This window comes from Methylobacterium endophyticum (genome assembly GCF_050591105.1).
Lineage (GTDB): Bacteria > Pseudomonadota > Alphaproteobacteria > Rhizobiales > Beijerinckiaceae > Methylobacterium.
Map to the genome: position 1 here is coordinate 1 of NZ_JBNHES010000017.1, position 56843 is coordinate 56843.

General features: G+C 70.1%; 50 protein-coding genes and 1 tRNA gene (1 of these 51 running past the window's edge). 34 read left to right on the forward strand and 17 right to left on the reverse strand.

The genetic code is table 11. From position 1 onward, the window contains the following. Positions 1-116: 116 nt before the first annotated feature. Entirely contained in the window at positions 117-668 is a 552-nt protein-coding gene (mazG, locus tag ACP56T_RS17345; RefSeq protein WP_430913403.1) for a nucleoside triphosphate pyrophosphohydrolase, read from the reverse strand. A gap of 632 nt (positions 669-1300) precedes the next feature. Between mazG and ACP56T_RS17350 the strand changes: the two genes are divergently transcribed. Both ACP56T_RS17350 and ACP56T_RS17355 read left to right on the forward strand, forming a co-directional pair. Beyond that, a complete protein-coding gene (locus ACP56T_RS17350) occupies positions 1301-2392 on the forward strand; it encodes a replication protein RepA (RefSeq protein ID WP_430913512.1) in 1092 nt (363 codons plus the stop codon). 132 nt (positions 2393-2524) lie between these two features. Further along, complete coding sequence (locus ACP56T_RS17355; RefSeq protein WP_430913404.1) at positions 2525-3211, forward strand: winged helix-turn-helix domain-containing protein; 687 nt, start codon at positions 2525-2527, stop codon at positions 3209-3211. 49 nt (positions 3212-3260) lie between these two features. On the opposite strand, the gene ACP56T_RS17360 is transcribed toward ACP56T_RS17355, so the two are convergent. The 3 genes from ACP56T_RS17360 to ACP56T_RS17370 are packed head-to-tail and all read right to left on the reverse strand — an operon-like array spanning position 3261 to position 6158. Beyond that, positions 3261-4901 (reverse strand): acyl-CoA synthetase, encoded by a 1641-nt coding sequence (locus ACP56T_RS17360; RefSeq protein ID WP_430913405.1) that lies wholly within the window; start codon positions 4899-4901, stop codon positions 3261-3263. A 58-nt stretch (positions 4902-4959) separates the two neighbouring features. After that, the gene (locus tag ACP56T_RS17365) at positions 4960-5463 is read right to left on the reverse strand and encodes a GNAT family N-acetyltransferase (protein ID WP_430913406.1); all 504 of its coding nucleotides are present in this window, start codon (positions 5461-5463) and stop codon (positions 4960-4962) included. Continuing rightward, positions 5460-6158: a DJ-1/PfpI family protein gene (locus ACP56T_RS17370; protein WP_430913407.1), complete on the reverse strand. Its 699-nt coding sequence runs from the start codon at positions 6156-6158 to the stop codon at positions 5460-5462. The genes ACP56T_RS17365 and ACP56T_RS17370 overlap by 4 nt, the downstream gene beginning before the upstream one ends. 197 nt (positions 6159-6355) lie before the next feature. Here ACP56T_RS17370 and ACP56T_RS17375 point away from each other — a divergent pair, with 197 nt between their 5' ends. From ACP56T_RS17375 to ACP56T_RS17385, 3 genes are read left to right on the forward strand one after another with little or no spacing between them, the layout of a single operon-like run. After that, positions 6356-8080 (forward strand): ArnT family glycosyltransferase, encoded by a 1725-nt coding sequence (locus ACP56T_RS17375; RefSeq protein ID WP_430913408.1) that lies wholly within the window; start codon positions 6356-6358, stop codon positions 8078-8080. Continuing rightward, positions 8077-8823, forward strand: a complete 747-nt coding sequence (locus tag ACP56T_RS17380) for a glycosyltransferase family 2 protein (protein ID WP_430913410.1) — start codon at positions 8077-8079, stop codon at positions 8821-8823. Before ACP56T_RS17375 ends, ACP56T_RS17380 begins: the two co-directional genes overlap by 4 nt. Further along, positions 8817-9146: a lipid-A-disaccharide synthase N-terminal domain-containing protein gene (locus ACP56T_RS17385; protein ID WP_430913411.1), complete on the forward strand. Its 330-nt coding sequence runs from the start codon at positions 8817-8819 to the stop codon at positions 9144-9146. The genes ACP56T_RS17380 and ACP56T_RS17385 overlap by 7 nt, the downstream gene beginning before the upstream one ends. Positions 9147-9151: 5 nt before the next feature. Here the strand turns inward: ACP56T_RS17385 and metC are convergent, their stop codons facing one another. Beyond that, positions 9152-10339 (reverse strand): cystathionine beta-lyase, encoded by a 1188-nt coding sequence (metC, locus tag ACP56T_RS17390; RefSeq protein WP_430913412.1) that lies wholly within the window; start codon positions 10337-10339, stop codon positions 9152-9154. 158 nt (positions 10340-10497) lie between these two features. Between metC and ACP56T_RS17395 the strand changes: the two genes are divergently transcribed. From ACP56T_RS17395 to ACP56T_RS17415, 5 genes are all read left to right on the forward strand, one after another. Next, the gene (locus ACP56T_RS17395) at positions 10498-11244 is read left to right on the forward strand and encodes a Crp/Fnr family transcriptional regulator (RefSeq protein ID WP_430913413.1); all 747 of its coding nucleotides are present in this window, start codon (positions 10498-10500) and stop codon (positions 11242-11244) included. A 128-nt stretch (positions 11245-11372) separates the two neighbouring features. Next, the gene (locus ACP56T_RS17400; protein ID WP_430913414.1) at positions 11373-11588 is read left to right on the forward strand and encodes a hypothetical protein; all 216 of its coding nucleotides are present in this window, start codon (positions 11373-11375) and stop codon (positions 11586-11588) included. 110 nt (positions 11589-11698) lie between these two features. After that, positions 11699-11965, forward strand: a complete 267-nt coding sequence (locus tag ACP56T_RS17405; RefSeq protein WP_430913513.1) for a hypothetical protein — start codon at positions 11699-11701, stop codon at positions 11963-11965. Between the two features lie 76 nt (positions 11966-12041). Continuing rightward, positions 12042-12248: a hypothetical protein gene (locus ACP56T_RS17410; RefSeq protein ID WP_430913415.1), complete on the forward strand. Its 207-nt coding sequence runs from the start codon at positions 12042-12044 to the stop codon at positions 12246-12248. Positions 12249-12274: 26 nt separating this feature from the next. Continuing rightward, entirely contained in the window at positions 12275-12556 is a 282-nt protein-coding gene (locus ACP56T_RS17415; RefSeq protein WP_430913416.1) for a hypothetical protein, read from the forward strand. Positions 12557-12560: 4 nt separating this feature from the next. Here the strand turns inward: ACP56T_RS17415 and ACP56T_RS17420 are convergent, their stop codons facing one another. The 5 genes from ACP56T_RS17420 to ACP56T_RS17440 all read right to left on the reverse strand — a co-directional run bounded on the left by ACP56T_RS17420 (position 12561) and on the right by ACP56T_RS17440 (position 16582). Next, complete coding sequence (locus tag ACP56T_RS17420; protein ID WP_430913417.1) at positions 12561-13565, reverse strand: P1 family peptidase; 1005 nt, start codon at positions 13563-13565, stop codon at positions 12561-12563. A 52-nt stretch (positions 13566-13617) separates the two neighbouring features. Next, positions 13618-14199, reverse strand: coding sequence for an adenylyl-sulfate kinase (gene cysC, locus ACP56T_RS17425; protein ID WP_430913514.1), 582 nt, complete (start codon positions 14197-14199; stop codon positions 13618-13620). Between the two features lie 134 nt (positions 14200-14333). Continuing rightward, entirely contained in the window at positions 14334-14762 is a 429-nt protein-coding gene (locus ACP56T_RS17430) for an acyl-CoA thioesterase (RefSeq protein ID WP_430913418.1), read from the reverse strand. Positions 14763-14815: 53 nt separating this feature from the next. Continuing rightward, positions 14816-14950 (reverse strand): hypothetical protein, encoded by a 135-nt coding sequence (locus tag ACP56T_RS17435; RefSeq protein ID WP_430913419.1) that lies wholly within the window; start codon positions 14948-14950, stop codon positions 14816-14818. A 168-nt stretch (positions 14951-15118) separates the two neighbouring features. After that, entirely contained in the window at positions 15119-16582 is a 1464-nt protein-coding gene (locus ACP56T_RS17440) for a TadE/TadG family type IV pilus assembly protein (RefSeq protein WP_430913420.1), read from the reverse strand. A 304-nt stretch (positions 16583-16886) separates the two neighbouring features. Between ACP56T_RS17440 and ACP56T_RS17445 the strand changes: the two genes are divergently transcribed. Next, on the forward strand, positions 16887-17483 hold the full coding sequence (locus ACP56T_RS17445; protein WP_430913421.1) for a TadE/TadG family type IV pilus assembly protein: 597 nt from the start codon (positions 16887-16889) through the stop codon (positions 17481-17483). Next, a complete protein-coding gene (locus ACP56T_RS17450) occupies positions 17480-18058 on the forward strand; it encodes a TadE/TadG family type IV pilus assembly protein (protein WP_430913422.1) in 579 nt (192 codons plus the stop codon). The genes ACP56T_RS17445 and ACP56T_RS17450 overlap by 4 nt, the downstream gene beginning before the upstream one ends. Positions 18059-18089: 31 nt before the next feature. Here ACP56T_RS17450 and ACP56T_RS17455 read toward each other — a convergent pair whose 3' ends face one another. Then, complete coding sequence (locus tag ACP56T_RS17455) at positions 18090-20807, reverse strand: hybrid sensor histidine kinase/response regulator (protein ID WP_430913423.1); 2718 nt, start codon at positions 20805-20807, stop codon at positions 18090-18092. Between the two features lie 97 nt (positions 20808-20904). Next, positions 20905-21951 carry an HD-GYP domain-containing protein gene (locus ACP56T_RS17460; protein WP_430913424.1) on the reverse strand — a complete coding sequence of 349 codons (1047 nt, stop codon included), beginning with the start codon at positions 21949-21951 and terminating at the stop codon, positions 20905-20907. Between the two features lie 317 nt (positions 21952-22268). On the opposite strand from ACP56T_RS17460, the gene ACP56T_RS17465 reads away from it, so the two are divergent. From ACP56T_RS17465 to ACP56T_RS17485, 5 genes are all read left to right on the forward strand, one after another. Further along, positions 22269-22682, forward strand: a complete 414-nt coding sequence (locus tag ACP56T_RS17465) for a sugar 3,4-ketoisomerase (RefSeq protein WP_430913425.1) — start codon at positions 22269-22271, stop codon at positions 22680-22682. A 43-nt stretch (positions 22683-22725) separates the two neighbouring features. After that, positions 22726-23817, forward strand: coding sequence for a DegT/DnrJ/EryC1/StrS family aminotransferase (locus tag ACP56T_RS17470; RefSeq protein ID WP_430913426.1), 1092 nt, complete (start codon positions 22726-22728; stop codon positions 23815-23817). Further along, positions 23814-24485, forward strand: coding sequence for an LbetaH domain-containing protein (locus ACP56T_RS17475; protein ID WP_430913427.1), 672 nt, complete (start codon positions 23814-23816; stop codon positions 24483-24485). Before ACP56T_RS17470 ends, ACP56T_RS17475 begins: the two co-directional genes overlap by 4 nt. After that, a complete protein-coding gene (locus ACP56T_RS17480) occupies positions 24482-26776 on the forward strand; it encodes a glycosyltransferase (RefSeq protein ID WP_430913428.1) in 2295 nt (764 codons plus the stop codon). Before ACP56T_RS17475 ends, ACP56T_RS17480 begins: the two co-directional genes overlap by 4 nt. A 106-nt stretch (positions 26777-26882) precedes the next feature. Then, positions 26883-26972 (forward strand) — tRNA-Ser (locus ACP56T_RS17485). A 202-nt stretch (positions 26973-27174) separates the two neighbouring features. Here the strand turns inward: ACP56T_RS17485 and ACP56T_RS17490 are convergent. Beyond that, entirely contained in the window at positions 27175-27870 is a 696-nt protein-coding gene (locus ACP56T_RS17490; RefSeq protein WP_430913429.1) for a hypothetical protein, read from the reverse strand. 798 nt (positions 27871-28668) lie between these two features. Here ACP56T_RS17490 and ACP56T_RS17495 point away from each other — a divergent pair. The 5 genes from ACP56T_RS17495 (at position 28669) to ACP56T_RS17515 (ending at position 36250) form a co-directional block, all read left to right on the forward strand. Continuing rightward, positions 28669-29952 carry a PGN_0703 family putative restriction endonuclease gene (locus ACP56T_RS17495; protein WP_430913430.1) on the forward strand — a complete coding sequence of 428 codons (1284 nt, stop codon included), beginning with the start codon at positions 28669-28671 and terminating at the stop codon, positions 29950-29952. Beyond that, on the forward strand, positions 29952-30305 hold the full coding sequence (locus tag ACP56T_RS17500; RefSeq protein WP_430913431.1) for a DUF2958 domain-containing protein: 354 nt from the start codon (positions 29952-29954) through the stop codon (positions 30303-30305). Before ACP56T_RS17495 ends, ACP56T_RS17500 begins: the two co-directional genes overlap by 1 nt. Next, entirely contained in the window at positions 30302-30649 is a 348-nt protein-coding gene (locus tag ACP56T_RS17505) for a hypothetical protein (protein WP_430913432.1), read from the forward strand. The genes ACP56T_RS17500 and ACP56T_RS17505 overlap by 4 nt, the downstream gene beginning before the upstream one ends. Positions 30650-30890: 241 nt before the next feature. After that, on the forward strand, positions 30891-34463 hold the full coding sequence (locus ACP56T_RS17510; RefSeq protein ID WP_430913515.1) for a DEAD/DEAH box helicase: 3573 nt from the start codon (positions 30891-30893) through the stop codon (positions 34461-34463). Then, positions 34460-36250: a phospholipase D-like domain-containing protein gene (locus ACP56T_RS17515; protein WP_430913433.1), complete on the forward strand. Its 1791-nt coding sequence runs from the start codon at positions 34460-34462 to the stop codon at positions 36248-36250. The genes ACP56T_RS17510 and ACP56T_RS17515 overlap by 4 nt, the downstream gene beginning before the upstream one ends. 158 nt (positions 36251-36408) lie before the next feature. Here the strand turns inward: ACP56T_RS17515 and ACP56T_RS17520 are convergent, their stop codons facing one another. Then, complete coding sequence (locus tag ACP56T_RS17520; protein WP_430913434.1) at positions 36409-36651, reverse strand: helix-turn-helix domain-containing protein; 243 nt, start codon at positions 36649-36651, stop codon at positions 36409-36411. A gap of 140 nt (positions 36652-36791) precedes the next feature. Here ACP56T_RS17520 and ACP56T_RS17525 point away from each other — a divergent pair, with 140 nt between their 5' ends. From ACP56T_RS17525 to ACP56T_RS17545, 5 genes are all read left to right on the forward strand, one after another. After that, positions 36792-38042 (forward strand): MBL fold metallo-hydrolase, encoded by a 1251-nt coding sequence (locus ACP56T_RS17525; protein WP_430913435.1) that lies wholly within the window; start codon positions 36792-36794, stop codon positions 38040-38042. Further along, positions 38042-39670, forward strand: coding sequence for a hypothetical protein (locus tag ACP56T_RS17530; RefSeq protein WP_430913436.1), 1629 nt, complete (start codon positions 38042-38044; stop codon positions 39668-39670). The genes ACP56T_RS17525 and ACP56T_RS17530 overlap by 1 nt, the downstream gene beginning before the upstream one ends. A gap of 73 nt (positions 39671-39743) precedes the next feature. Next, a complete protein-coding gene (locus ACP56T_RS17535) occupies positions 39744-40337 on the forward strand; it encodes a hypothetical protein (RefSeq protein WP_430913437.1) in 594 nt (197 codons plus the stop codon). A gap of 118 nt (positions 40338-40455) precedes the next feature. Continuing rightward, positions 40456-41436, forward strand: a complete 981-nt coding sequence (locus ACP56T_RS17540; RefSeq protein WP_430913438.1) for an ADP-ribosylglycohydrolase family protein — start codon at positions 40456-40458, stop codon at positions 41434-41436. 179 nt (positions 41437-41615) lie between these two features. Further along, the gene (locus tag ACP56T_RS17545; RefSeq protein WP_430913439.1) at positions 41616-42107 is read left to right on the forward strand and encodes a hypothetical protein; all 492 of its coding nucleotides are present in this window, start codon (positions 41616-41618) and stop codon (positions 42105-42107) included. Between the two features lies 1 nt (position 42108). Here the strand turns inward: ACP56T_RS17545 and ACP56T_RS17550 are convergent, their stop codons facing one another. Beyond that, positions 42109-43161, reverse strand: coding sequence for a hypothetical protein (locus tag ACP56T_RS17550; protein WP_430913440.1), 1053 nt, complete (start codon positions 43159-43161; stop codon positions 42109-42111). A gap of 410 nt (positions 43162-43571) precedes the next feature. Here ACP56T_RS17550 and ACP56T_RS17555 point away from each other — a divergent pair, with 410 nt between their 5' ends. Further along, positions 43572-44459, forward strand: a complete 888-nt coding sequence (locus ACP56T_RS17555; RefSeq protein WP_430913441.1) for an ArdC family protein — start codon at positions 43572-43574, stop codon at positions 44457-44459. Next, positions 44456-45148 (forward strand): hypothetical protein, encoded by a 693-nt coding sequence (locus ACP56T_RS17560; protein ID WP_430913442.1) that lies wholly within the window; start codon positions 44456-44458, stop codon positions 45146-45148. Before ACP56T_RS17555 ends, ACP56T_RS17560 begins: the two co-directional genes overlap by 4 nt. 9 nt (positions 45149-45157) lie before the next feature. Here the strand turns inward: ACP56T_RS17560 and ACP56T_RS17565 are convergent, their stop codons facing one another. Then, complete coding sequence (locus tag ACP56T_RS17565) at positions 45158-46234, reverse strand: hypothetical protein (protein WP_430913443.1); 1077 nt, start codon at positions 46232-46234, stop codon at positions 45158-45160. 220 nt (positions 46235-46454) lie between these two features. Between ACP56T_RS17565 and ACP56T_RS17570 the strand changes: the two genes are divergently transcribed. From ACP56T_RS17570 to ACP56T_RS17590, 5 genes are all read left to right on the forward strand, one after another. Beyond that, positions 46455-48629 carry a peptidoglycan-binding protein gene (locus ACP56T_RS17570; protein WP_430913444.1) on the forward strand — a complete coding sequence of 725 codons (2175 nt, stop codon included), beginning with the start codon at positions 46455-46457 and terminating at the stop codon, positions 48627-48629. A gap of 14 nt (positions 48630-48643) precedes the next feature. Further along, entirely contained in the window at positions 48644-49312 is a 669-nt protein-coding gene (locus ACP56T_RS17575) for a hypothetical protein (protein ID WP_430913445.1), read from the forward strand. Positions 49313-50412: 1100 nt separating this feature from the next. Next, on the forward strand, positions 50413-53184 hold the full coding sequence (locus ACP56T_RS17580) for a class I SAM-dependent DNA methyltransferase (RefSeq protein ID WP_430913446.1): 2772 nt from the start codon (positions 50413-50415) through the stop codon (positions 53182-53184). A gap of 139 nt (positions 53185-53323) precedes the next feature. Further along, positions 53324-55381: a DEAD/DEAH box helicase gene (locus ACP56T_RS17585; RefSeq protein WP_430913447.1), complete on the forward strand. Its 2058-nt coding sequence runs from the start codon at positions 53324-53326 to the stop codon at positions 55379-55381. Then, positions 55374-56558, forward strand: a complete 1185-nt coding sequence (locus tag ACP56T_RS17590; protein WP_430913448.1) for a GIY-YIG nuclease family protein — start codon at positions 55374-55376, stop codon at positions 56556-56558. Before ACP56T_RS17585 ends, ACP56T_RS17590 begins: the two co-directional genes overlap by 8 nt. 126 nt (positions 56559-56684) lie before the next feature. Here ACP56T_RS17590 and ACP56T_RS17595 read toward each other — a convergent pair whose 3' ends face one another. Beyond that, positions 56685-56843: the final stretch of a hypothetical protein gene (locus tag ACP56T_RS17595; RefSeq protein WP_430913449.1), read on the reverse strand. 1239 nt of this gene lie beyond the right edge of the window; only the last 159 of its 1398 coding nucleotides appear in the window; its start codon lies off the right edge, out of view — the gene reads right to left on this strand; its stop codon occupies positions 56685-56687.

Below are 56843 nucleotides of genomic sequence, written 5' to 3' on the forward strand. Positions count from 1 at the left end.
CCACGACCAACATCCCGCGCAAGCCTCCCGTTCGAGCCGGAAGGCAGTGTGGATGACTTGTCCTGGGGTCCCGTTTGGACGCCGATTACCCCAAAAACGGGGTCCTTATTCCACGCCTAATCACAGACGGAGCGGACATCCGGCCAATCGAAGCCGTGTGATGCGGCCTGCCGGGAGACCTTCGCCGCCCGTAGCAAGGCGGGGAGGGCCTTGGTCACGGAACCGAGCAAATCCGGCTCGCCGGATGCGGATTCCCCACCGATTGATCGTAGACGTCGTTCCTCGGCTTTCTGCCGCTCCCAATTCACTTTCACGTCCTCGGTAGAGATTCCGTCCTTGGGGGACCGAAGAAGCTCGCCCTGTGCATCGAGGATATGAGGATGACGGCGGATGAGTTTTCGCGTGATCGACTGGACGACATCCGAAAAAGCGAAGGCTTCGGCCTCCTCGGCGAGACGTGACTGGAAGACGACCTGCAACAGGAGGTCGCCGAGCTCGTCTCGAAGATCGTCGAGATCGTTTCGGTCTATCGCATCGACGACCTCATAGGCTTCTTCGATGGTGTAGGGAGCGATCGTCTCGAACGTCTGCGCGACATCCCATGGACAACCGTCGATCGGATCACGCAGGTCCGACATCAGTTTCAGAAGGCGATTCATTTCGGACATGGCAGGCTCTGAACCGGAATCGTCGACGACACGACAGGATGCCGCTCATCTCCGGCAACCTGTGGGAAAACACCTGATATTCTCTATAAAATCCATATGGAATATCTAAATTCCTTTTGTAGTCGGAACGCATTTTCGGACGGTTTAAAGAACGCCTTGCCTAATTATAGGATTATATATCTATATTTTATCAGAGGGTTTATAGTGAAGGTTTATATGCAGGACTGAAATATCTGTCCTGATCAATATGTTGAGGCGGATATTGGTATGGCATTCTGCGTATTGCCGTATGAAACTCTGCGATCCTTCGCATTCGATTCAGCGTCTTGGCGACAGACGATGCATGATACTCTGCGTGACCGGATATCGGATTCGGCGTGGTTCAAACGAAATATAGGCTAAGAACGGGGACAATTCGGAGATCCGCAGGGCGTATGAAACTCTGCGTACGCTTTCGAGCCCTTGTCCGAAACGCCGTGTTGCGTTTTTACGACACACCTTTTCCGTCCCGCCGGAACTTGATCCGAAGGCCGTGGAAACAGCGGGTATTGTCGGGAGAACCCTGGTTCGGCCCGCAGCGGCCTGACGGCGAATCGTGCCATCAAGCCGGCATGGAGGCGTCTGTCACATCCCTGTCGGGCCTGGACGAGAGGATTCTCGAGATCACGGATCCCGATCTCGTCCTCGAGGTCGAGGCGGCACGCGGCGGGTTCCTGTTCGGGCAGATCGTCGAGCACATCCTGTACCGGCAACGGGAGCGCAACGAAGCCCGATCCGTCTCGGACGATCGGGCTCGGCGCACGGCCGAGCTGCCTCGCGATCGCAAACGGCGCGAGGCTATCCGCGAGGTTATCGAGAACGCACCGACCGGGCCGGAGAATCTCCAGCATATCCATTCGGTCCTGGCGCTATGCGGTCTGCCCTATCGCGATCCCGGACCTGAGCGGGAATTCCTGCGCGAATATGGCCGCAACAGCCTCAGCGTCGTCGCAGGACGGCTGAAGAGCCCCGTCACCGGGCAGATGGAGCTGCAAGGGCTGCCCTACGGGCCGAAGGCACGGCTCGTCCTGCTGCATCTCTGCACCGAGGCCGTTCGCCAGCGCAGCCCCGAGATCGAGGTGGCCGACAGCCTGTCGGGCTTCATGAAATCCATGGGATTCGCCGTGACCGGCGGTGAACGGGGAACCATCCGGCAGTTCAAGGAACAGCTGAACAGGCTCGCTGCCTGCACCATGCAGATCGGTCTCTGGGACGGCAGCGACAGGGCGAGCACGCTCAACGTCCCGCCGTTCCGGCAGCTCGAACTATGGCGGGTGCCAAACGCGGCCGACATGCCTGTCCGCGCCCGCACCGTGAGCTTCCATCGGGACTTCTACGACAACCTCATACAGCATGCCCTTCCCGTCGATATGCGGGCGGCGAGCGCTTTCTCGGGGTCGGCCCGCAAGCTCGATCTGCTGTTCTGGGTCGGCTACCGCCTGAAATCGCTGCAAAGACCCCTGCGACTGACATGGACGAACCTCCATGCCCAGTTCGGTGGCGACAATGCGAACCTGCGCAGCTTCAGGCAGGCCTTCAAGGCGGATGTCGGCCATCTGCTCGAGGTGTTTCCCAAACTGCCCATCACCCTCGGCGATGAGGGAATGATACTCCAGCCGGCCGATGAGAAAACCCTGCTTATTCCTCCTCGTATTAAGGGAATAAGGCGCGTAAAAGCTGCTTAGCCTTAGGGAATACGCATGTACTTAACGCAAATTCCCTGAAATGAGCGACATTCCTATCGGCATTCCTTTACGGATACGGGAAGGTCGTATATTCCCTTTGGCGAGGTTGGATTATTCCTGTCGCGTGAGCCGATGTTCCTGTCCGAGAGCGAGATCGATCTGCGCCTGATCGAATTGCGCCGCCGCCGCGATCTCATCGAACGGGAGATCGCCGATCTCCTTTTGTATCGCGATCTCGGACGCCGGTTGTCCGCCTCCGATGGAGGATCGCCGGCGGTTGCGAGGGTTGCCGCTCCTGGCGACGAGACGAAGGCCGACCAGATGCGGGAGCGGTTTCCGGCCGATCGCGAGGCCGGGTCCATCCCGCCGCGCCCCGTCACGAAGCCGGCATCCGACATCTCTGACATCTCTGACATCTCCGGCTCGACGGCCGAAACCACGGCCTCGCACCGGACCGGCATCGGAGCGAGCATGGGAACCGCCGCCGCGATTCCGGCGGAGCCGATGATCCATCCTGCCGCCGCCGGCCGGCGCGCGACGGCGATCCCGCCCGCCGTGGCGTTCGAGGACGACCCCGTCGCCGCCCGCCGCTACGGCCGCGCGATCTTGGAGGCGGCGCTGGAAGCCCTTCGCGAGGCGGGGCGGCCGCTCCATGCGGGGGAGGTACTCGAGCGCGTCGTGGCGCGGGGCTTCACCGTTCCCGGCCAGGACCCCGTGGCAGCCCTCAACACGCGGCTGTGGAAGCGCTCTGGCCCCGGCGGCCCGCTGCGGCGGCTGGGCGAGGCGGTCTACGCGCTCGCTGAACCGCCGGCCGGTTAGAGGACGCGGTTTCCGGTTCTCCGTTCGGACGGATGGCGGAGACCGCCGCTCAGGACGGCGAGGAGGAACGGGCCCGCTCGCGCAGCAGGAACTTCTGGACCTTTCCGGTGGAGGTCTTGGGCAGCTCCCCGAACACGATCTGGCGCGGCAGCTTGTAGGAGGCGAGACGCTCGCGGCACCAGGCGGTGAGATCGGCGGCGGAGACGGTCTCGCCGGGTTTCAGCTCGACGAAGGCGCATGGGGTCTCGCCCCATTTCTCGTCGGGGCGCGCCACCACCGCCGCCGCCGCCACGGCCGGGTGCTTGAACAGGGTGTCCTCCACCTCGATGGAGGAGATGTTCTCGCCGCCGGAGATGATGATGTCCTTGGAGCGGTCCTTGAGCTGCACGTAGCCGTCGGGATGCTTCACGCCGAGATCGCCCGAGCGGAACCAGCCGCCGGCGAAGGCGGCCTGGGTCGCCTTCGCGTTCTTGAGATAGCCGCGCATCACCACGTTGCCGCGGAACATCACCTCGCCCATGCTGGCGCCGTCCGCCGGCAGGGACTCCATCGTCTCGGGGTCGCGCACGTCGAAGCCCTCGAGCACGGCGTAGCGCACGCCCTGGCGGACCTTCTTCTCGGCCTGCGCCTCGGCATCGAGTGCGTCCCAGTCCCGGTGCCAGGCATTGACCACCGCCGGGCCGTAGCTCTCGGTGAGCCCGTAGAGATGCGTCACCTCGAAACCGGCGGTGCTCATCCCGGCGAGCACCGCCTGCGGGGGAGGGGCGGCGGCGGTGAAGAAGGCGACCCGGCCGGGCAAAGCCCTGCGCTCCTCCTCCGGCGCGTTGAGCAGCAGCGACATCACGATCGGCGCCCCGCACAGATGCGTCACCTCATGTTCCGCGAGCGCGGCATACATGGCCTTGGCCCGGACCTGCCTGAGGCAGACATGGGTGCCGGCCACCACCGAGAGCGACCAGGGGAAGCACCAGCCGTTGCAGTGGAACATCGGCAGCGTCCAGAGATAGACCGGGTGCTGACCCATGGCGCCGGTGATGACGTTGCCAAGCGCCAGGAGCGCCGCGCCGCGATGGTGGTAGACGACGCCCTTCGGGTCTCCGGTGGTGCCCGAGGTGTAGTTGAGCGAGATCGCGTCCCACTCGTCCTCCGGCATCAGCCAGTCCCGCTCGGGATCGCCCTCGGCGAGCAGCGCCTCGTAATCGAGGCTGCCAATGGCTCGGCCCTCGCCCGCGTATTCGGGATCGTCCACGTCGATCACCAGCGGCGCCACGGCGGCCTGTTCGAGGGCCTTGGCCGCGACCGCCGAGAACTCCCGGTCGACGATCAGCACCTTGGCCTCGCCGTGGTCGAGGCAGAAGGCGAGGGCGCCCGCGTCGAGCCGGGTGTTGAGGGTGTTGAGCACCGCTCGCGTCATCGGCACGCCGTAATGGCATTCGAGCATCTCGGGGGTGTTGGCGAGCAGCACCGCCACGGTGTCGCCCCGTCCGATCCCGCGCGCGGCGAGCGCCGAGGCGAGGCGCCGGCTGCGGGCATAGAAGTCGCGGTAGCTGCGGCGCAGGGCGCCGTGGACGATGGCGGTGTGCTCGGGAAACACCCGCGCCGCCCGGTCGAGATAGAGCAGCGGGGTCAGCGGCTGGTAATTGGCCGGATTCCGGTCGAGGTCCTTGTCGTAGATCGTCTCGCGGGCCATCGGCGCGCCTCCCGGTCCTTGTTCGTTGGGACCGTAAGTATCTCGCCCCGCGGCGGGATCAATCGGCGGCGGCCAAGGCCCGCTGCATCAGTACCGTATCGATCTCGCGGCCCTGCTTGACGCCGACGCCGCGCAGGCACCCGGCGACCGAGAAGCCGCAGCGGGCATGCAACGCCTGCGAGCCGCCGGTGCCGGTCCGCGCGATGACGGCGATCATCTGGCGCCAGGGCCCGGCCTCGCAGCGGCGCACCAGGGTCGAGAGCAGGGCCGTGCCGACGCCGCGCCCCTGGGCGGTCGGCGCCACATAGACGGAATCCTCCACCGTGTGCCGGTAGGCCGGCCGCGCCCGCCAGCCCGTGGCATAGGCGTAGCCGAGGATCGTCCCCGCCTCCTCCGCCACGAGATAGGGCAGGCCGGCGGCGCGGACCCCCTCGAACCGCCCCAGCATCTCGGCCTCGCTCGGAGGCACCTCCTCGAAGGTGGCCAGACTCGTCAGGACCTGGGGCGCGTAGATCGCGAGGATCGCCGGAACGTCTCCAGCGCGCGCGTCCCTTAGGATCACGCCCAGTCCGTCCGGGGCACGCTCGCGCCGGTGATCCCGGAGACGATTACCTCCCGCTCGCTCCGGCTCGCCGCGAGGCGTCGTCTCGTCGCCGCCAGCACCTCGGCGGGCGCGGTCTCCGGTGTGCCGGCCGCGAAGGGCGGGGCGGGGGCGTATTCGAGGTTGAGCTGGATCGCCTCGGCGAGCTCTCGGCTGGCGATCTCGGCGACGACGGTCAGCGCGAAATCGATGCCGGCGGTGACGCCCCCTCCGGTGATGAGGGACCCGTCCCGCACCACGCGCTCGGCCACGGGGGTCGCGCCGAAGGCCGGCAGCAGATCGAGGGCGGCCCAATGCGTCGTGGCGCGTTTGCCTTCCAGCAGCCCGGCCGCGCCCAGCACCAGCGCGCCCGTGCACACGGAGGTGACGAAGCGGGCCCGTTCCGCCTGGCCGCGCAGGAAGGCGAGGGTCGCCTCGTCGCGCAGGAGCGCGTTGACGCCGACGCCTCCGGGCACGCAGACGATGTCCAGCGGCGGGCAGGAGGCATGGGTCGCCGTCGGGATCAGGACGAGCCCGGTCGCGGTCGTCACGGGCTCCAGATCGGCGCCGACGAGCAGGACCTCGGCGTCCGGCACCAGCGCGAACACCTCGAACGGGCCGGTGAGGTCGAGCTGCTGTACCTTCGGGAAGACGAGAATACCGATCCGCAGGCTCATGGGGGCAGTCTCCGAGACAGGGGTTGGCCACGGTTGTCGCCGATCCATGGCGGCGGCCGCAAGGCCGATCCGGCCGAGCCCATTTGACATTCCCGCCCGGATCATCGACACGGCCCGGCGCCGTCCCGAGGGCCTCGCGCGCCGATAAGCGGGGCAGGGGAGCCTTGCATGAACGCCGTTCCGGCCAGCGGCCCCCGATGACGAGCCTGTCCTCGCATGCCCGCCTCGGGGAGGCCGCCTCCCCCGACTCGACGGGCGCCGTCCTCGATACCGGATTGTCGGCCCTGTCCGCGAGCCATCTGCGTGCCTGCGCGGCGCTGCTCCTGCTCTGCCTCGTCTGCTTCCTGCCGGGCTTCGTCTCGCTGCAACCCATGGACCGCGACGAGCCGCGTTTCGCCCAGGCCTCGAAGCAGATGCTCGAGACCGGCGATCTGGTCGATATCCGCTTCCAGGGGGAAGCGCGCCACAAGAAGCCCGTGGGGATCTACTGGGCGCAGGCCGCCTCGGTGGCCGCCGGGGAGGCGCTGGGCGTCGAGGACGCCCGCACCCGCATCGCGCTGTACCGGATCCCGTCCCTGCTCGGGGCGACGGGGGCCGTGTTGCTGACCTACTGGGCGGCGCTGGCCTTCCTCGAGCGTCGCTACGCGCTGCTGGCGGCGGCGCTGTTCGGCGCTTGCCTGATGCTCTCGGCCGAGGCCCGTCTCGCCAAGACGGACGCGCTCCTCTGTGCCTGCGCGGTGGCCTCCTTCGGGGCCTTCGCGCGCGCCTGGCTGTGGCGGGCGCCCGGCCGGACGCCTCTGCCGGAACCGGTCGTGCTCGCGTTCTGGCTCGGCATGGCGCTCGGTATCCTGGTGAAGGGGCCGATGGTGCCGCTCTTCGTCGGCCTGCCCGCCTTGGTACTCTCCGTCCGGGAGCGGTCCTGGCGCTGGCTGCTGGCGCTGCGGCCGCTTCCGGGCTTGTTTCTCGTCCTCGTCGTGGTCGCGCCCTGGTTCCTCGCCATCGCCTGGAAGACGGCGGGGGCCTTCTTCTCGGAGGCCGTCGGCCACGACATGCTCGCCAAGGTCGGGGGAGCCTCGGAGAAGCATTTCGCGCCGCCGGGGGCCTATCTGCTCGTCTTCTTCGCGACCTTCTGGCCGGGAGCCGCCTTCGCGGCGCTGTCCGCGCGCTTCGCCTGGGCGCAGCGGCGGACGGAGACCGTGGCCTTCCTGCTCGCCTGGATCGTGCCCGCCTGGATCCTGTTCGAATGCGTGCCGACCAAGCTGCCGCATTACGTGCTGCCGCTGATGCCGGCGGTGGCGATCCTCACCGTGATCGCGCTCCGGAACGGCGCCCTCGATCCGTCGCGGCGCGGGGCCAGGGCCGTGACGCTCCTCGTCCCGTTCATCCCCCTCGGGCTGACGGCGGGGCTCGCCTATGCCTGCTGGACCTTCGACCATACCCTGCCCTGGGCGGGCCTGACGCTGCTCGCTGCCGCGAGCGTCCTCGCGATCCTCGCCGTCGTGACCTTCGCGCGCGGGCTGCCCGAGCGCGCGCTGGCGATCGCGATCCTCGCCTCGATGCTGCTCTCGCCGGCCGTCTTCGGGCTGACCCAGCCGGCGCTCGCCGCGCTCAAGGTCTCGCCCCGGCTCGCCGCGATCCGCGACGGCCTGCCCTGCCGCGATCCGCGGGTGGCGAGCCTCGGCTATCGTGAGCCGAGCCTCGTCTTCCTCATCGGCACGGAGCTCGCCATGCTGAATTCGGGCGCGGAGGCCACGGCCTTCCTCAAGCAGGGCGGCTGCCGGCTCGTCTTCGTGGAGGACCGCTTCCTGCCTGAGTTCGAGACGGCCTCCGGCGGCACGCCGGGCCCGGTCGGCCGGGTCTCGGGCTTCAACATCAACGGGGGGCGCCGGATCGCCCTGAACGCCTACGCGGTGACGCCGTGAGCACGACGCCCCGCCTCACCGTGGTCGTGCCCGTGAAGAACGAGGCCGGCAACATCGCCGGGCTGGTGGCCGAGATCGAGCGCGCCTGCACGCCGCTCGCGCCCTTCGAGGTCGTCTATGTCGACGACGGCTCCACCGACGCCACCCCGGCGGCGCTGGATGCCGCCCGTGCCGGGCGGCCCTGGCTGCGGGTGCTGCGGCACCCGGCGAGCGGGGGCCAGTCGGCGGCGGTGCGCAGCGGCGTCGCGGCGGCGGCCGCTCCCGTGGTGGCGACCCTCGACGGCGACGGGCAGAACGATCCCGCCTTCCTGCCGGTGCTCTACGCGGCGCTGATCGAGGGCGGCGAGGGCGTCGGCCTCGCGCAAGGGCAGCGCACCGGCCGCAAGGACGGGCGGCTGAAGACGATCCAGTCCCGCATCGCCAACGGCGTGCGCGGAAGAATCCTCAAGGACGGCACCCGCGACACCGGCTGCGGCCTCAAGGTGTTTCGCCGCGACGTCTATCTGAGGCTGCCCTATTTCGATGCGCTCCACCGCTTCATGCCGGCGCTGGTGGTGCGCGAGGGCTTCGGCGTCGTCCATCGCGACGTGGTCGACCGGCCGCGCTTCACCGGGCGCTCGAACTACGGGCTGTTCGACCGGCTCTGGGTCGGCCTCCTCGACCTCGCCGGGGTATGGTGGCTGATCCGCCGCAAGAAGCCGTCCCAGGCGGCGGCCGAGATCGCGCGGGGCGAGCGATGCTGATCGAGATCTCCGATCACCTGCGGGCCTATTTCTACGACGTCTTCGTCACCCGGTTCGATTTCTGGCTGGTCTTCGGCGTGGTGGCGCAGCTCGTCTTCGGCTCGCGCTTCATCCTGCAATGGCTCGCCAGCGAGCGCGCCGGAAAGAGCGTCATGCCGCTCTCGTTCTGGTTCCTGTCCATCGTCGGCGGGCTGATGACCCTCGCCTACGGATTCGTGCGCAAGGAGCCGGTGATCATCATCGGGCAGGGCCTCTCGACGGGCATCTATCTGCGCAACCTCGCCCTGATCTTCCGCGAGCGCGGCAAGGTGCGCGACAAGTAGGCGGCTCAGGACGCCGCCCGCAGGCGGGCGAAGCCGGCATCGAGATCGCGCTTCAGGTCCTCGACGTCCTCGAGCCCGATATGGAAGCGCAGGGTCGGGCCGCCGGGGGCCCAGCGCGTCGCCGTGCGGTAGGGCGTGCAGTCGAAGGGGATGACGAGGCTCTCGAATCCGCCCCATGAGAAGCCCATCCCGAAGAGCTCCAGGTGGTCGAGCATCGCCGCCACCGCCGCCTCGGGTACCGGCTTGAGCACGACGCCGAACAGCCCCGATGCCCCGGAGAAGTCGCGCTTCCAGATGGCGTGGCCGGGATCCTCGGGCAGGCCGGGATGGAGCACCCGCAGCACCTCGGGCCGGGCTTGCAGCCAGCGCGCCATCTCCAGGCCCTGCCGGCCGTGCTCGCGCAGCCTCAGCGCCATCGTGCGCAGGCCGCGCAGCGCCAGGAAGATGTCCTCAGGGCCGGCGCACATGGCGAAATGGTCGAAGGTGCGCCGCACCGCCGGGAAATGCCTGGCATTGGCCGAGGTCAGGCCGATCAGCAGGTCCGAGCCGCCGCTGAGATACTTGGTGCCCGCCTCCACCGCGATGTCGACGCCGCGCTCGTGGGGGGGGAAGAGCAGGGGCGTCGCCCAGGTGTTGTCCATGATGAGCGTGCCGCCGCGCGCATGGACGGCCTCACTGATCGCCGGCACGTCCTGCATCTCGAAGCTCTGCGAGCCCGGCGCCTCGACCAGCACCGCCTTCGTGTTCTCGCGCATCAGCCCGGCGATGCCGGCCCCGACGAGGGGGTCGACATAGGTCGTCTCGACGCCGAAGCGCGCCAGCACCCCGTCGCAGAAGATCCGCGTCGGACGGTAGGCGGAATCGGTCACGAGCAGATGGTCGCCCGCGTTCAGGCTCGCCATCAGCGCCACCGTCAGCGCCGAGAGCCCCGAGGGCGTCACCACGGTGCCGGCCGCGCCCGCCAGCTCGCTCCAGGCATCGGTGAGCGCGTCCATGGTCGGCGTGCCGGAGGTCCCGTAATTGTAGCGCCCGCGCCGGTTCACGATGTCGTCGTAGGTCGGGTACAGCACGGTCGAGCCGCGATAGATCGGCGTGTTGACGAAGCCGTGCTGGGCGCTCGGGTCGCGCCCGGCATGCACGAGGCGGGTCGCGGGACGGAAGCGGGCGGGATCGCGGGGCGGCGTCTCGGTCATGCGCGGAAACGGGTCCTGGGACGGGGGCATCGCCTGCGACGCAAACCCCGCCCGCCGGCGCAGGTCAAGCGCCGGGCGCGGGGAGGGGGCCCGAGTTGCCGGCGGAGGGGCCCGTTCTACCTAGTCCCGCATCCAAGGCATCGTTCGCGCCGGCCCGAATGACCAATCCCCTGATCCTGAAGCTCGATCGGAGCGGCCTCCTCACGGATGCGGACCGCGCGACGCTGTCGGCGCTCTGCGCGCCCATGCGCCACGTGGCCGCCGACCAGGACATCGTGCGCGAGGGGGAATCCGGCGAGAACGTCCATCTCGTCCTCGACGGCATCGCCTGCCGCTACAAGATCCTGCCCGAGGGCCGGCGCCAGATCATCGGGCTGCTGCTGCCCGGCGATTTCTGCGACCTGCAATCGGCCGTCCTCGGGGAGATGGATCACAGCATCGCCACGCTTACTCCCTGCGCCCTCGTCGACATCCCCCAGCACGTCGTCGACGCGCTGACCCTCGACCATTCGCGCATCGCCCGCGCCCTGTGGTGGGCCACCCTCGTGGACGAGAGCGTCCTGCGCGAGTGGCTCGTCAACATGGGGCAGCGCCCGGCCGACCGGCGCACGGCCCATCTCCTCTGCGAATTGCTGTTGCGCCTTCAGGCCGTCGGGCGGGCGGAGGGCGACGCCTGCGACCTGCCGCTGACCCAGACCGAGCTCGGCGACATCCTCGGGCTCACCAACGTCCACATCAACCGCGTCCTCCAGGATCTGCGCGGACGCGGCCTCGTCGCCCTCAAGGAGCGGCGGCTCGAGATCCCGGACCTCGCCGCCCTGCAAGCCTTCTGCGGCTTCGACCCGGCCTATCTGCGCCTGCGCCGGCGCGTCATCGACGGCCGGCGGGCCGGGAGCGCGGGATAACCGGCCCCTCCGCCGGCCCGAGCGATCGATCTTGATCCATGTTGATGCGCCCTCGGGCGCGAGGGCGCTTTTTCGCATCCTGCAACGGACACGTTCGGAACGTCCGTCCTTCCGGAGGAACCGCGCGGATGACGGAGGACACTGGTCTGCCGGCCGTGCCGCCGCCACGCTATCGCGTGCTGGTCCTCGGGGAGGGCGGGATCGTCCTGCGGACGGAGCATCTCGCCGCCGCCTGCGACGAGGACGCCATGGTCCTGGCGCGGGGCATGAGCGGCCGGAACGCCGTCGAGCTCTGGGACGGCCTGCGCTTCATCGAGCAGTTCGCCCTGCTTCCCGAGGGCTGAGCCGGCCCCTCGTAGGGTCGGCGTTGTCGTTCGCTTAAGGCTCGGCCCTTATTCTGCCGGCGGTGTCGTCGTCCCCTTGTCGCGTAGCCGGGATCGGTTCCTTGCGTATCGTGCGTAACTTGAGCCTCGGCCTGTTCGTCGCGGCCTGCGCCGGGATCGTCGGGCTCGTTTCCGCCGACAGGCTGTCCCATCCGGGCAACCTGCCCGTGCGGCGGGCCGCCCTGGCGGAACCCTCGGCCACCGGCTCCATCGCCGCCGCCCCGAAGGCGGCCGCCGTCGCGGCCAAGCCCGCCGCCGCCGCGATCCCGAACGGCTTCGACACCGAGCGCCTCCACGCGCTCATGCGCGGCGATCCGATCATGCCCTCCCGCCGCTGACGGCGATTCGCGACACGCGGCGGAACCTCGGGCGCGTCCGGGCGCTTGCCCTGCCGCGCGCAGCGGAAGGCCGCTCATGAATCCGATCCTCGTCGTCGCCCTCGTCTGCGCCTCCGCCGTGCCGCAGCCCGACTGCACCCGCGAGAACGCCCTCGACGTCATCACCGGCCCGGCCCACACCCTTCAGGAATGCCTCGTCCAGGGGCCGGTGCTGGCCGCCGCCGCCGGTCACGGCGAAGGCGGGGGCGTGTATGTGAAGACGCGCTGCGAGCGGCGGCGCTGAGAAACTCTCACGGGGGAAGACCGATCATGAGCGAAGAGGCCGTCAGCCCCGAACGGGCGGTGATGATCCGCCTGCGCGCGCGTCTCGCGGTGGTGGAGCGCGCGGCCTGGTTCGGCATGGTCCACGCCATGCGCACCAAGCCCTCGGAGACGGTGGCCTACATCGCCTCCGAGCGCGAGCGCTGCGCGGAGGGTTTCGGCGCCAAGGGCTGGGCGTCCGACCTGACGCGGGCCGAGCGGGCGATGCTGGCGGCGGAGGTCGATTCGGGGCTCGAGCAACTGGTCAAGGACGCCGCCGAGGGCGCCTGATCCCTCATCCGCCGAATCGGTCGCGCCAGGCGGGGGGCAGGCCCGCCGGCGCGCCCGGAAGCGCCGTCGCGGCACGGACGCCGATGGCGACGGCGCGGGCGAGGACGGCAGCGGCCGCGTCCCCCAGCCGCGCGAGTGCCGGCAGCGGCTCGTCCCCGAGGGCAACGCGGCCCGTGGCGGCGGCGAAGACCACGTCCCCGTCGAGCGGGGTGTGGACCGGATGGATGGCGCGGGTGAGCCCGTCCTGCGCCGCCACCGCGAGCCGTTTCGCCTGCGCCTTGGTGAGGCGCGCGTCGGTGGCGACCACCGCGAGCGTGGTGCTGGCGCCGGCAAGCCCGCGCTCGGGAAAGGCGAGGGCCTCCGGCGGGATCGCCTCGGGCCAGCCGAGACCGCCGAACTCGGCCTCCCGCTCGAAGGGCGCCGCCCAGAAATGCGGCCCCTCGCCGACCGTGACCCGGCCGAAGGCGTTCACCGCCACGAGCGCCCCCACCGTGAAGGGCGTGCCGGCGACGGCCGCGCTGGCCGAGCCGAGCCCGCCCTTGAGATTGGCCGTGCGCGCGCCCGTGCCGGCGCCGGCCGAGCCGAGGGCGAATGCACGCCCCGCCGAGGCGGCGGCGGCGTAGCCGAGCTCGCGATAGGGCGGATAGCGGCCCCACGCCTTGTCGCCGCCGTTCAGGAGGTCGAACAGGATCGCGCCGGGCACGATCGGCACCCGCGCCGAGCCGACCGGCAGGCCCCGCCCTGTCTCCGCGAGCCACGCCACCACGCCCGCCGCCGCGTCGAGCCCGAAGGCCGAGCCGCCGGAGAGCACGAGGGCGTCGATCCGCTCCACGGTGCGCTCGGGGTCGAGGAGGTCCGTCTCGCGGGTGCCGGGGCCGCCGCCGCGCACGTCCACGGCGGCGACCGCCGGGCGCTCGAACAGGATCGCGGTGGTGCCGGTGGCGGCGCGCAGGTCCTGGGCATGGCCGACGAGGATGCCGGGGATGTCGGTGATGAGGCTGCGCGTCATGGCCGCCGGAGGATGCCACGACGGGCCGCGCCCGTCTCCGTCGCTCGGTTCCTCAGAGCGGCGCGCTGAGGCGGGTGAGGGTCCCGATCAGCGCGGCGGCGGAATCCTCCACCGTGCGCCCCTCCGTCGTCACCACGATGTCGGCGGCGCGGGGCGCCTCGTAGGGCGCCGAGATGCCGGTGAAGTTCGCGATCTCGCCCGCCCGCGCGCGGTCGTAGAGGCCCTTGGGGTCGCGGGCCTCGCAGACGGCGAGCGGCGTGTCGACGAAGACCTCGACGAAGGGGATGTCCCCGGCGATGCGCCGGGCGGTCTCGCGCTCGGCCCGATAGGGCGAGATCAGCGAGACGATGGTGACGAGCCCGGCCTCGGCCATGAGCCGCGCCGCCTCCGCCGCCCGCCGGATGTTCTCGGCCCGGTCCCTGGCGGTGAAGCCGAGATCGCCGTTGAGCCCGTGGCGCAGGTTGTCGCCGTCCAGCACCATGGCCTTGCGCCCGCCGAGCGTCAGGGCCCGGTCGGCGGCGTTGGCGATGCTCGACTTGCCCGCCCCCGACAGGCCGGTGAGCCAGGCGATCACCGGCCGCTGCCCGAGGCAGCGCCAGCGCTCCTCGCGCGGCTGAAGGCTGTGCCAGGTCAGGTTGCGCTCCCCGGCGTTCTGCGGGGGAGCCTGTCCGACGAGATGCGGACGACGAGCTTTCACGAATCTCTCCCGGATGCCGCGAGGCGGGACGTCCCACCCTACGCCACGATCACGGGCGCGTGAACAGTCTCTCAGTTTCCGGTTGTATCGGCCGCGACATGCACGGCCTCCGGGGGGATCGGCCGGGGGCGGCCCTCGTCGTCGATGGCGACGAAGGTGAAGACCGCCTCCGTCACCTTCTCGCGGATCTGGGTGCGGAACCGGCGCGCCCAGGCCTCGACCTCGATCTTCATGGAAGTGCGCCCGACATGGCCGATGCGGGTATAGACGCAGAGCACGTCGCCGACGCGCACCGGCCGGATGAAGGTCATCGCGTCGAGGGCCACGGTCACGACGCGGCCCTGCGCCCTGTCGACGCCGGCGATGCCGCCGGCCTGGTCCATCTGGGACAGGACCCAGCCGCCGAAGATGTCGCCGTTGGCGTTGGTGTCCGCCGGCATGGCGCTGGTGCGCACGGTGAGGTCGCCGCGGGGCAGGGGGGCGCTGTCGGATCGGCTCATGGACGGTCGGGGCGTGTCGGAGGGGATGTCCGGGCGTGTCGGGCCGGGGCCGGTCAGGGCAGCAGGCCGGCAAGCTTCAGGCCAGCCGCCGCGAACACGGCGACGGCGCAGACGAGGCATTCGAGGGGGATCGACTGCCAGAGGTCGCGGGACACCGCCTCGCGCGCTCGGGTCGCGACGTCGTTCATGGGGCTTCCTCCCGAGCGGCCGGATCTGATGCCGGCCGTCTCGAACCGCGAAGGCTAGCACGGGGCCCGCCCCGAGCCTAGAGTCTGTCTAGGAGAAGCGGATCCCGGTTTTCCGTCCGGATAGACGGCAGAACAACGGCTTAGCGCCTTGCCGGGGAGGATGCCGGCTCACTGGGTCAGCCGCAGTTTCCCCGAGACCGGCCCGACGCCCTTCGGCACCGGCACGCTGCTGGCGTCGTAGTTCGCGTTCAGCACGAGGGTCGGGCCTTCGTAGAGATTGACCTGCTGGGCGACGATCACGGTGTAGGTCGAGCGGTCAGAGACCGGCCGCTTGCCGTCGATCACGAGGCGGCCGGCCGGCAGGTAGATGGTGCCGAGCATGGTGCGGGTGTTGTCGCTGATGATGCGGTAGGTGCGCATCGGCTGGGTGGACTGGAGCGGCGCCGGGGTCGGCGGGATCTGGGTGAGATAGGGCTGAAGAAGGGGGTGCTCGATGATCCTGAGCAGCGCCTTGATCGGATCGACCGGATCGCCGACCGTCCGCTCCTCCGTCATCAGGATGCCGGCCATGACACCCGTCGTCGGCGCGGCGAGGCTGACGGTGGTGCCCGTGTCGAAGAGCAGGCCGGCCATGTCGCCCGTGAAGTAGAAGCCGACATCGACGCCGTTCAGGGTGGCCGTCTTGTCCACGAAGAGCGGGCCGTCCTTGATGACGTAGATGCCCGGCTTGAGCGTGACGACGGCGTTGTCGGTGATGTGCAGGCCCCGGCAATAGGTGCCCGGCTCCAGGGTGATGCGATTCTCGATCCGGTTCTCGCCGGTTCCCAGCGCACCCAGCGGGCTGAGGAGCGACGTGCTCGCCCCCGCCGGCAGCGACTTGCAGGGGCCGACGCTCGGCGCCGGCCGGGCGGCCATGGGATCCTTGATCGCCGGGCAGTCGGTCTGGGGCGTCGGCGTGAAGTTCGCCCGAGGCCCCAGGTAGCCGCCCGCCGAACAGATCGTCTCGGCCCTGGCGATGGAGTTCTGGTTGCCGATCATGCCGGTGCCGCTGGTCGAGTTCGAGTAGAGCGAGCAGCTGAGCGCCGTGACCTGCGCGTTCTTCTCCAGGTTGAAGGTGCCCGGCGCCAGCGGGTCGAGGGTCAGCATGCAGAGCCGCATCTTGCCCACGACGTTCGCGCGCGCCTTGACCGCCACCTTCGCCGTCGGGATGCCGAGCAGGCGCCCGAAGGTGAGCTTCACGTCCTCCTCGACCTTGGCGAAGACGTTGCTCTTGTCCTCGGCGACGACGATCTGCGTGGTGATGGGCCGTTCCGGCGTCACGTTCGCCGCCGCGCGGATCGTCTGGTCCACGAGGCCGATGATGGACTCGGAGGTCGACATCGCCAGCTTCAAGGCGTTGCCGCCGGCCAGCGCGCCGGCATCGGCCGCGCTCTGGAGCTGGCTGCGCCGGGAGACGAGCCGGGCGTAATCGGCGCCCCCGCCCGCCAGGGTGATCAGGACGGCGGCCCCGAGGCCGAACATGACGGCGACGCTGCCGCGCCGGTCCGGCCCGGCGCGCCGTATCCGGTCGAGCAGGGCGCGCGCCGCCGAGACCACGCCGGTCGCCTCGCCCGATCTCCCCTGCCTGCCCATCCGCCTGACCGACCGCTGTCCTTCAAAGAGAGGGATGGCCGGTTTTAATCGCGGCCCGTTAATGAAACGGCCTCCTCACCTGGCACAAAGCCGCGGACCGCGTGGGTCGACATCCTTCTCTGCCGGCCATCATCTTCCGATGGCAAAATAAACGTTGTGCAACTTTGGATTGCATTCTCGGAAAGATCGATCACAATCCTGTGTGTGACTCACACGAATCGTAAAGACCCGCCGCCCTATACTTTCCGTGAGCTTCGGTGAGCCGCGACGAACGCATCGCCGAGAGACGGGCAAGAGTCTGTCGATGGATCGGGCCAGGGAGACGCATCGTCGGGGGAGGCCGGGCCGGGCCGGGGCACGGCCGCTCGCGGCCCTCGTGCGCGACCGGCGCGGCGCGACGGCGGTCGAGTTCGCCATGCTCGCCTTCCCGTTCTTCGCCCTGTTCTGCGTGATCGTCCAGTCCGGCGTCCAGCTCCTCGCTCAGCAGACCCTCGACATGAGCGTCGAGCGTGCCGCCCGCCTGCTGCGCACGGGCGAGTTCCAGGATGCCGCCGACGGCAGCGATCCGGCGACGCGCATGCGCAAGGTGCTGTGCGGGAGCGCGCTGGTGTTCTTCCGCTGCGGCGACCTGAAGCTCGACGTCACCCGCGCCGGCAGCTTCTCCCAGAGCCAGGTCGTGCCGGCCTATGACGGCAAGAAGAAGGACTGGGCCTCGGGCTTCGGCAGCCATTTCGACTGCCCGGTCGGCGACGACGTGGTGTCGCTGCGCGTGGCGGTGCCGGTGCTCGGGCCGTTCCGCCTCCTCGATTTCGGCGCCCAGCCCATGGGCGGCGGCCAGCAGCTCCTCACCGCCACGTCGATCTTCCGCAGCGAGCCCTATACGGGCAAGACCTGCTCGTGAGGCGGCGTCCCTTCGCGCGCTTCGCCGGACACCGACGCGGCGTCTCCGCGGTGGAGTTCGCGCTCGTCGCCCCCTGCCTGCTCCTGATGGTCATGGCCTCCATCGACATCCCGCGCGCCATCGCCATGGGCCGGCGTCTCGGGCTGGCGGCGAGCAGCACGGCCGACCTGATCGCGCGCGACGACACGAAGGACCTGTCCGACGTCTATGCGGCGGCCGATGCCATCGCCACGCCCTACGACATCTCCGGCGCGCGCATCGTGCTCACCGCGGCGGGGGTCTATCCGGTGGGGACGGGGTTCGTCGCGCGGGTCTGCTCGAGCGCCGCCCGGAACGGCCAGCCCCGCGCCGCCGGGACCGTGATCGGACCCGCGCCGCCCGGAACGGCCTCGGCCGGCGCCCGGTTCGTGATGGCCGAGGTGAGCATGCGCTACGCGGCGGTCTTCAAGGTCTTCCCGGTGCTGAACGGCTGGACCTTCTCCTACAAGGCCGTCTGGCCCGTGCGCGAAGGCAAGGCCGTCCACGGCTCCGACGAGGTGGTGCTGGCCGGCGGCAGCCCCTGTCCGCTGCTGTAGCGGCCTCTCTGCCGCCTCCTCACGCGCGTCCTCACGCCGCCAGCCTGTCCTCGAAATGGCCTTCGAGACAGGCGGTGGTCTCGGCGAGGAGGCGCGCGAGACGCGCGAGGGCATCGGCATCGGGGCAGATGCCGTCCATGCGCGCGTCGCGCTCGATCCCGGCGAGCAGGGCCCCGAGCGCCTTCGCGCCGACATTGACGCTCATCGACTTGAGGCTGTGGGCGGCGCGCGCCGCCGCCGGGGCGTCGTCCGCCTCCCGCGCCGCCTTCAGCGCGTCGAGGGCCATGGGCGTGTGCTCGCGGAACAGCCGGAGCAGGCGCTCCAGGAAGGCCGTGCCGCTCTGCTCGGCGATCTCGGACAGGCTCGCCAGGGTCTCGGGATCGAGGAGCGGGGGCATCTCCTCGGGCTCCTCTACGACTCCGGCGCTCGAGGCCGTCGGGCTCACGACGGCCGCCGCCGGACGAGGGCTCCCTTCCGCCGCTCCCGCCTCGGGCAGGAAGGCGGCGAGGGTGCGGGCGAGATCGGTCAGGGTGAAGGGCTTGGCGAGCATGCCGTCCATGCCGGCCTCGGCCCAGGCGTCCGCCCCCGTGCCGACGACATGGGCGGTGAGCGCCACGATGGCGACCCGGTCGCCGCCGGTCTCCATCTCGCGGACGCGGATCGCGCGGGCGGCGTCGAAGCCGTCGAGCACCGGCATGCTGCCATCCATCAGGATGAGGTCGATGCCGCCGCGCGCGGCCGCCTCCACCGCCTCCTGGCCGTTCTCGGCGGTGGTCACGTCGGTGACGCCGCAGCGGGCGAGGGCCTCGGCGGCGACCTCGCGGTTGACGGCGTTGTCGTCGGCCACCAGCACCCGCGCGCCGGGGAATCGCGGCAGCGCGGCGGTCGCCTCGGCACGCGGGCTCGCGGCGGCGAAGGGGCCACCGCTCGCCAGCGCGGCGAGCGCCGGGCGCCATTCCGCCTGGACGAGCGGCCAGCGCAGCACCTCGTCGGCGAGCCCCGCGCGCAGCACCTGCGTCCCGGCCGGATCGCCCATGGGCGCGAGCGCCAGCACGCGCCCGACATCGGCCGGACGGCGGCCGCGCCGCAAGAGCTCGTCCGCCGGGGCGACGACATGGGCGCCGGATGTCCGCTTGCCGGGAGCGAAGCCCGCCTCCCGGAGCCCGGCCGCGAGGACGAGCAGGGTCGCCGAGCCGAGTCCTTCGAGCGCCACCGCCGCTTCGACCGCCGGCTGCCGCTCGATCGTCTCCCGCTCGGTCAGGCATTCGACCGGCAGGCGGGCCCAGAAGGTCGAGCCGCTGCCGGGCTCGCTCGACACGCCGATCTCGCCGCCCATGGCCGCGACCAGCGACTGCGCGATGGACAGCCCCAGCCCCGTGCCGCCGAAGCGGCGCGTGGTCGACTGGTCGGCCTGGGAGAAGGCGGAGAAGATCGTCGGCAGCTTCTCGGCCGGGATGCCGATGCCGGTATCGGTCACGGCGATCTCGATGCGGCCGTCGCCCAGGGCCTCGATCCGCAGGAGGACATGGCCGGTCTCTGTGAACTTCAGGGCGTTGTTGACGAAGTTGCCGAGCACCTGTCCGAGGCGCACCGGATCGCCCGTGAAGCGCGCGGGCACGCCCGGCCCGATCCGCGCGGCGAGATCGAGGCCCTTGGCGCGGGCGCGCTCGCCGAACAGCGTCACGACGGTGTCGGCGAGATCGCCGGTGACGACGGGGATCGCCTCGAGCTCCATCTTGCCGGCCTCGACCTTGGCGAAGTCGAGGATGTCGTTGATGATCGCGAGCAGGCTCTGGCCGGAGCGGGCGATGACCTCCGCATAGCGGCGCTGGCGCTGGGGCAGGTCGCCGGCGGCGAGCAGCTCCGCCATCACCAGCATGCCGTTCATCGGCGTGCGGATCTCGTGGCTCATGGTGGCGAGGAAGCTGGACTTGGCCGCGTTGGCGGCTTCGGCCGCGTCCCGCGCCTCGCGGAAATCGGCGGTGCGGTCGCTGACCTCCCGCTCCAGGGAGGCGCGGTGCGCGGCGAGCGCGTCGTCGCGCTCGCGCACCGCCCCGAGGAGCCCGTTGAAGGTGGCGGCCAGCGCGCCGACCTCGTCGTCCGTGGTGACGGCGGCGAGCGTCGCGTAGTCGTGGTTGAGCCGCACCGCCTCCATGGTCCGCGCGAGCGCGACGAGGGGGCGCGTCAGCGCCTTCTGGAGCCGCCACGCCACGAGCAGCCCGATCGCGAGGGCGAGCGCCGCCGCGAGCGCCGCGTTCGAGAGCACCGCCGTCAGGCGTCCGCGCAGGTCCGTGGTGTCGGCGATCAGCGTGACCCGCCCGATCTCGGCGCCCGCCGCGATCACCGGCACGCTGAGCCGCGCGGTCTGGGTGAAGGCGAGGTCGAGGGCCGTGGCGCCTCCCTCGCGGTCGAGATCGACGTCGTCGGAGAGCGCCAAGCCGATCCCCTGCTCGGCGAGCAGGGACCCGTCCGGCAGGACGAGCGCCGCGTAGACGACGTTGCGCTGCTCGGCGATGGCGCGCAGCGCCCGGCTCGCGGCGGCCTCGTCGCGCTCCGCCGTCGCGGGGGCGGCGGCGCTGGCGAAGACCGTGGCGACCGCGCGCATGCTCTCGCGCTTGTCGGCGGCGTAGCGGGCGAGCTCGCTCCAGGCGGTCAGCCCGGTGCCCGCGGTGAGCGCGACGAGCACCGCGCCCGCCACCGCGCGCCCGAGGCGCCGCGCCAGCGAACGGGACGATTTCGGCAGGGACATCGGCGGATCACCTTCGGCGAAGGCCGCGAGCCTGCCCGAGGACCCGTTTACGGTCTGTTAAGCAGGCCGGCGTTTCGTCTCGCCTGGCCGGCCCGGCTCAGGCGGCCTCGCGCGTCTCGCCGCTCGCCACCCGCTCGACCTGGCTCCAGCGCGAGAGGAAGGCGTCCACCGCGCGCGCGTCGAAATGGCTGCCGGCATTGGCGACCAGGAAGGCGCGGGCCTCCGCCAGCGGCCACGCCTTCTTGTAGGGGCGCTCGGAGGTGAGCGCGTCGAACACGTCGGCCACCGCCACGATGCGTCCCGAGAGGGGGATGGCCTCTCCCGCGAGACCGTTGGGATAGCCGGTGCCGTCCCAGCGCTCGTGATGGCTCGCGGCGATCTCGGCGGCGAGCTGCGCGATGCCCGATCCGCTGCTCTCCAGGATGCGCCGGCCGCGTTCGGCGTGGCGTTCCATCTCGGAGCGCTCGTCCGGGGTGAGCGGGCCGCGCTTGAGCAGGATGGCGTCGGGCACCGAGATCTTGCCGACATCGTGCATGGTGGAGGCCAGGCAGAGCCGGTGCTGCGCCTCCCCCGTGAAGCCGAGGCCCTCCGCGATCAACCCGACGTAATCCGCCACGCGGGCGATATGGTCGCCGGTATCGGTGTCGCGGTGCTCGGCGGCCTTCATCAGCAGGGTGATGATCTCGCGCTCGCGGGCCTCGATGGTGGCGACGGCGGCCGCGACCTCCCGCTCCAGCTCGGCCGCGTGCTGCTCCTGCGCCCGGTAGGCCCGCGTCAGGGCCAGCAGGTTCGTCACGCGCGCCCGGATCTCGAGGGGATCGCAGGGCTTGTTGAGGAAGTCGGTGGCGCCCGCCTCCAGCGCCTCGCGGCGCAGGGAGCGCTGGTCGATGCTCGTCACCATCACGATGGGGACGTTCTCGAGGCCCGGAATCCGCCGGGCGGCCCTGATGAACTCGACGCCGTTCATGAGCGGCATGTCGTAGTCGGTGATCATCACGCCGATGTCGCGGGGATGCGTCCGCGCGAAGACCAGAGCGTCTGCCGGACGGGTGAAATCGTGCGGCTCGCAGCCGGGAATCGGCCGCAGCGCCGCCACCATCAGGAGGTTGTTCAACTCACCGTCGTCGAGGACGAGCGCACGCATGCGGAAGACCTTGGCTCGCGGGCGTCGTCCGCTCCGCTGCGCCCTGTTTAGCGCGGCAAGTCTTGCCAAAGGGTTGGGACGACCCCGTGAAACCAAGGCGATGAGACCGCGCTCCCCGCCACGCATTCCGCCGTCGCGCGCCCGGCGGGAGAAAACGGGACGCCGTGCCGGCATACGATCCGGTCCGGTAATGTAATTCAGGCAATAATAATTGCCGGATTATCCCAAGTGCATTTTATAGATTGCAACTTGTCGATGCGGATTCCCGACTCTAGTCTTTGCCGACGATCGATAAGCCTCAAGGTGGCGTGAACGGCATGGACGTCATTGCAGGGGTGCAGGTGTTGAGGCAGCGGGTCCATGCCGACGGGCGTGGCTCCCTGGTGGCGCTGGAGGAGGAGGACGGCCTGCCGTTCCCCCTCGAGCGGGTCTTCTTCATGAAGGTCGACAAGGCGGGGGTGGAACGCGGCGGCCACGCCAATTCCTGCGACGAGTACATCGTGCCGCTCACCGGCTCCGTGGTGGTCGAGGTCGACAACGGGCGGGAGAGCGCCCGCATCCGCCTGTCCGATCACGGGCGCGGCCTCTGGGTCCGCGCCGGGATCCTGATCCATCTGCGCGAGTTCGAGGCGGGGACGACGTTGCTCGTCTGCGCGTCCGCCCGCTATGACGAGACGCGGCACTTCGCGCGGGCCCAGCCCCATCTCGCGGCGAGGCTCTGCCCGGCATAGAGAGGCGTGGCCGGGTGATCCGGTTCCAGAGGCGGCGACGCGGATGATCCCACAGGCGGCCCCCGCCCGGCGCATCGCGCGCTTCCGGGCGGAGATCGACGCGGCCGTCGCCTCGGTGCTCGGCGGCGACAGCTATATCCTCGGCGAGGCGGTGGAGAGCTTCGAGCGCGCCTTCGCGGAGGAGGCGGGCGCGGCCCATTGCGTCGGCGTGGCCTCGGGCACCGACGCCATCGCCCTCGGCCTGCGGGCGCTCGGCATCGGGCCGGGGGACGAGGTGATCGTGCCGGCCATGACCTTCGTCGGCACCGCCCAGGCGGTCCTCCATTGCGGGGCGCTGCCGAGGCTCGTCGACGTCGACCCCGCCACCCGCTGCATCGACGTGGCGGCGGCGGCCGCGGCGGTCGGCCCGCACACCGCCGCGATCGTCCCCGTGCACCTGTTCGGGCATCCCGCTCCCATGCCGGCCCTGATGGAGCTCGCCGGCCGGCACGGGCTCGCGGTGGTGGAGGACTGCGCGCAGTCGCACGGGGCGAGCCTCGACGGGCGCCCCCTCGGCGGCTTCGGCCATGCGGCGGCCTATTCGTTCTATCCGACGAAGAACCTCGGCTGCGTCGGCGACGGGGGCGCCGTCGCGACGAACGACGCCCGGCTCGCCGCGCGCCTGCGGGCGCTGCGCAACTACGGTTTCGACGGACCGGAGCGGATCAGCCGCGTCTGCGGCTTCAATTCCCGCCTCGATGCGATCCAGGCCGCGATCCTCTCCGTCCTGCTGCCGCATCTGCGCGCGGGCAATGCCGAGCGCCTGGAGATCGCCGCGCGCTACCGCGCCGCTCTCCCCGCCGCCGCCGGGCTCGCCCTGCCGCCGGATCATGGGGCTTGCGTCTACCACCAGTTCGCCATCACCCATCCCGAGCGCGACCGGCTGGCCGCGCATCTGGCCGCCGCCGGCATCGGCACGGCGGTTCACTACACGCCGGGCCTGCACCGGCACCCGGTCTTCGCGGAGGCCGCCTCCGGCCCGCTTCCCGTCACCGACGCGCTCGCGGACACGCTGCTGAGCCTGCCGATCCAGCCCGAGATCGCGGCAGAGGCCCCCGAGGCGGTGGCCGCCGCGCTCGGGACCTTCTCCGCATGAGCGGGGGCGTCGTCCTGTTCGGCACCGGCTCGCCGATCCTCGTGGATGTCGAGGAGAGCCTGCATCGGGCCGGGCTCGTGCCGGCCGCCGGCATCCGCAACCGGCCGGGCGCCTGCCACCTGTCGCAGGAGATCCGCGCCGTCACCGCCCAGGAGGCCGGTCCCGAGCTGACGGCGCTGCCCTTCCTGGTGCCGCTGTTCACGCCCGCCCACCGCCAGATCGCGGCGCGGGAGGCGCGCGCCCTCGGCTTCACGACCCCCTTCACCCTGATCGATCCGAGCACGCCGGCGCCGCGCCGGCTGGAGATCGAGGAGGGCGGCTACGTCAATGCCGGCTGCACACTCGGCGGCGGCTCGCGGATCGGCGCCTTCGTCTTTCTCAACCGGGGCGCGAGCCTCGGCCACCATGCGCGGCTCGGCGCCTTCGTCTCGATCGGGCCGGGCGTGACCATCGCCGGCCACGTCACCCTCGGCGACGGCGTCGTCGTCGGCACGGGCGCCGTGATCCTGCCGGAGGTGACGATCGGCGCCAACGCCGTCATCGGCGCCGGCTCGGTGGTGACGAAGGACGTGCCCGCCGGCTGCCTCGCCCTCGGCCATCCGGCGCGGGTCGTGCGGGAGGGCATCGGCGGCTATCACGGGCTCGCCGTGGACCCGTCCGGGGCATGATCCCTCGGGTCCATCTCTACACCGTGTGCTGGGACGAGGCCGACATGCTCGGCTTCTTCTTCCGCCACTACGATCCGTGGGTGGAGCGCTACGTCGTCTACGACGACGGCTCGACGGACGGCTCCCTCGACATCCTGCGCGCGCATCCCCGCGTCGAGCTGCGCCGCTTCGACCGGGTCGAGGCGGAATCCTTCGTGCTCTCCCACAAGGCGATGCAGGACGAGGCCTGGAAGGAGAGCCGCGAGAGCGCCGACTGGATCGTCGTGACCGCCATCGACGAGCATCTCCATCTCGGGGCGGGGCGCCCCATGGCGCCCTATCTCGCCGAGCAGGCGCGGGCCGGCGTGACCCTGCTGCCGGCCCTCGGCTTCGACATGAACCATCCGACGATGCCCGACGATTGCGGGCTCCTGGTGGAGCGCGTCACGCGCGGGCGGCCGCGCCCCGCCTTCAACAAGCTCAGCCTCTTCCGCCCGCGCGCGATCCGCGAGACCGGGTTCGGGCCGGGGCGCCACGCGGCCGCTCCCATCGGCGACCTGCGCCTGCCGGAGCGCGACGCGGTGATGCTCTGGCACTACAAGCATCTCGGCTTCGAGCGGAACGCCGCCCGCGAGGCGTCCCAGGCCGAGCGCCTCGGCCGCGTCGACGTCGCGAGCGGGTTCGGCCAGCATTATCTCTGGTCCCGCGAGCGCCTGCGCGGTTTCTGGGACGAGATGGAGCGGGACGCCGCCGACCTCTCCGCGCCCGGTTTCGCGCCGGAGGGCGCCTGCGCCCGGCCGCTGTGGTGGGAGGAGCGCCCCGGCATGATCCGAGCCGGAACGCGCCCCCCGCGCGCGCCGGTTCCCGCGAGCGTGCTCGAACGGCCGACCGTCTCGGTGCTGATCAAGGCGCACGAGCACGCCCCCTACATGCGCCAGAGCATCGACAGCGTGCTCGACCAGTCCTTCGCCGATGTCGAGATCGTCGTGACGGACGACGCCTCCACGGACGGCACGGCCGAGATCCTGCGCGGCTACGACGACCCGCGCATCCGGCTCGCGGTGCAGCCGCGCAATCTCGGTATCTCGGCGACGATGAACGCCACCGTCGCCCGCGCGCGCGGGCGCTATCTCGCGATCCTCAACTCCGACGACTTCGCCCTTCCCGGCCGCCTCGCCCGGCAGGCCGCCTTCCTCGATGCCAACCCGGACGTCTCCCTGGTCTTCGGCCTGCCGCGCGTGGTGGACGAGGGAGGCGCCCCCGCAGCGCCTTTCAACGATTTCCTGCGCCCGCTCGCCTTCCCGGATTTCTCGCGCCGCACCTGGCTGCGGAGCTTCTTTTACGAGGGAAACAGCCTCTGCGCCCCCGCCGCCATGATCCGGCGGGAGGCCTACGCGGCGGCCGGCCTCTACGACCCCCGGCTCACCAATCTCCAGGACCTCGACATGTGGGTCCGCATGGTCGCCGCCGGCCACGCGATCCACGTCCTGCCCGAGGAGGTCACCGCCTTCCGTCAGCGCGCCGGCCACGCCAACATGAGCGCCCCGCGCCCCGACACCCGCCTGCGCACCGGCTTCGAGTTCACGAAGATCCTCCGGCACTTCGCCGCCCTCGATCCGGAGGCGTTCGAGGAGGCGTTCGGCGAGGATTTGCCGGAGGGCCCCTTCGCCGACGCGCCGGTGGCGGACCGCCTCGCGGCGCTCGCCGCCCGCGACACCCGGATCGCCTGCCTCAACTTTGCGGTGGAGCACGCCTATGCCTCGGCCCGCGACGCGGACGGCTACGACCGCCTGCGGGCGGTCTCCGGCGTCGCCGATGCCCTCGGCCTCGAGGCGATCGCCACGCGCGACCACGTCCTCGCGTGCGTGCGCGAGGAGCTCGCCGAGCGGGAGCTCCGGCTGGAGAGCGTCGCGGCCGACCTCGCCGAGGCCCGCCAGGCGCTGTCCGGCCGCGACGCCCGGTCGGAGCGACTGGCCGCCGATCTCGCCGGTGCCCGTCAAGCGCTGGCCGGCTGCGATATCCGGCTGGAGCGCCTGGCCACCGATCTCGCCGCCGCCGAGGAGCGCTCCGTTCGCGCCGCGGCGCAGGCGGCCGAGCGCGGGCAGCGGCTCGCCGAGCACGAGGCGGCGCTGGCCCGTGCCGGCGACGAGAGCATCCGGCGCGCGGCCGAGCACCTGCGGGTGGAGGCCGATCTCCGCGCCGGCCTGGCGGAGGCGCTCGCCGAGCGGGACGGCATGCGCCGCTCCCTGTCCTGGCGCTCGACCGCGATCCTGCGCCGGCTCGGCCGCGCCGTCGGCCGTCGCGCGCGCTGAGGCCGGCTCCGTCCGCGGACGTTTTTCGGATGCCGCCGCCCTCCGTCTCGGCTACAAGCGCCGGGCCGGCGCGGCCGGGCCTGTAAAAGGCCGGGCACCCGGCTGCGGAAGGGTGGCCGAGTGGTTTAAGGCAGCGGTCTTGAAAACCGCCGTGGGGGCAACCCCACCGTGGGTTCGAATCCCACCCCTTCCGCCAGGTTTACTAAATAAATGCCTGTTAAATAATGATTTTGTTCTGAACAGCGGTTCGACAACCCTCATTGCAGCCCACATTCTAAACCGGACTGCTCCGTGCCGCGTCGGACTGGCTTGGACCTGAGTGCCACCGCCCACCCGTCGGATCGCTTGTGGCCAAGGGCGTGCGATCTCCCGCGTCGCCTGTGCGCGGCGCAGACCAGCTACCGACGCCTCAGGGCGGCCGCCGTGTTCCGGGCGATCCACATCGCGACCGGGATCCGGGCGAGCGGGCGCTCGCCCAGAAGCTCGAGGGCCACGAGGGCGAAATCCATCCAGGCCTCGTCCTCGACGGCATCGCGCGCGGCCAGCGCCGTCCAGGCCACCTGTCCGTGGATCAGGAACGGATCGTCGCGCAGCGCGGCGGCCAGCGCGCCGTACTGGGCGCCGAGATCGGCGGGATCGACCGCCGCGCCGCCCGCCGGTGCCGCGACCTCCGTCCGGAGGCACGCCCGCAGGTCGTCGCCGGGATCGAGGCCGGCGGAGACGAAGAGCTGGGCGAGCGCCAGCAGGAGATCGGGCGGGAGCGGCTCCGCGCCCGTCATCGCGACGATGCGACCCCGCACCCCGGCGATCAGCGTGCGGGCCGGCTCGGGCGCGCCTCCCTCCTGCGCCAAGCGCGACTCCCGCAGGGCCTTGCCGAGCATGAACAGGAACGCGTCGATCAGGCGTTCGCCGGGCCGCGTCTTGTGCCGTTCCGCCAGCAGCAGGTCGAGGACGGCCAGGACGGCCTCGGGGCTCGATGCCAGCGCCGATCCGACACTCTCAAGACCCGCCGTGATCTCACCGCGGCCGAGATCACCGGCGACGAGCTTGGCGAGCTGTCGCATGCCGGCGCGGGCCATCACGACCTTGGCCATCGGGGCGGGCTCCTCGAGGTCTCGCGCCGTGATCGTCGCCGGGACCGACGGGACGGTCAGATCGGTCAAAGCCGTGTGGCGGCAGACCGTTGCGACGGGTGCGGCGCGACTGTTATCCGCCCGACCCGTCCGGGCCAAGCCAGACCGCGGCAGCATCCGCAAGTATTTCGAATTACGGCACCATTCGCGCCGCTCATCTTGCTTGACGCCCCGCTTCATCATCCGCCTTCCGTCGGACGAGCGGTCGCCGGCAAGAGCGGGATCGACGAGTCGAAACGCTGTGTGAGACGGCGTGAAATCCAGCTTCCGCGCTGCGAAGTCACCTGCTTGCTGCCTACATACATCACCCTCCGCCAGAGAGGACGACGAGAACCGTCATCACCCTCCGTCGTCGTCATCGACAACGCCCCGCACCCCTCCCTGCCTCCCTCGACCCCTCCGTCCCCGAACCTGCCCGGACCTCCTCCCCCGCTGCGTCTTCCCGGGCCATGCCTGCCGATCCGTTCCTCCCTCCACTGACCGACCAGTACTTTGGACTCGGCCAACCAAAATATCCACTGTGCGGCCGGCCTCAGGGGATAGTTTCGTCGATATTGAAGCCCGACAACTATCAAAGATGCTATCTGAAAGCCTGTGTCGCTATATAGAACTGTAGCGCGCGAAGCGCTCTCCCGCTCTTTGACATCGTAAATCGCCGGCGTGGTGCTCTATACGTTACTTCGCCTGGCAAGTTCTTGGGATGAACGCTGAATCTCGATCCGGCCGCACCCTCCCGCGGCCGCGATCCGGATCCGCTTCATGCCCCTCAGCCACGCACCCACCATCCCCGACGCCACCCGCCGCGCGCACGCCGCCTTCCTCGCCTCCGACGATGCCTTCTCCGGTGCGGCCCGCCTGCTGGCCTCCCTCTGGCGCGCGGAGCGCGGCCTGCCCTGCTCCGTCCAGGTCGAGCCCGGCTCGGCGGCCGCCTCCCGCAAGCCCCGCAGGGTGCGCGCGGGCTGGCGCCTTCGTCCCGACGCCGCCCGCGCCGGACGGACCTTCCTCACCCCCGAGATCGCGGCCTACGTGCGTCGCGCGCTCATCCTGCGCGAGCCCGGCGCCCTCTGGGACGAGCCCAAGATCCTCGGCCACCTGCTCGCGAGCCAGGGCTTGGCGCTGAACCTCTGCGCCGTGATGGCCCTCGATCTCGATCTCGCCAGCCGCGTGTGGTCGGACCTGCTGCCCGACTTCGTCCACCGGGTCACCCACGTCAGGTTCGAGACCTCGCCCGGGCGCGGCCACGACGATCTGTTACAGGACCATACGGCCTTCGATATCCAGCTCGACGTCGTCACGCCCGACGCCGACCCGGCCTTCGTGGCGGTTGAGCTGAAGTTCATCGAGCCGATGGCCGGCCCCTCGGCCTCGGTCCGGGCGCGCTACGGCGAAGTCGCACGGGCCTGCGGCCTGTATCGGTCCCCCGACGATCTGCTGCTCTACCGTCCCGGGATCGAGCAGCTGCGCCGCGAGCACACGCTGGGCCAGCTGATGGTCGATCACGGCTACGCCAGCCGCGGTCTGTTCGTCCTCGCTGGCCCCGCCCTCAACCGGCGCGTCGGCGCTGCCGCGCAGGTCTACGCTGACGCGCTCGTCGCCCCGCGCGGCGCCACCCCGGACCGGGTCGGGTTCGTCCACCTCACGATCGAGGCGATCCTGGCGGCGCTGGCGCGGTCGGGGGCCGAGGTGCACGCGCGCGCGGTCCACGCCCGCTACCTCGACTTCGAGCGCGTGACCGCCGTCGCCCTCGGCGACATCCCGCCTCCGCCGACGCCCCCACGGGTGCCCACCACGCCGCTGGCGCTGCCATCGCCGTGTCCCTCGGCGGCGAGCCCGTCCGACGTTCTCCGGCCGCCGAAGCCGCTCACCCCGAGGCGCATCGGCAGGCACGCGGGCGATCGCCCCGAACAGGCCGAGACGCCGCGTTCATCCGTCGGCGGCAAGCCTCAACGATCCCCGCGGAGTGCTCCGTCAGCGGCACCCGCGCCAACGCATCGCGCCACCCGGAAGGCGTGCCGCACTGCCGTGTCCGGGGGCGGCCAGTGATGGCCTTCCATCCCTGGTTCACGAAGGCGCAATTCCGAAAGCTCCTCGCCAACGGCCGGCTCTCCGCCGCAGGCCGGGACATCGACCTGTACCCGGTCGTCAAGCTCTATCTCCCGGACGGGCACGCCGCGTGGCTGCTCTCGGAGGTCGACCCCGCCGCCCCGACCCGCGCCTTCGGCCTGTGCGACGCAGGCCTCGGTGCGCCCGAACTCGGCTTCGTTGACCTCAACGAACTCGCCCGCCTCCGGGTCTACCTCAAGCTGCCGGTCCATCGCGACGTGTTCTTCCAGCCCGACAGGCCCCTCTCGGCCTACGCCCGGGACGCCCTCGCCGCTGGGAGGATCACCGCGTGAGCCGCTCCTATCCTCCCCGGCCCCCTCGTCCGGTCGACCCGACTGATCACGTCCCGCTTGCCACCGCCGTCGCGGCGTCCGACCTAGGCACGACGCGTGACACCATTCATTCCGTCGTACGCGGGACGTTCGACCTCGACGACGCGCCCGTGCATCACGTCACGCACGATCCCGACACCGGTCTGCCCTGGCCCGAGCCCTCGGTCCCCGAACCCGAGTTCTTGGCGCTGGCGCAGTTCCTGTTCGACGCGGTGGCCGAGGCGACCGACGGCTGCCTCGTCGAACCGGACGGCGTCTGCACGCACGGCCATCCTTCATGGCTCCGGCGCTTCGGCGTCCTCTGACATCGGTACCGGTGCCTCGCGCGGCGCACCGGTAGGCAAACGTGGTGGCCTCAAGCGGCGTTGCTCTGCACGATCAATAACCGTTCATAGGGCTTTCATGTACATGGACGCCTCGTGGCTTAGCTGCCGGGATGTTTGTGGATAGCTCGCCCGCTTCGGGCTATCGTCTCGCGGCTCGGAAGCGGTAGAGTTAGATGCTAGGTTGTACGACCGTTCTTGATCGGTAGCTTCGTTGGCCGTCGTGAAGAAGACGAAGAGCGGCAAGCCAAGGCTTGAAGACCGCTTCACTTTCCTGGGCGATGCGGTATCCGCCGGGGACCGCGCGGCCCTAAGGTCCGCCATGTTCCCAGTCGAGGACCGGGGGACGGGTGCGGAGCGCACCCTTAAGCTTTGGCGCAAGACGGGGACGCCAGCCGACGACGATCTGCGGCAGCTCTGGCGGCATGAGATGCGCCAAGTGCAGCGGGTCATGTCCTACGCGGGCGCTCGCGAGGTCGTCGTCGACGTCATAGAGTTCGTCGAGGACGATGAGAATTTTGGGGTCGTATTGGAGCGCGTCGGTCAGCCTCTGAGCGAGCGCCGGCGTCGGGCTCCGCGGCAACATTGGATCCGCAACCTCGCCGCCCCTCGCCCGCGCGCCCTGTTCTGGCGCAACATGAAGCGGGCCGTCGCCGCGCTCGGAATCGTCCACGCGCAGGGGCTCGTCCACGGTCGCTTAACCGCTGATTCCATCATGACCGAGGGCGCGGACGAGCCGGACTTCCAGCTCGGTGGGTTCGAGTGGAGCCTGTGGCTGAGCCCCGACTCGGCCGAGCACTCCTACGCGAAGATCACCCCGGCCTCGGCCGTGAACCGCGCCGACAGCTACTCTTTCGCGGAGGACTGGCGGGCGCTCGGTCTCCTCGCGGCTGACTGCCTCGATGCGGAAGTCCGTGCGTCGGGTGACGTCGTCTCGCGTGCCAGCGTCGACGGGCCTGCGATCCTCCACACGCCGGAACGCATCCTTCTCAAGCGCTTGGTCGCGCCGGCGCGCATGGATCAGCTCGACGCCGAGTCGATCGGGCGCGCCATCGACGATCTGATCGTAAGCGTCGGACGTTCGGCGTCCGCGCGCGCCGGAGCCTTCGTCCTCACATTCGATCAGAACTCGGGGCTGGGCGAGGGCGTCTATGACGCGACCTCAGGCGAGATCGCGATCGACGAGTACCGCCGTCAACTCGACTGGGTCCGGGGCGACCTCGACGGCGGTGCGACCCTCCTCGTGCCGAACACCTTCGACCCGGCGAAGACGCAGCTGCAGCTGCGTTTGGTCACCGACAGCATGGTGTACCGACTTCGTCCGTTCCGCGATGGCGGGGCCGTGCTTTGGGACATCGCCGTGTGCCAAGCCGTCGAGGTGCGGGACGGCCGTTTCAGCTTAGGGGATGTCGAGGAGCATCCCCTTGCGCAGAACGTGATCGTCGCGGCGAACGGCCGAGAAGCTCAGGAGACCACGGGACGGCTCGGTCCGGACGCGCTCGACTGGAGCGGGTTCGCGACGCAGGTGACCGACGCCGGCGATGCGAGCGAGCACGACGCGGTCCGCCGAGCTTTGTTGCTCGTTCAGATCGTTGAGGCGGTGATCAAGGCACTCGAGGTCTACCCGGTCGAGGTCCTCTATCGGGGGCGCCACAACGGTCGCCCTTTCGTGCTCCTGCGCGCCGAACCGGACAACGATCGGGATCGCGTAGCCAAGAAGATCGGCCTGCTCGAGAGCGCGAATGCCCTGCGACGCCTCTTTGAGGAGGAGCATCAGGACGCTGAAGCCAAGTGGAGCTTGAGCCAAGCATCCAGCCTCGGCGCGAACCGGACGAGCGACGTCACCGTCAGCTTCGTCGATGTCGATGACCACCGCGGCAGCCGCGCGTACAGGTTCGAGGTCGACGAGGAGTTACCGGCGGACGGTCCCTTCTTCCTGCGCGCAGCGCGTGACCCGGGAACTGAACAGGTGATCGGCCGCCGGTTGCGCAACATCAAGGCGCTGAACACCCGTATCGACCTCGGCGAGATGCTCGCAGATCCCTGGCGGGTGCGGCGATCGAGCCGGGAGGCATTGAGCGAGGAAGAACGGAGTGACGCGGCATTCCTTGATCTCGACACGCCCAAGCAGGAGGCGCTGGCAGGCCTCTGGGGAACTCTGCCGGGCTACTCGGTGGTCGGTCCGCCCGGCGTGGGCAAGACCAAGCTCGCGACGGAGGTGGTCCGTCGACGCTTTCTCGCCAACCGTTCGACCCGGATGCTGATAAGCGCGCAAGGACACGATGCGCTCGACCATCTACAAACCAAGATCAAGGAAAGCCTAAACGAGGACGGCCTGTCCGACGTGCTGATCGTACGCTCCACGACATCGGATCGACGAACGACGAGCGGAGAGGATGTACAGCGCACCAGCATCGACTGCCTGAATCGACTATCGTCGAGCACCCTGGCGCAGAACGCTCCGCCACAACTTCGCGCGAAGCTCGCGGAGTTGAAGAAGGCAGCCGGTCGCCTCGGGGCAGCCAGAGAAACCGTTGACCGGGAGCATCGGTCGGGCTTCGGCGCGATCTCCCACCTCGTCCTCGACGCCGCGAATATCGTGATCTCGACTGCCAACTCACCCGACGTCGAGCGGCTCGTGGAGGCTCGTGAACAGTTCGACTGGGTCATCGTCGAGGAGGCTGCAAAAGCGATCGGCCCGGAGCTGATTGGTCCTCTCATGTTGTCGGGCCGCCGGCTGCTGATCGGCGACCATCACCAGCTCCCGCCCTTCGGGGCCGATCGCCTGGGCAAGATCCTGGGCGATCACGGCCTCGTTCGGCATGCCCTGGACCTCGCCGAGCAGACGATCGGACCGCTTCTGCGGGATGGGGAACTCGATGAACTCGATCAGATCGTCGCTGACGCGGAAGGGTTGCGCGAGGCCGCGAGCACCGCGCTTCGCTTGCTGGAGCCGTTCCGAACCATCGTCGAGGACGATGAGCGGCGCGGTCTCGCCAACCCGGGGCACCGCGGCATCGCCGCGACGCTGACCGAGCAGCGCCGGATGGATCCGGCGATCGCCGAGATCGTCTCCAAGGCCTTCTACAACGGGCGGCTGACTACGGAAGCGAAGCGAGCCAAGGCGGCGGAAGAGGAGGCTTCGCCGGTTTCTCATCTTGGCGCCCTCCCATCGTCGCCTGTGGTCGTGGTCGATTTCCCGCATGTCAGCTCGACCGGTCGCGCCACCGCGATGGAGCAGGGCCGCCCGCGCTGGCACAACCAAGGCGAAGTCGAAGCGGTCGTCGATGTCCTGCGGCTCCTGCGGGCTCGCGGCGGCTCCGATCCCCCAACGCTGGCGGTGCTGTCGCCCTACAGGGCCCAGGTCGGGAGGTTGCAGGAGCGCGTCGCAGGCGCCCTCGCCGGTGACCTCAAGCACCTCGATGCGTTCAGGGCCGTTCGCAGCAACGGTGCCTTCGTCGGGACAGTCGACTCCTTCCAGGGCAGCGAGGCCGATGTGGTCGTACTTTCGCTGGTCCGGAACAACGCGATGGCCGGCGGGCGGGCCCTTGGCTTCCTCCGCGATCGTCGGCGCATGAACGTGGCACTCAGCCGTGCCAAGTCTCACCTGATCGTCGTGGGTAGCCTTGCGTTCCTGCGCGAGGCGGTGCGGGGCGTGAACCCTGACGACGAGACGCATGACCTCTCGTTCCTGAGCACTATGGTCGAGGCGATCGACGATCTGCGCGCGCGGAACAGAGGCGACGTACCGCTCGCCAGTCTCGTCGCACCAGCCGACCTCAGGCTTCGTCCATGAGCGTGCTGATCGCGATCCCCGTGTTCCGCGTCGGCTGCAAGGTCGGCATCGACCGCGGCCGGGCCTGGAGCGTGATCGACGAGCTGGTGCTGTGGGCGCTGACGCGTCAGTCGAAGTCGATTGCCGCGCTCGCGGCTGACGCGGATCTGCCGCCGCAGATCGTCGTCGCGTCGATCGCGCGCCTGATGCGCTTCAGACTCGTTGAGGTGTCGCTGAGCGAGAGTTCCGTCGCGTTTCGCGCCAGCGCCTACGGCCTCACGGCTGTCAGTAGTGGCAACCCATTGCCCTTCTACCCGAAGCGGCTCTCGCGGCGCGTCAGCTTTGTCATTGATTGGGCGACCGGAGACTTTTTTCCAACGCGCCAAGTCCGCTTGGTAACGCCTCACAAGCTTGAAGAGGTTCGCCGGTCCGGGGTTGAGGTCCGCGTCGTTCTGGTCGGCGGCGGCGGGCCGTCCATGTCGCACCAAGCCAACCTCAATCGCCTGTCGGACATCGCGGCGCGAGGCTGGGACGAACAAGTGGCGCTGGTCGATGGACGGACCGCCACCATGCGCGACGACGAGTTCATGGCCGTGCGCGTGATCGACGGCCTCCCGCACGGTCTGCCTGAGTCGGCCGGGCCGACGCTCCGAGGACTCGTTCAGGAAGCGGCCTCTCTGCCGGCCGGTACCACGCAGGTGCCGGTAACCTACGCGGGCCCGAAGGAGTCGCTGGACCCGCAACCCGTGGTGCACGCATGCACGTTCGACCCGGCCGATCTGGTCGTCGGGGGTTCGGCGCAAGGAAGGTGCCTTGAGGCGTTGCTCGGGTCGGCGCATCGGCGCGTGATCATCCACTCGACCTTCTTGGACGCGAAGCGCTTCGCGGCTCTGTCTGACGTCGTTCGCGCCGCCTGCGCGCGCGGCGTCACCTTCGACCTCCTATGGGGGGCGGAGCTGGACGAGGACACCGAGCACCGAAACGCCACGCAGGCGAGCGAGATCGCCCGGCTCGTCCGCGAGGACCGGGACTTGCGCGGTCGCTTCACCGTCCACATGCGTAGCACCGGCTCGCACGCCAAGCTCATCCTGCTCGATACGGCCGACGACGGCTGGGTGGCCGGCGTCGGATCCTGCAACTGGCTGTCCTCGCCGTTCCAGGCCGTCGAGCTGACAGTTGTGCTGCGGGACCAATTGGCCGTGGCCGAAGTTGCGGTAGCGCTTCAGAACCTCGTCGGACGGCGCGGCCTCGCCGACGCCCTCGCGACGGAGATGGCGATCACGGCTCGCGACCTGCGCCGTGCCCCGTCCCTCGGCGGCGAAACACAGGTGTCGTTGATCGTCGGCGAGGTCCACGATCGCGTGATCCGGACGGCGAGCGGAGCCGCGAACATCTGCTTTGTCGTTGGCAGCCATCGCCTCGGCTCGACGGCGCGCCCCGGTGCCATCATGCAAGGCGAGGTCGCAGCCGGCCGTGAGGGGGTCCGGGCAGTCGTGCTCTACACCCAGACCACCGGGCCCTTGAAGAACCGACACGCCCGTGCCCTGGCCGAGGAGGCTCAGGCCAACGGGTTGATGTTGGTAAGGACCAAGAAAATCCCGTTGCATGGCAAGTTCGTGGCCTGGGACAAAGACGACGTTGTTGTCACAAGCCTGAATTGGGCGTCCGCCTCGGCCGACCCTGACTTCCCGTGGGGCGACGTCGGCGTTCACATCCGATCAAGAGGCCTTGCGAATGACTTGATTTCTCGTCTTGAAGCAGTCTTTCCTGAGATGGCGAATGCATCCGCCGCAGCCGAATCCGTATGACGATCGGGGCTGAATCTACAAGGAATACAGGACGACGTAGACCACGTTTCACTCTAATCGATATCTCAGACAGGGCCACAATCAATCTACGAATGCTGGCTTCCGGGCAGGCTACCGCGGTCCCTAAATGATGCAGCCCAGAAGCTGAGGGCGCTTCCTCAGGTCTTGCGCCGGCCTGCCCGAAGCGGGACCGGCGGCGCGGCATCGGCGGCGGGCAGCCGTAGGAACTCGCTGACATCGACGCTCAGCGCCGCCGCCAGCCGGTCGAGGATGTCAAGCGTCGGGTTGAACGCGCCGCGCTCGATCCCGCTGACGTAGCCGCGGTCGACGCCGGCATCGACCGCCAGCGCCTCCTGACTCAGGCCCCGCTCGACCCGCAGCCGCCGTACATGCCACGCCACGCGTGCTCGCCCGTCCATGGACAGTACGGCACGAGCTTGCCGGGCAGGAAACCATCGAATATCCTCGACACATTCGATGAGGGACGTCGCGGCGCGGCGCTTCTCCCCGTGGCGTTCGCGTACCGCGAGAGGGATACTGCATGCGCGTGCGCATCCACCGCGGCACGCGCGAGATCGGCGGCAGCGCGGTCGAACTCGAGCGTGACGGCGCCCGCCTCCTGCTCGACCTCGGCCTGCCGCTCGACGGCGATCCGGATGACGCCACCGTCCATCCCGCCATCGAGGGGCTCGCCGGGGGCGGCGATCTGCTCGCCCTCGTGCTCAGCCACGGCCACCTCGACCACGTCGGCTTGGCCCACCTCGCTGGGCCGGACCTGCCGGTCGCGCTCGGCGCCGCCACCCACCGCATCCTCAAGGCCGCCGCGCCCTTCGTGCCCCGGCCCTACCTGCCGCAGCGGGCGGTGGAGTTCTCAGACGGCGTGCCGCTGACCTTCGGCCCATTCACGGTCACGCCGCACCTCGTCGACCACTCGGCCTACGACGCCTACGCGCTCGAGGTGGCGGCAGGCGACGAGCGCCTGTTCTACTCCGGCGACCTGCGCGGACACGGGCGCAAGGCCGCGCTGTTCGAGCGCTTGGTGCGCTGCGCCCCGCGCGGAGTCGACGCCCTGCTGCTCGAGGGCTCCTGCCTCGGCCGGCTCGACCCGCAGCACACCTTCCCCACCGAGAGCGAGATCGAGGCGAGCTTCGTCGATCTCTTCGCCGACACCCCCGGCCTCGCGCTGGTCTCGGCGTCCGCCCAGAACATCGACCGGATGGTGTCGCTCTACCGGGCGTGCAAGCGCACGGGCCGCACGCTCGTCATCGACCTCTACGCCGCGGAGATCCTGCGGGCGACGGGCAACCCGAACATCCCGCAGTCGCACTGGCCGAACGTCGCCGTCCACGTGCCGCACTACCAGCGCGTTCAGATCAAGCGCTCAGGCCGCTTCGACCTGCTCGAGGCGCACAAGGCCCATCGGATCTACCCCGAGGCACTAGCGGAACTGGCCCCGCGCGCCGCGCTGCTGTTCCGCCCCGCGATGCTGCGCGACCTCGACCGCGCGGCGTGCCTCACCGGGGCGCGGGCGGTGTGGTCGCAGTGGGAGGGCTACCTCGCGCAGCCGCGGGGCCAAGCGCTGCAGGCCGACCTCGCGACGCACGGCATCCCGCTCGAGCACGTCCACACCTCCGGCCACGCCAGCGTGCCCGACCTGCAGCGGTTCGCCGCCGCGCTCGCGCCGCGGGCGCTCGTCCCGATCCACACCTTCGCGCCCGAGCGCTTCCCCGCGCTGTTCGGGCCGGCGGTGCAGCTCCGAGAGGACGGGGAATGGTGGAGCCTCGCGGCCTGATGACAGCCACCGATCCCAGCCCGACGCGAGCGGACGCGATCATGACGGACACGTCCGGCCCGACGCTTGAGGGCCACCCGACCGGCTACGGCGTGTCGGAACCGCCGATCTACCGCGGGCTGAGCACGAACTTCCTCGACGCTCTCGCGGCTCTGGCCGAGGCCCCGCACGGCGGCTGGTGGCGCGACGTGCTCGCCCACCCCGACCTGATCCTGGCTGTGCGGCGCGAGGCGCTCGACGTCTACCACCGCGGCGCCTCGCTGTTTCGCGTGCGCTATGTGCGCGGGCGGGTCGTGGCCGACACCCACGCCAAGTACCTCGTGCGCCAAGGCCAGACCCGGGTGGCGTTGGGCGAGGACGGCGCCTTCTCCATCGCGGGCAAGGCGCTGCTGTGGTCGGACTACGCGGGCCCGCAGACGCTCGCCGAGATGATCAAGGCGGCGGGCAATCTGGTCGGCGTCGAGAAGGCGGGGGTGCACGCGCTGGTCAGGGCCAGCACCAACGTTATCGACCTCGAGATCGCGCTGGCCGGCGATGATCCCGGCGAGGGCGACGAGCCAGCCGACGCCGCAACGGGTAGCGGGGTCGCACATCGGACCGGTCCACGGCAGGATCGCCTCGACGCGGCGAGCCTGGAGGAGCGGGGGAACCCGGGGGAGGCCTGGCTCGTGTTTCACGAGGCCAAGGATTTCTCGAACGACGCCCTGCGCGCCGCCCCCAAGCGCGCACCGGGCATCGTCGCGCAGATGGGTCGCTACCGGGGCAGCATCGGGCAGAACTCCGGGGGACTGAAGTACAGTTACCCGTTCGTCTGCCGCGCGCTGGTGCGGCTCGACGACCTGCGCCAGTCGGTTCGTGCCCACGACCCGGCCTGGCTGAACCGCCCGCAGGCCCCCCTCGACCCACTGATCCGCGAGGTCGCCGACGGCACGCGGCGGCTGCAGATCGAGTGCATCCCCCGCCTCGTGGTGTTCGGCTACGACGGCGCGCAGAAGGCGGTGTGGGAGGCGGAGGCGCAGCGCCTGCGCACCCAGTTCGGTCTGCGCGTCTACGCGGTGGGCGATCCGACCGCGGCGAAGGTCGCGGCCGCCTTCCGCCGGCCAGCCGATGTGCCGCTGTGGCGCCCGCCCGCGCCGCCCGTCCCGCCGCCCGCGACCATCCCGCTGCCCGCGGGTGCGCCGGACGGCCTGAGCCTCCACTTCGTCCACGGCCGCGCGGGCGGGCCGGTCTACCTGTGCAACCCGGGCGCGACCACGTTGACCGATGTAGCGGTCGAGAGCGTCGGCGTCACGTCGAACTACCCGGGCGTGGTGCACACCGGCACCGCTCGGCACGCCGTGCCGGAGGCGCCGGCCGGCACCGGCGTGCACGTCGACGACTGCGACGTCATGAGCGACGGCGAGGTCCTCACCCCCTACGCGATCACCGCCACGCGCCCCGACGGCACGCGGCTGCGCGCGACCGCCATCATCGACAAGGGCGGCCCGCCCGGGCGGTTCGTGGCGCTGTCCGTCACCGACCTGCCGCCGGCGGCCGCGGGTGACGCTCACGGGGGGACGGCCGGCGCGGGGGCGGGCGAGACGGATACCGGTGCGGACATCTCGCCCCCACCCCCTGCGACACTCTGAAGCCGCAAGTTCTCGGGGCCTCGTTTGAATCTCCCGGACCGGCGCGGCAGGCGCGTCGGCCCCGGAGAGCCCGATGCGCCCCACCCCGCCCGAGACACCCCCCAAGACGGGACCCGAGACCCCGACCCCCGACCTCATCGCGCGGATGCGGGCCCGCTACAGGACCAACGCCGCCGCGCCCGACGGTGCGCGCACCCGCCGCGCCGCCGTCGTCGGCAGCCTCGCCGCCCTCGTCCTGCTCGGCGGCTATCGCCTGTGGCACCGCGCCGACGGCGGCCCCGCCTCGGTCCCCGCCGCCACGGAGCCGGGCATCGTACCGGGCCAGCTGCCCGCCTGCGATTCCGCCCTGGCCCAGCGGCTGCTGCGGCAGGCGGTCGAGGATCAGGCCACCGCGCTGACCGGGCCGATCCGCGTCCAGGCGATCACCGAGATGACCGACCACGCCGAGACCGTCCGCCGGAGCATCGATGAACTGCGCCCGGCGAAGGGCACGCCCCCGGAGCAGTTCGCTGCGACCGTGCGGGGCATGCGCGAGAACGCGGAGGCCGTGCGCTCCTGCTCGGCCCGACTCTACACCTCCCGCGGCGTGCGCCTGTACGGTTACGGCTTGAGCTGGACGTCGCCTGCGCGGGATCAGGTGTACCTCGAGGCCGTGGCCGCGCAGTAGCCCGCTCCCCCGACCTTCACCGACCGCCGGCCGTATCGGCGGCCGCCCCCCCCCCGATCCCGGGAGCTGCCCCCTGTCCCACGCCGTCACGCCTTCCTCCGTCAAGCCTTCCCCCGCCATGTCGAACCCTGTGCTGGACCGCGCCCGCGGGGCGCTGCTCGGCCTCACCGTGGGCGATGCGCTGGGTACTACGCTCGAGTTCACCCGCCGCGACACCCACCCCCGCCACACCGAGATGCTGGGCGGCGGGCCGTTCGGGCTGAGGCCCGGGGCGTGGACCGACGATACGAGCATGGCTTTGGCGCTGGCCGAGAGCCTCGCCGCCCACCCTGCCCTCGACCCGCGCGACCTGATGGACCGCTTCGTCGCTTGGTACCGGCAGGGGGTGTACTCGTGCACCGGTACCTGCTTCGACATCGGCATCGCGACGCGGGCGGCGCTGGCGCGCTACGAGCGCACGGGCGAGCCCTTCGCCGGCTCGACCGCCCCGGACACGGCGGGCAACGGTTCGCTGATGCGGCTGGCCCCCGTGGCCCTCGTCACGCTGGATGACCCGGGCGAGGCCGAGCGTATCGCGGGGGATCAGAGCCGCACGACGCACGGCGCCCCCCAGGCGGTCGAGGCCTGCGCCTACCTCGTGCAGCTGCTGCGCGGGGCGATCCAGGGCGAGGCCGACGTGCTGCGCCCGCGCCCCTGGATCGGGGCGGACACCGAGGGCCTGCGCCCCCGGCACTTCCTCACCGGGGCGGACGACGCGCTGACGCCGGTGGTGCGGGACGGCGAGGCGGCGATCGACGCGCTCGCCCGGGGCTCCTGGCGGGGCAAGGGCCGGGATGAGATCCGCTCCACGGGCTACGTCGTGCACACGCTGGAGGCGGCACTCTGGGCGGTGGGCAAGACCGCGACGTTCGAGGACGCGCTCGTGTTGGCCGTCAACCTCGGGGACGATGCCGACACGGTCGGTGCCGTCACCGGCCAGCTCGCCGGGGCGGTGTACGGGGCCTCGGCCATCCCGCAGCGCTGGCTGGCCCCGCTGGCCTGGCGCGAGCGCATCACGGACCTCGCCGACCGGCTGGTCTCTCCTGCATTCTCGGCCTGAGGGAGAGCCAGACACGAGTACGGGACGCAAATCCCTCCAAAGAAACGGGGATTTGTGCGAGGCATCTTTCTTAGCCCTGGGGCCGACCCGGTCAGGCGCTGGTTTGATCGACTGACGTTGTGTGAAGGGTCGCAAGCCACCTAGACATGGTGTGGGATGCCGTCAGGGAGGCGGGGCCGATGAAGGTCAGGTTGCACGGTTACGGTACAGGTTCGGCCGAGGGTGAGTCCGCGCGGCAGTATGCGACGCTGCGCGGCACGATCGACGTGAAGGCGTGCAAGTTCTCCCTCTCGCCGGAGCAGCGGTTCGCCTTGAGCTTGGTCGGCCAGACCTCGAAGCGATCACAGGCGTCGGGTGACAATGCCTTCTCGCTCGACTTCCTCGACGGGACAGTGGCGGACGTCACGCAGGTCGCGGGCATGTTCCTCCACTACGCGGCCAGGCGGCGTGCTACAGAGTTCTTCCTTCAGCGTAACGACGTCGAATGGGCGACCCAACACGGTACGCAGCCGAGTCCGCCTGAACGGTTCCACTCTTCGACCGAGGCGGAGGTCGCCAAGGTCATCCGGTGGGTCCGGCACATGGCCGACAAGCTTGAGGCGGCCAACCGCGGTGAGAATATCGACCCCAACAAGAAGCGCTCGGTGGAGCAGGTCTCGGCGGAGCCCTAGCTTACGACGCCCGGTCGACCTTCCTCTGGGCCGACACCGCCTCTTGCATGATTGCGATGAGCGCCCCACCGGGCACGCGGTAATCCCCGGGCGGCCCGCACTCGCGTGGGTCGCGTCCGTCGGCCATGACGAAGCGATCGGGTAACGTGGCGGTAACAACCGGGGAACGCGGGTCGAGCTTCCGCAGCCAACCTGCGACCGCGAGCAGGTTGTAGTTGTCGAAGAAGCTGATCAACCCGCGCATGCGGATGCGCTGCTCCTCGATCTGTCGCATCAGTTCGCCCAGTCGGACCAGGGAAACGCGGATCGAGCGCGTGGTCACGTCCTGTCCGTTCAGCGTCGCCAGCACCCCCTCGACCTCGCGCTCGATCCCCAGCAGGCGCTCAGCGACGGAGGGGCCGGACCGGACGAGGTCGGCGCCGCGCAGGACGTCGCCGCGGACGATCACGCCCCGGACGTGGCTGCCGCCGCGGGTCTCTTCCCGGCCGTAATCGCGCAGGCGCTCCTCCGTCGCGAGGTACCCGTCGCCGTCGGCGACCCGGACCAAGCGGCCCCACGCGGCCGGACCGAGGAAATCGCTCAGGCGCTGACGCGTGTCGGAGAAGGCGGCGACGTTCGGGTCGAGGCGCATGGTGCGGATGAGGTCGACCAAGTCCGCCCGCTTCGAGAGAATGGTCCGCTGCCGCTCGACGTAGTCGCGGCGGTCCTTGGCCGCGTCGAAGTCCTTCACGAGTTCGTCGAAGACGACGCCGTAGCGCTTGTGGGCGCAGTCGCGCCCGACGAGGCGGCGCTGCCCGTCGCGGTACAGCATGACGACCCCGCGGTCGTGGTTCGGGTGCTTGCAGAACACGCACTGGGCGCGGCCGCGCTCGCGGCCGGCGACGTTGTAGGCAAGTTCGACCATCGCCTCCTCATCGGGCGGCGGGTCGTTCGAGACGTTCTCAAGGCTCTCGGGATCGTCGGTGGTGAACTCCATCTCCAGGAGTTCGTCGTCGGAACGGGTCTTCCAGTAGCCGGCGCCGGACTTATCGAAGAGCGAGGCGAGGTCGGCCAAGTCGTTTTGCCTGAGTGCTGGACTGGCACGAGATGGGGAGAGCGTACGCAGTTCGCCATCACCCTCATGAGGGTCGGAGGCAATCATCCTGTGGACGACTGCCCACGTGGCCTCGAGAGCATGTCTGACCCCAGCCCGCCTCAGGTCGAACAACCCAATTTCAACAATCCTCAGCCCCCGCGCAGCGCCTCCCTTGAAGCCGGTGGCGAGCAGGCGCCCCAGGCGTGATCGGCCGGCAGCGATGGAGCGCACCGGCGCTCGCGCTCCCCGGGAGCATCCTGCCCACTGCATCACCGAATACGCCGGTCGACCCTGGTGAACGACCGGCGGGCTCAAGAGCCCTGACCCTTCCGTGAACCTTCCTCGTCCGCCGCCGGGCCCCTGCACCGGTGCGCATCCCGCGAGGGCATATGGCCGATCCCCACACCCGCGTCACCGCCGCCATCCTGCGCCAGCTCGAGGGGGCCGACCCCGCCACCTGGGTCTGCCCCTGGCATCGCGCCACCGGCGGCCTGCCCCGCAACGCGCTCACCGGCCGTACCTACCGCGGCGTCAACACGCTGGCCCTGTGGTTCGCTGGCCAGGAGCGCGGCTACGCCGACGCGCGCTGGGCGACCTACCGGCAGTGGGCCGAGCGGGGCGCGCAGGTCCGGCGCGGCGAGCAGGGCACCACGGTGCTGTTCTACCGCGACCTGCCACCCGGGGCCGCAGGACTGACATCGAGAGGGGCGAGCGCCGCCGACGCGGACGCGCTCCGCTTCGTCGCACGCGCCTCCACCGTGTTCAACGCCGCCCAGGTCGACGGCGCCCCCGAACTGCCCGCGCTCCCGCCCATGCCACTCGACCCCACCCCGGCCTTCGACCGGTTCGTGGCCGCCACCGGCGCGGTGATCCGCACGGGCGCCTCGGCCTGCTACCTGCCTGCCCGCGACGAGATCCGCCTGCCGGACCGCGCGGCCTTCCGGTCGGCCACCGGCTACTGCGGGACGCTCGCCCACGAACTCGTGCACTGGACCGGGGCACCACAACGCCTCGACCGGCGGCTCTCCACCCGCTTCGCCACCCGCGCCTACGCCGCCGAGGAGCTTGTGGCCGAGCTGGGCGCCGCCTTCGTCCTCGCGCGGCTCGACATCGCCCCCGAGCCGCACCCGGACCACGCCGCCTACATGGCCGGCTGGCTGCCGATCCTGCGCGACGACCCCCGCGCGCTCGCCACCGCCGCCTCGCTCGCCTCCCGGGCCGCGCAGTACCTCGAGGCGTTCGCGCGGCCCGCGACCGACGCCGGGATCGCGGCATGACCCGGGATACCTTCGGTGAGAAGCCTCCGCATTCTGGGGCCGATGAAGCCCCGGGCCCGCGCAGCCCGACGCGCCGGCGCCTGCTGGCGCTGCTCGCCCTAGCGCCGGTCCCGACCGGCGCGGACGCGGCGACGACATCTTCCGTCTCAGCTCCGCCCCATGATCCGATCCCGCGGCTATTCGGGCAGTTCGAGGCGCTGGCGGTCGCCCACGAGCGGGCGCTCAGTCGGGTCGATCGGCTGGAGGCGGGTCTCGTCGCGCGCCTCGGGTGGCCCCGGGTGCGCCTGCCCACCCCACCCGGCACCCCGGCGCTGTTCGCGGCCGATCCGGACACGATCGACCGGCACTGTCCGCCGGGGCCACGGGCGCAGCGCCTCAAGCGACGTCTGTTCCGGCGGCGGCGCGTCTGGGACGTCGAGGCGGAAGCATACGGCTTGGCGGACGCCCTGCAGCACGAGGCGAGCGTCGCCCGCGCAGTCCGGGCGGTGGGGGCCGTGCTCCTGGCACAGCCGGCGGCGACGCTCACCAGCTTGCAGTTGAAGCTCGTCGTCTTGCTCGCCCTGCACGCGCCGGGCGGGGCCTGCGACGCGGCCGAGCCCTGGCGGGGGTTGCGCGGCGTGCTCGCCGACCTCGCCGGGCAACTCGCCGACCACGATCGCGAAAGGCCAGACGGCAAGACGCCGGTGTGACGGGGCCGATCATCGCTGGCGTGAGAACAGGCCCTTGGCCAGCACCCGCATCAGGGCGTCGCCGTGCGCGCAGCTCACCTGGACGCCGTAGGTGTCAGCCAGGATCGCGAGCCGTTCGCTGAGGCGCTCGCTCGGGCGCGCCTTGGTCGCAGCGAGGATCACCGCCACGAGCGCACCGGTGCCGCGGCGGCCGTCGAGCCGGGCGGTGATGGCCTGCTCGATCTGGTCGGCGACCGATTCGTGGATCTCGCCCTCGTAGTCCTTGAGCTGGACGGCCACGACCCAGGGGCTCTCGGGCGCGAACGGGTTCGGCACGTGGATCTCGATGTCGGCCCCCTCCTCACCCGCCCCGCCGGTGTGGATCACCTCGACGTCGCGCATCAGGGGCACGAGCGCGGCCGCGAGCACGGGCTCCCACTCGGCGGACTTCAGGACGGCGCGCAGCGGATCGGCGATGGCCGAGGCTAGCGCGCCGACGCTCGCCTGCACTCTCTCCGCGGTCGCGCGCTGCGCCCGCGCGAGGTGGTTCGTGCCCTGCGCGAAGCTCCGGGCGACGTCGCCCGACGCGACCGCGGCGGCGATCGCCGTGAGGTTGTCCCTGTACTGGTTCACGCTCCACAGGCGCGATCGGCAGCTCAGCGACCGGCGCAGCGGGGCGAGCACGAGGTCGGACGTGTAGGCGACCCCGCCGGGCGTCAGCACCTCGACGGGGCGGATGTGGCCGAGGTCGCCGATCGCGGCGGGCACGTCGTAGCGGTAAGGACCGGCGACGCGGCAGAGGGTGAACGTGCCGTTCTCCGGCACGTTCGGCACGAGCACCGTGTCGCCGACGCGGATGGCGTCCCCGGGCGCGTGCGAGGCCTCGCCCAGGAGCCGCCAGTGGCCCCAAGCCATCTTCTCGGCCTCGCTCAGCCCCGCATAGCCGACGGCCGGATCACGTGAGCGGGCCGCCACGGCGGCGAGGTCCTGCTCGGGCAGCCAGCCCCAGCCCTGCCGCAGACGTCCCTCGAGCAACTCGCCGAAGATGAAGTCGCGGTGGGAGCGGCTGTCGCGCGAGGTGCGCATGGCCCAGGCTCTCACGGTCACGGTCTGCCCTCCCTCAGGATAGTGATTGGGTCCGAGTCGACGGGGCCTGCGGTGTTCCGCCCGCCGTCACGACCTCAGGATCACCCGCCGCGGCCGATGTGGCGGCCCGGTCACAACGGCGATGCTCGTCCGCCGCCCGGGCCGCGGACCCCAACCACACGGCTTGCCGGGATATCTTAGGGTGTTGATAGATGGACGGCGACGCTCGGGAGGACGGTCTGTGGGGCATCGCATCGGCGCGATGGCGTGGGGCGCGGCTCTCGCGCTGCTGGTTGGTGCCGGCGCGCGCGCCCAGACGCCGTCGGGCCCGACCTTCGACTGCGGGCGCGCCCAATCGACCCTGTCCCAGGCGATCTGCCGCGACCCCGCCTCGTGGGAGGCGGACTGGGCCCTGAGCGCGTCCTACTGGGCGGCCTACTTCAGCGTCGAGGGCGCCGACCGCGCCCGCCTGCGGGACGGGCACGTGGCGTGGTTCAAGACCGTCGAGGACGGCTGCGGGCTCGCTCCGAACACGAGCGGAGACCCGGGGCGGGCCGCACCCTGCGTCGCCCAGCGCTACCGGGCGCGTGCGGCAGTCTACCGGGCGGCGCTGTCGGGCGACGCGCTGGCGGAGGCGACCCTGCGCCCCGAGGCGCTGACCGCCATCCAGTCGCGCCTGATCGCGCTGGGTTTCATGGCGGGCAACGCCGACGGGGTGTTCGGCGCCGGCACGCGCCAGGCGATCCGCGCCTACCGCCAGACGCTGGGCCACGCGCCGGCCGAGTTCCTCGATGCGCAGGAGCGGGCAGCGCTGCTGCGCGGTGGGCCGCCAGGCCCGGACCGGGCGCGCAACCCCTTCGGCGAGGCGGCCCCGCAGGCGCGGCCGACCGTGCCCGACCCGCGATACGCGCGGGACCCGTTCGGCCAAGGCTACGGCGGTCCACCGGTCGACCCGCGCGCCGTGTTGCCGGGCATCCTGCAAGGCATGCTGGGCGGCGTGCCCCCGTCCCCCTACGCCGAGCGGCAGCGGGAGCCGGCGTTCCCGACCGAGCGGGGCCGGGACGAATTCGAGGGTCCGAGCCGCTTCGCCCCGGTCCAGGCCGATCCCGGCCGCCGCCCGACCCGCGGCGGAGCCGCGCCCGGGTCCGAGTTCTCCGACGGCGACACCGCCGTGCTGGCCGCGCCGCTGGGCGCACCGCCCGCGCCGGAGGCCGACCCCGGCGTCCGGACGGTGGAGGTCACGGGTACCGGAGACAGCGCGGACGCCGCCCGCAAGGACGCGGCGCGGCTCGCCATCCAGCAGGTGGTGGGCGTGTTCGTCGACAACCGGCGCCGCGTGGAACTCAACGTCTCGGACCGCAAGGTTTCGGAGGTCGTCGACGAGAAGCTTATCTCCTACACCAACGCCTACGTGAATCGGCTGGAGGTGGTGCGGACCGAGCAGCGGGCCGGCCTGTACGAGGTCACAGCGCGGGTCGGCGTCGCGGTCAAACCGCTCCTGAAAGTGCTCCAAGACAACGCCGTCCCGGTCGTGGCCTTCGACACGGCGACGGCGGCCAGCACCGTCGAGACGCTGGGCCAGGAGAAGGCCGCGGCCGCCGACCTCTACGCCGATCTCGTCGCCAAGGCAGAAACCTTGGTGCGCATCGGGGTGGGCACGCCGCAGGTGGACGCGAGCCTGCCGTCCACGGCCGACGAGGCGTGGCTGCGCATCCCGCTCACCTACTCCGTCAACGACGACGCGGCACGAGAGTGGCGGGCTAAGTTCGACCTCATCGCACAGAAGCGAGCGACGGTGTTCGTCAGGCTCGATCGCGCAGATAGGGGACGGCCCGGCCAGCAGAACTGCCAACCCCCGGCCTTCAACACCGGTTTCGCGCGCGGCGCCGGGGGGGAGCAGCGGACTTTCCTGTCCGAGCGCACGCCGTCGGAGCAGCTGGGGGTCGCAGCCTGTTTCGCGTCCTACCAGACCCCGGACGGCGTCATGGCGGAGTGTCTGGGCCGAACCTTCGTCACCAACGAGAGCTACCGGCAGCGCTGCCCCCCGGAGGGCGCGTGCCTGCACTTCGACCAGCGGGCGCAGCGCCTGCGGCTGGTCGTGGAGTTCCTCGACAAGGACGGGGCTGTCGTCTTCGCCTCGCGGCAACCATTTCGGAGCTATCCGTCGCTTCATACCGACGGGTCGCGGGCGGCGCGTCAGGGGCAGGACCGAGGGTACTTCAACTACTGCGTGTCAGCTCAGCAGGACCCATTCTTCGCCGTCACCAGCAACGACATGGGCACGTCGTTCGGGGACGTTCTCGTCTTCCCGGAGCGCGGTAGCCGGGTCCGAGGGTACCTGAACCTGCTCTTGCCGAACGCCACCATCGCGCGCATCGCGTCCGTGCGCGCACGCATCGCCAGGGACGCGTCGTGAGGGAGGGACATCGGATGGGCATCGTCAGGATCGCCGCCGCGGCGGCGGTGTACGCCGCGCTCGCGGGTGGGGCCGGCGCGCAGAGCGTCGAGAAGCGGCCGGACGGCTCCGTCGAATGGCAGGTCGGCGCCAACGGCGTGAAGCTGGAGTTCAATCCTGACGGCAGCGTCCGGCGGATCTACTCGATGTACAGGCACCCGGTGACCTTCGCCGACCAGCGCGGCGTCCACACGGCGACCATCATCGCTGAGGAGAAGGCGAAGGGCGAAATCATCCGATTTCTAAAGCAAGAGGTCGCCAGCGGCCGCGCTGTGACGGAGTTCGAGAACACTGTCTCAAAGTCGACCCAGGAGAAGGCCGGCGAGGGCAGGAGCGTCAGCACGGTGGACCAGCGCACGATCGGGCAGTCGCTGACCGAGCTGAGTTCATCGATGTCCACCGGGACCCTGAGCGGCGTCGTCGTGCTGGAGAGCGGCTACGACGAGAAGCAACAGATGGCCTGGGTCGTCGTGGGCCTGAGCGAGAAGTCGATGACCGCCGCCCGGGCCACGCGGGACATGCTGACGAAGACGCAGCGCCCGACTGACGTTGAAGCCGGCCCGGGGCCGACTGCGAGCCCAACCCAGGCCCCGGCGGGCGAGGCGCCGCGCAGCGTCATCCGGCGGGGGAACACCGACTTCTAGGCGCCCGCGGGGCTGCGCGCTGGGTTGCGTCCGCGCGCGGCCTTCGGTGCCACGATCGGCCAGAGCGCCGACGGCGGTGATCGCGTGACGGTCCGCGATCTCGCCGGGGAGTGATCGTGCCTGGGCAGGCCGCATCAATCGAGGGCTTCCGCCTCGACATGATCCTCGCTCCGCGGGCGCGGCATGGCCTGAGCGGGGCCGGCATCCGAGTTAACGGCCGAAATGGCGAATGCGGCCGACCTCACCGCCCGCGACGTCAATGCCGGCGGCGATCTCCGATCCCCCCAACGGGTCGCCCGCTTCAGGCGACCGGGAAGGCCAGACCGCGGCCGACTCGCATGTGGCTGCGATGAGCGCGGTTTCCGGACCGCCCATCTACCTTCGCGGCCGCTCCGAGGGACCGGCCGCGCTACCGGCTGTCGCAGACAGCTACGACCTCGGTTCCCGGCTGAACTTTTTGGATCCGCGTCGCTGCGCGCCCGCGCATCATTTCACCATATCCGGGACACGCCAGGCCCCTCATGGGCACCGGTCTCACCGCTAGCCAGGCGTCGTGGGCAAGCCGGATCAAAACGCCGAAGGGCATCGGCACCAAGGGCGCGGGCAGTGATGCGCGTGCCTAGGAGAGGGGTACAAGGCTTGGCAGCCAACCCCCTCGGACGTGCCGCGCCCCGCGGATCGGAGGGCGCGGCGCAGTCAGCGCTGGCCGCCGGGATGGCGGGAAGCGGTGCGTAAAGGCCGACAGCCCAACCCCGGCCTGCCTATCGCAAGGTTGCACCTCCGATCCGACGGTCGACGACGGCGCGGCTCCGAGGTTCGGGCCCATCCGGTCAGGCTGGCTTCGCCGCGTCACCGGCGAAGCCTTGCTCTTCGGCAAGGACGATCTCCTCAAGCGCCCACCAAGGTTCGACCCCCTAGAAAGGGGTCGAGGCACACGGGAACCGTGATGAGGCGGATCCAGCGGCGGAGGCAATCCACGGTCGCTGTGGACGACAGCCGGCTGCAGCGCCCGCGGTCGATGGTGAGGGCTGCGCTCCGCTGACGATTCAGCCGCCCGGTGGTAGGGTCTCCCGCCCTGGACACCACCCACACCCCTCCGCATGAACGCCGTCGAGATCGAAGAAGCCGTCTCCCAGCTCGCCGCCGAGCCCTTCGACGGGGCCGAGTTCCCGTTCGCTTTCCTGCGGGCCTTCGGCAACAAGGAGGTGACGATCAAGCGCCTGCGCGGCGGCTCGGCCTCCGACGTGCCGGGCGGCGTGCTCCAGCGCAACAACGTCCACCTCGCAGTCTGCGCGCCCGGTATGGTGGGGGCCACCCTCGACGCGCTGCGCGCCAGCCCGAAGACGGCCGCCAACCGGGTCAAGTTCGCGCTCGCCACCGACGGCGCGGAGGTGCAGGCCCACGACATGGCGGCCGACGACCCGTTGAGCTGTCCCTTCGTTGAGCTGGGTGCCCACTTCGGCTTCTTCCTGCCACTCGCCGGCATCTCGACGGTGCGGCAGATCAAGGACAACCCGATCGATGTGAAGGCCACGGGCCGGCTCAACAAGCTCTACGTGGAGCTGCTGAGGGACAACCCCGACTGGGCGAGCGAGGCCAAGCGGCCGGAGCTGAACCGCTTCATGGCGCGCCTGATCTTCTGCTTCTTTGCCGAGGACACCGGCATCTTCCTCAACGCCCTGTTCTCGAAGACGATCGAGCAGATGTCGGAGGCCGCCGCGGGCAACACCCACACGGTGCTGGCCGAGCTGTTCCGTGCGATGGCGACACCGGTGGCGACCCGCGCCGGCCTGCGCCCCTGGGCCGACGCCTTCCCCTTCGTCAACGGCGGCCTGTTCTCGGACGCGGGCGAGGTACCGCGCTTCAGCCGCATGGCGCGCACCTACCTGCTGCGCGCGGCCGAACTCTCCTGGCAGCAGATCAACCCCGACATCTTCGGCTCGATGATCCAGGCGGTGGCCGACGACGACGAGCGCGGCGCGCTCGGCATGCACTACACCAGCGTGCCCAACATCCTGAAGGTGCTGAACCCGCTCTTCCTCGACGAGCTGCGGGCGAGCCTCGAGGCGGCGGGTGACAGCACCCGCAAGCTGCGGGCTTTGCGCCGGCGGATTGGCGCGGTCCGCGTGTTCGACCCGGCCTGCGGATCGGGCAACTTCCTCGTCATCGCCTACATCCGCCTGCGCGAGATCGAGCACGAGATCGTCCGGCGCACGGGCGACGACCCGACCTCCGTCATCCCGCTCACCAACTTCTACGGCATCGAGATAAAGGGCTTCCCGGCCGAGATCGCGCGGCTGGCGCTGCTCATCGCCGAGTTCCAGTGCGACGCGCGGCTCATCAGCCAGCAGGCGGCGCGCTCAATGGTGCTGCCGCTTCATCGTACGGGGCAGATCCACATCGGCAACGCGCTGCAGATGGACTGGGTGGCCATCTGCCCGCCGGCGATGCGCATGGTAGTGGAGGAGCACGACCTCGGAGGGCCGACGGGGCATTTCGCGCTTGAGGACAATGGCGCCGGCGAGGTGGTTGAGCCGGAAACGTATATCTGTGGAAACCCTCCTTATATTGGAGGCAAGAAACAAAACTTGGTTCAGAAGCAAGATATGAAATGCGTCTTTAAGAATGGAGAGCAGTCAAAAAATCTTGACTATGTAACTGCTTTCATAATCAAGGCCTGCCGACACCTTGATTACGCGAAACGCTCCGCTATCGTCTCTACGAACTCCGTGTGTCAAGGCACTCATGTTCCGACTCTATGGCCTATGATACTTGAACTCGGCTGCGAGGTTGTGTTTGCATACGAGCCCTTCAAATGGGCGAACAATGCCCAAAGGAATGCCGGCGTAACCTGCACAATCATCGGCTTCGAACGGGCCTACGCTGGAGAAAAATATATTTTTTCATCCAACACGAAGAGAGTCGTTAGAAATATCAGTCCCTATCTTGTCGAGGGCACTAACGATATTGTAGAGCCACGCTCTCATAACCTCAACAATCTATCCCGCATGATCACGGGCAACGCGCCATATGATGGTGGGCACCTGTTCATTGAAGCAGCCGAGGCATCGGATATCAAGCGGAGGTACCCGGAACTGCATGCCAACATTCGAAGAGTGTGTGGCACCAGCGAGCTGGTAGATGGTGTTAGCAGATACTGCTTTTGGTTTTCGGACAAAGAAAAGGAGTTTGCAGCTGGGCACCCGGTCACGTCCAGTAGGATTTCTTCTGTCATAGACTATCGGAAATCGGGTGGCGAAGTAGCCGTTACGTTGACTGCAAAGCCACACCAGTTTAGATTTAGCAATCAATGTTGCGAGCACCAAATTTTGATCCCACAGGTTTCCTCGGAGCGGAGAGAATACCTGCCTATTGGTTTTCTAAGTAAGGACTTCATTATCACGCATCTTGCGCATGCTATCTACGACGGAACGCTTGTGGATTTTTCTGTTCTAAGTTCGAAACTTCATCTAGTTTGGATATCAACGATATGTGGCAAACTCGAAACTCGGCTGAGGTATGCGAGCAATTTGGGGTGGAATACATTTCCAATCTGCAAGCTTACCGAGGAGCAAAAAAGCGATTTGACCCGCTGCGCTGAAGCAATATTGATAGCCCGTGAAGCCCATTTCCCTACCTCTATGGCAGATCTGTACGACCCGGAGCGTATGCCCGACGACTTGCGTCTCGCGCACGAACAGAACGACGAGATTCTAGAGCGCATCTACATCGGCCGGCGCTTCCGCAATGACACCGAGCGGCTGGAGAAGCTGTTCCAACTCTACACGAAGATGGCTGCTGTGGCCCCAGCGAAGACGGGGCAAGCAGCAGCCAAGCTGAAGCCGCGACGAGCGAGGGTGGGGGCGGTCTGATGCCGGTCGTCCACCGTTGGAGCCACTTTCCGTCGCCGGCGCTTAGCTGGTCGCTGCTGCCACCCATTGGATCTTGCGAACGCGGCAGTCGCCCGCAGTAAGCTGTTCCAGGATTGACCCGAGCAGAAACGATCGCGACATGAACGCCTCCTTGGTTCCAGCCGTCTCGGTCCGCACCGCCGCCACCGGCGCCTCGACCAAGCCCGACGCGCTTGGCATGCGCGAGATGCAGCGGCGCGCCTACGCCCACCGGGGCGAGCAGTACCTGCTGATCAAATCGCCCCCGGCATCCGGCAAGTCGCGCGCGCTGATGTTCATCGCGCTCGACAAGCTCGAGAACCAGGGCGTGCGGCAGGCGATCATCGTCGTGCCCGAGCGCTCCATCGGCGGCAGCTTCGCCGACGAGCCTCTGACCCGCTCCGGGTTCTGGGCCGACTGGACGGTCCGGCCGCGGTGGAACCTGTGCAACGTGCCGGGGGCCGACGAGGCGGGGGTCGCCCGCACCAAGGTCGGGGCGGTGCGCGAGTTCCTGGCGAGCCCCGACCGCGTCTTGGTGTGCACGCACGCCACCTTCCGCTTCGCCTTCGACGAGCTGGGCGCGGAGGCCTTCGACGATCGGCTGATCGCTGTCGACGAGTTCCACCACGTCAGCGCCAACCCCGACAACCGGCTCGGCGCGCAGCTCGGGGCGCTCATCGCCCGCGACCGGGCGCACCTCGTGGCGATGACGGGCTCGTACTTCCGCGGCGACGCGGTGGCGGTGCTCGGCCCCGGCGACGAGGCCAAGTTCCAGACCGTCACCTACACCTACTACGAGCAGCTCAACGGCTACGAGCACCTCAAGGCGCTCGACATCGGCTACTACTTCTACTCGGGCTCTTACCTGAAAGACATCACCAAGGTGCTCGACCCCGGGCAGAAGACGATCGTCCACATCCCGAGCGTCAACGCCCGCGAGAGCACGAAGGACAAGACGCGCGAGGCCAACGAGATCATGGACGCGTTAGGCCAGTGGGAGGGCGAGGACCCGGCCACGGGCTTCCATCTGATCCGGCGGCCCGACGGGCGCCTCATCCGGGTCGCCGACCTCGTCGACGACGATCCGGCCAAGCGCGACCGGGTGGTGGGCGCGCTCAAGGACCCGGCCCGCCGCATGGACCGCGATCACGTCGACGTCATCCTGGCGCTCGGCATGGCCAAGGAGGGCTTCGACTGGATCTGGTGCGAGCACGCGCTGACCGTGGGCTACCGCTCGAGCCTCACCGAGATCGTACAGATCATCGGGCGGGCCACCCGCGACGCGCCGGGCAAGCCGCGCGCCCGCTTCACCAACCTGATCGCCGAGCCGGACGCGGCGCAGGAGAAGGTGATCGACGCGATCAACGACACGCTGAAGGCCATCGCCGCGAGCCTTCTGATGGAGCAGGTGCTGGCCCCCCGCTTCGAGTTCAGCCCCAAGGACAGCGGGCAGCGCGAGGGCTTCGACTACGGCGCGGCCGGCTACGTCGCGGGCGGCACCAACGTCGGCTTCAACGAGGCGACCGAGCGCTTCCACATGGAGATTGGCGGGCTCGCTGAGCCGCAGAGTCCCGAGGCCACGCGTATCTGCACCGAGGACCTCAACGAGGTCATCGCCGCCTTCGTCCAAGACCGCAGCGTGCTCGAGCGCGGCCTGTTCGACGAGGAGACCGCGCCCCAGGAGCTGACGCGCGAGCGGATGGGCAAGATCGTGCGCGAGCGCTATCCCGAACTCACCGAGGCCGACCAGGAGGCGGTGCGCCAGCACGCGATTGCCGCGCTCGCGATCACCCAGCAGGCCAAGGCTCGGGCGGGGGGCGAGGCGGAGGGCGAGCCGCGCTCCAACACCGCCTTCGTCGACGGGGTGCGCCGCTTCGCCATGGACGTGCGCGACCTCGACGTCGACCTCATCGACAGCGTCAACCCGTTCGAAGCAGCGTACAAGGTGCTGGCGAGAGAACTCAACCCTGACACGCTCAAGCAGGTCGCCGCGGTGATCGCGGGCAAGCGGGTCAACCTGAGCTACGAGGAGGCGCGCGACCTCGCCATGCGGGCGCTGCGCTTCAAGCAGGAGCGCGGGCGCCTGCCCGAGCTGACCTCGCCCGACGCCTGGGAGAAGCGCATGGCCGAGGGCGTGGCCGCCTTTGCGCGCCTGCAGGCCGAGGCCGCCCGTGGCTGAGCTGACCGACGCGGAGCTGCTGGCGGCGCTGGGCGTCGCGCCCCCGCCCAAGCCCGTGGCCGCCCGCACGCCGGAGGAGGAGCGCGTGCTCGCGGGCTTCGAGGACATCCAGCGCTTCGTCGAGACCCACGGGCGCCCGCCCCGCCACGGCGAGGACCGGGACATCTTCGAGCGCCTCTACGCGGTGCGGCTCGACCGCCTGCGGGAGTCGCAGCGCTGGCGCGACCTCTTGGGCCCCCTCGACGCGGGCGGGCTGCTCGCGCCCGACCCGGCCGTCGTCACCCCCGCCGCAGCCGCCGAGATGGACGACGCGGCGCTGATGGCCGCCCTCGGCGTCGCGGCGCCGGCAGAGACCGACGTCACGGCCTTGCGCCACGTCAAGCCGCGCGAGGAGGTCCGGGCCGCCGAGGAGATCGCCGACCGCACGCCGTGCCGCGACTTTTCCACCTTCGAGCCGCTGTTCGCGCGGGTGCGTGCCGACATGGCCGAGGGCGTGCGCCGGACGCGGCGCTTCGAGCGCATGGCCGAGATCCAGCGGCACGAGTTCTTCATCGTCGGCGGCCAGATCGCCTACGTCGCCGAGGTCGGCGAGGCCTACATCACCGACTACGACCGGCGCGACAGCCGCCTGCGGGTGATCTACGACAACGGCACCGAGAGCGACCTGACCCTGCGCTCCTTGCAGCGCGCGCTCCACCGCGACGAGGCCGGGCGGCGCATCACCAACCCGTCGGCCGGCCCCCTGTTCGGCGAGGAGGCCGACGCGGACGACCTCGAGAGCGGGACGATCTACGTCCTGCGCAGCCGCTCTGACCATCCGACGGTGGCCGCCCACCGTGCGCTGATCCACAAGATCGGCGTGACGGGGGGGCGGGTCGAGGCGCGCCTCGCCAACGCGGCGCAGGACCCGACCTACCTGCTCGCCGCGGTGGAGGTCGTGGCGACCTACCAGCTCTTCAACGTCGACCGTGTGAGGCTCGAGGCGCTGTTCCACCGCCTCTTCGCCAACGCGCGCCTCGAGTTGACGATCGAGGATCGCTTCGGCCAGCCGGTGCGGCCGCGCGAGTGGTTCCTCGTGCCGCTGCCCGTCATCGACGAGGCGGTCGCGCGCATCCGCGACGGCTCGATCGCGGGCCTCGTCTACGATCCGGAGAGTGCGACCCTGCGGGCGGCCTGAAGCTCCGCCTCTCCGACGGGACGGGCCAGACGCGGCGGGCGACCCCATCCGTTTGACCCGCGCGGGGTTTTCACGCCCCGCGTCTACCTCCGCGCGTATCGAGCGCGCCGATGATCCGCGGCGCGCTTAGCCGAGCGGATCTGGCTCGGGCGGATCACCCACCCCCGCCCACCCGAGCCGGATCGGCGCCACCCGCTCCGCCCCGTGGAACAGGGTCCGGCTCTGGCCCTCCCGCAGCGGGACCACGCCGTCGAGGCCGTAGAGGATCGTCAGCGCGTTGGGGTG

Excerpts from the sequence above, each read along its gene's own strand:
- metC (WP_430913412.1), bottom strand. The coding sequence starts at position 10,339 with ATGACCGAGACGCCGCCCCGCGATCCCGCCCGCTTCCGTCCCGCGACC.
- ACP56T_RS17560 (WP_430913442.1), top strand. The coding sequence starts at position 44,456 with ATGACCCGGGATACCTTCGGTGAGAAGCCTCCGCATTCTGGGGCCGAT.
- ACP56T_RS17420 (WP_430913417.1), bottom strand. The coding sequence starts at position 13,565 with ATGACGCGCAGCCTCATCACCGACATCCCCGGCATCCTCGTCGGCCAT.
- ACP56T_RS17410 (WP_430913415.1), top strand. The coding sequence starts at position 12,042 with ATGAATCCGATCCTCGTCGTCGCCCTCGTCTGCGCCTCCGCCGTGCCG.
- ACP56T_RS17430 (WP_430913418.1), bottom strand. The coding sequence starts at position 14,762 with ATGAGCCGATCCGACAGCGCCCCCCTGCCCCGCGGCGACCTCACCGTG.
- ACP56T_RS17475 (WP_430913427.1), top strand. The coding sequence starts at position 23,814 with ATGAGCGGGGGCGTCGTCCTGTTCGGCACCGGCTCGCCGATCCTCGTG.
- mazG (WP_430913403.1), bottom strand. The coding sequence starts at position 668 with ATGTCCGAAATGAATCGCCTTCTGAAACTGATGTCGGACCTGCGTGAT.
- ACP56T_RS17525 (WP_430913435.1), top strand. The coding sequence starts at position 36,792 with ATGCGCGTGCGCATCCACCGCGGCACGCGCGAGATCGGCGGCAGCGCG.
- ACP56T_RS17480 (WP_430913428.1), top strand. The coding sequence starts at position 24,482 with ATGATCCCTCGGGTCCATCTCTACACCGTGTGCTGGGACGAGGCCGAC.
- ACP56T_RS17445 (WP_430913421.1), top strand. The coding sequence starts at position 16,887 with ATGGATCGGGCCAGGGAGACGCATCGTCGGGGGAGGCCGGGCCGGGCC.
- ACP56T_RS17490 (WP_430913429.1), bottom strand. The coding sequence starts at position 27,870 with ATGGCCAAGGTCGTGATGGCCCGCGCCGGCATGCGACAGCTCGCCAAG.
- ACP56T_RS17435 (WP_430913419.1), bottom strand. The coding sequence starts at position 14,950 with ATGAACGACGTCGCGACCCGAGCGCGCGAGGCGGTGTCCCGCGACCTC.
- ACP56T_RS17585 (WP_430913447.1), top strand. The coding sequence starts at position 53,324 with ATGAACGCCTCCTTGGTTCCAGCCGTCTCGGTCCGCACCGCCGCCACC.
- ACP56T_RS17360 (WP_430913405.1), bottom strand. The coding sequence starts at position 4,901 with ATGGCCCGCGAGACGATCTACGACAAGGACCTCGACCGGAATCCGGCC.
- ACP56T_RS17540 (WP_430913438.1), top strand. The coding sequence starts at position 40,456 with ATGTCGAACCCTGTGCTGGACCGCGCCCGCGGGGCGCTGCTCGGCCTC.
- ACP56T_RS17500 (WP_430913431.1), top strand. The coding sequence starts at position 29,952 with ATGGCCTTCCATCCCTGGTTCACGAAGGCGCAATTCCGAAAGCTCCTC.
- ACP56T_RS17495 (WP_430913430.1), top strand. The coding sequence starts at position 28,669 with ATGCCCCTCAGCCACGCACCCACCATCCCCGACGCCACCCGCCGCGCG.
- ACP56T_RS17370 (WP_430913407.1), bottom strand. The coding sequence starts at position 6,158 with ATGAGCCTGCGGATCGGTATTCTCGTCTTCCCGAAGGTACAGCAGCTC.
- ACP56T_RS17470 (WP_430913426.1), top strand. The coding sequence starts at position 22,726 with ATGATCCCACAGGCGGCCCCCGCCCGGCGCATCGCGCGCTTCCGGGCG.
- ACP56T_RS17415 (WP_430913416.1), top strand. The coding sequence starts at position 12,275 with ATGAGCGAAGAGGCCGTCAGCCCCGAACGGGCGGTGATGATCCGCCTG.
- ACP56T_RS17555 (WP_430913441.1), top strand. The coding sequence starts at position 43,572 with ATGGCCGATCCCCACACCCGCGTCACCGCCGCCATCCTGCGCCAGCTC.
- ACP56T_RS17530 (WP_430913436.1), top strand. The coding sequence starts at position 38,042 with ATGACAGCCACCGATCCCAGCCCGACGCGAGCGGACGCGATCATGACG.
- ACP56T_RS17580 (WP_430913446.1), top strand. The coding sequence starts at position 50,413 with ATGAACGCCGTCGAGATCGAAGAAGCCGTCTCCCAGCTCGCCGCCGAG.
- ACP56T_RS17465 (WP_430913425.1), top strand. The coding sequence starts at position 22,269 with ATGGACGTCATTGCAGGGGTGCAGGTGTTGAGGCAGCGGGTCCATGCC.
- ACP56T_RS17535 (WP_430913437.1), top strand. The coding sequence starts at position 39,744 with ATGCGCCCCACCCCGCCCGAGACACCCCCCAAGACGGGACCCGAGACC.
- ACP56T_RS17575 (WP_430913445.1), top strand. The coding sequence starts at position 48,644 with ATGGGCATCGTCAGGATCGCCGCCGCGGCGGCGGTGTACGCCGCGCTC.
- ACP56T_RS17375 (WP_430913408.1), top strand. The coding sequence starts at position 6,356 with ATGACGAGCCTGTCCTCGCATGCCCGCCTCGGGGAGGCCGCCTCCCCC.
- ACP56T_RS17545 (WP_430913439.1), top strand. The coding sequence starts at position 41,616 with ATGAAGGTCAGGTTGCACGGTTACGGTACAGGTTCGGCCGAGGGTGAG.
- ACP56T_RS17355 (WP_430913404.1), top strand. The coding sequence starts at position 2,525 with ATGTTCCTGTCCGAGAGCGAGATCGATCTGCGCCTGATCGAATTGCGC.
- ACP56T_RS17385 (WP_430913411.1), top strand. The coding sequence starts at position 8,817 with ATGCTGATCGAGATCTCCGATCACCTGCGGGCCTATTTCTACGACGTC.
- ACP56T_RS17455 (WP_430913423.1), bottom strand. The coding sequence starts at position 20,807 with ATGTCCCTGCCGAAATCGTCCCGTTCGCTGGCGCGGCGCCTCGGGCGC.
- ACP56T_RS17440 (WP_430913420.1), bottom strand. The coding sequence starts at position 16,582 with ATGGGCAGGCAGGGGAGATCGGGCGAGGCGACCGGCGTGGTCTCGGCG.
- ACP56T_RS17460 (WP_430913424.1), bottom strand. The coding sequence starts at position 21,951 with ATGCGTGCGCTCGTCCTCGACGACGGTGAGTTGAACAACCTCCTGATG.
- ACP56T_RS17515 (WP_430913433.1), top strand. The coding sequence starts at position 34,460 with ATGAGCGTGCTGATCGCGATCCCCGTGTTCCGCGTCGGCTGCAAGGTC.
- ACP56T_RS17395 (WP_430913413.1), top strand. The coding sequence starts at position 10,498 with ATGACCAATCCCCTGATCCTGAAGCTCGATCGGAGCGGCCTCCTCACG.
- ACP56T_RS17400 (WP_430913414.1), top strand. The coding sequence starts at position 11,373 with ATGACGGAGGACACTGGTCTGCCGGCCGTGCCGCCGCCACGCTATCGC.